Genomic DNA, 46,492 nt, shown 5'->3' on the forward strand with positions numbered 1-46,492 from the left:
CGGGGTCATACTCGTCCATTCCCCCTAAGCTAAAGATCCCCAATTCTCCTTTATATTTACCGCCATCAAAGAGATAGTCAATTTCTATCTCTCCGGTTTCTCCCACCACGAAGTAACCGGAGTCAAATTTGGGTTGAGCCACTATGTCTTCGGGTATTGCCAATGCCGATAACTGAGCGGGTGCTTCTCCATCGACTTCTGTCTCTGAGTCGGAACTTAAAGCACGAAGCTCTTCTGCTGTGCCTGATGCTACTGATTTTTGTGCGATCGCTCCATCGACTTGGCTATCTGAATCGGAAACTAAGGCCAGATCTTCAACTTCGTCTGTAATTTCTCCCTCTCCTTCTATCTCTGAATCAGAACTTATCGTAGGATACTCCTCTGTTCTGGTAGCTTCTAAGGATTCTTGCCCACTTTCTCCGTCTGGATCTTCCTCTGATGCGTAAATAAAGGGTATTTCTTCTATGTCTTCATCCGGAATTTCTGGTAAAGGATCGCCGTCATTAACTGTATTTTCCGAGGGATCTTCAATTGTATCATCGAGATCGTTGTCTAACTCTAGTTCCGTATGTTCTACGCTACTTTCTTGTCCATCACCATCAAAATCTATCCCATCATCCAGAGCATCAACGATACCGGAGGGGGTAAGGATGGGTTCTAATATGAAGGTTTTATGGGTTTCCGAGGCGGAATTACCTGAAAACACGGGTTTAAAAAGAAAATGAAACCAAGTCATAACACACCTGGACGGGTAGCAAAAGGAATAAGTTTAAAGGTATCACTATTTTTTTTGAGTAATATAAAGATTCGGTAAAGTTGTCCGTGATTTTGATGAAGTTTTTGTAAAGTTATTATCCTAAAAATTCCGACCTAGATCTCGGAAAAATTGGGTCATTTTTATGCAAAACGGCGAAAATTGTCATAAATCTTAACTTTGGCCCGGAATCCCGCCCGGTCATTAACCCCTTTTCCGGTAAAATGGGGTCTCTATTCGTATTTTCGAGAAGATGACCGTTAGCTGACTGGGTAAACGAATGTCTGAAGTCTCCAAACCGGCTGGATCGCTAGTGATTATTGGTGGTGCGCTCCGGTATAATAATCATGAAGTCTGGAAGCGAATTGTGGAATTATCAGGAGGAGAAGGGGCTAAAATTGCTGTTTTTCCGACGGCGAGTCGGAATCCTCAAAAAACAAATTATACGGTTGATGCGTTAAGGGGTCAGGGTGTGGAGGCGATCGCCATTCCGGTAGCGGTAAAAAATCGCGACATCGATTACCGAGAAGCGGTTTATGACCCCCAACTTTTAGACCAAGTTCGAGGGTGTAACGGGGTTTTTTTCACGGGCGGAGATCAATCCTATATTACCCAAGCCTTGTATACAGAATCCGGGGAAAATACCCCCATGCTCGATGCCATTTGGGATATTTATCGTCGCGGGGGAGTCGTTGCCGGAACCAGTGCGGGTGCAGCCATTATGAGTACCACCATGTTTCGCAATCCTCCTGAGATTTTAGATGTGATGAAATTCGGGGTTCACTGGGGAAGAGAAATTAACCGGGGTTTAGGCTTTATTGGCCCGGATTTTTTTGTCGATCAACATTTTCTAGTCCGGGGACGGTTGGGGCGATCGCTCGTAATCATGCAAGCGATTGGTTATAAACTGGGATTTGGCATTGATGAAAATACGGCTCTCGTGGTGCAAAACGATGAAGCCGAAGTCATTGGGCATCAAGGGGTATTAGTGATGGATTTATCCAATGCCCATCAAGACCTAAAAATCCCTGAATTTAATCTCGATGGGATTCGACTCAGTTATCTTGGTAAGGGCGATCGCTACCATTTGCACACCAAGGAAGTCAGTTTAAGCGAACTGAAATTAAACGGTGATAAAATTGACCCCAACGCTCCCGATTTTCATCCCTATATGAGCGGCGATCGCTTCTACCCCGATCTATTAGCCCATAGCGTCCTCGACGATCTCCTCGCTCATCTCATTGATAGCAAACAACAGGAAGTTATCGCTCTAGCTTTTAACCCCTTATCCTCAGATCGCAAAGCCCGTCTCGGTTTTAAGTTTACATTTTGGAAAGGACAAGATAGCCTAGGATATTACACGGGAGCCTTGGGAGTAACGAGCTACACAGTTTTAAACATCTATGCTGCGGTAAAACCTATACAGATGAAACCCGTTTTATATGACGAACTGAAGTAACCTTAGATGTCAGAAACCCTTCTCGAAGTCGGTCGAATTGCTCAACAAAAAAAGCGTCGCCGAAATCTGTGGATTGAAATCGGATTAGTGATTGCTATTGCCCTAATCCTAATGATTCTCATGCCGTTTATCCTGTCTCCATTCCGGTTAAACCTGTTGGGGCGGTTTTTAGCCTTAGCCATTATAGCCCTCGGTATTGATGTCATTTGGGGCTTCACTGGACTCTTGAGTTTGGGTCATGGTGTATTTTTTGCCCTAGGGGGTTATGCGATCGCCATGCATATCAAACTGCAAATTCCCCCCGAATCCAGTATTCAACTGCCCGAATTTATGACCCTCTATGGAGTCACCGAACTGCCCTGGTTTTGGCAACCCTTTGGCCCCTTTCCCATCGCTGTTTTAGCCGTTGTCCTAGTTCCGGCTTTATTAGGGGGATTTCTCGGTTATTTAGTCTTCCGAAATCGGATTCGCGGCGTTTACTTTTCCATCCTCACCCAAGCCTCAACCATTGTGTTCTTCAACTTCTTCAATGGTCAACAAAAACTGATTAATGGAACCAATGGTCTGACTGACTTTAAAACTCTCCTGGGTTTTACCGTCAATGAACCGAGAACTCAAATCGGCTTTTATATCATTACTATTCTCTTTTTAGTCCTCACCTATGCCCTCTGTCGCTGGCTGACTAGCGGTCGTTTTGGCCGCCTCCTCATTGCCATTCGAGATGATGAAAGTCGCGTCCGTTTTTCTGGTTACAATCCCACCGGCTACAAAGTTCTCGTATTTGCTATTTCTGCTGGATTAGCCGGATTAGCTGGGGCATTATTTACGCTGCAAACTGGGATTATTTCCCCAAAAGCCATGGATATTGCCTTCTCGATTGAAATGGTCATCTGGGTGGCTGTGGGAGGACGAGCAAGTTTAGTGGGTGCGATTTTAGGGGCGCTTTTAGTGAACTTTGCCCGCAGTGGATTAAGCGAACAATTTCCCGAAATTTGGTTGTTTTTCCAAGGTGCATTATTCTTAATTGTGGTGATGGTATTGCCCAATGGGGTCGTGGGATGGTTGAGAACTGATGGCTGGGATTGGATACAGGCACGTTTGGGAAAGAAAACTATCGTTACTTATCCCAGTTTAGAAAAAGACCCGGAAGTGCAACAAGAGCGGGAAGAATTTGAAGAGAAATTATGAGTGAAGCGATTTTAGAGATTGAGAATTTAACCGTTGATTTTGATGGCTTTAGGGCCCTCAATCAGCTTACTTTCAGTATGGAACCAGGGGAACTGCGAGTGATCATTGGCCCCAATGGAGCGGGAAAAACGACATTTTTGGATGTGATTACGGGTAAAACCCAACCGACAACCGGACAAGTGCATTTCAAAGGTCGTAATACTCGTCGTTTGGCGGAACATCAAATCGCTCGTTTGGGCATTGGTCGCAAGTTTCAAACGCCACGGGTTTATCTGAATCTGACTCCTAGGGAAAACTTGGAACTGAGCTGTAATACCAATAAGAACGTGCTTTCGACGCTCTTCAGTCGTCCTCCAGGGAGCGATCGCCAGCGCCTCAATCACCTCTTGGAGATCACTGGACTTTTTCTCAAAGGCGATATTCAAGCTGCTCTCCTATCCCATGGGGAAAAACAACGGTTAGAAATTGGCATGTTAGTTGCCCAATCTCCCGATCTTTTATTAGTCGATGAACCCGTTGCCGGATTAACTGATGAAGAAACGGAACAAACCGGAAATTTACTCCTCAGTTTAGCTGAAAGTCATTCGATTATTGTGATTGAGCATGATATGGAATTTGTGCGCCAAATTGCCCGTAAAGTCACCGTTTTACACCAAGGTTCCGTACTCTGTGAAGGTTCCATCGAAGCAGTGCAAAACGATCCACGGGTGATTGAAGTTTACCTGGGAGAATCAGAAGCAGACGACCATGAGTAAATGAATTAGCTATACTGAGAGTAATCGAGAATGAGGAAAGATCATGCAGTTAGAAGACTATTTTGATTTTTTATCCCCAGATGATATTCGGCTTAAAGGCACTAGAGTCGGGATTGAAACCATTTTGTATGAATACATTTATCAGCGCAAAACCGCCGAAGATATTCACAAACTTTACTCCCACTTACCCTTAGAAAACATTTATGCTACAATTCTGTACTTTTTGCATAATCCTGAAGATATAACTCAATATATGAGCGATTGGTTGAATTATTGTCGAGAATCTGAACGGCAGCAACTTGAGAATCCCCCCGATCATGTGATTCGGCTGCTTGAGCTTAAGGAAAAGCAGGCACTTAGGAGATCATGATTCAATATTTGATTGATGAAAACTTACCGAATCTTTATCAAGAACAGCTTAAACACTATTTACCAGAATTAAAAGCTTTAATGGTTGGAGATCCTAATGCTCCTGAGAAAGGAACCCTAGATCCTGAAATTCTACTCTGGTGTGAAGAGCATGATTTTATTTTAGTTACGAATAATCGTCGCTCTATGCCTGTTCATTTGAGAGATCATCTTGAGAATAGTCATCAAATACCAGGAATATTTACCTTCCGTAAAAATTTTAGTATAGGCAAAGTGATTGAGGATTTAGTGTTGATTGCAGAAGCAGGAGATCCTGACGAATATAAAAATCGAATTACCCATATTCCATTATCAATCTAGAAGGCACAAATTAATCATGAATCAAGAAGCATCTTCTCAACCCATTTTAAGGGTATCTGAATTAAATGTTTATTATGGAGAAAGTCATATTCTGCGGAATGTGGACTTGGGAGTAAGACCGGGACAAATGGTCTGTTTAATTGGCCGTAATGGGGTGGGGAAAACGACCCTGCTGAAAACGATTATGGGGGTGTTAAAACCACGAAGTGGTCATATTGTTTTACAAGGGCAAAGTATTGTCGGTCTTCCTCCCGATCGCCGGGCTAAACTCGGTATTGGCTATGTGCCCCAAGGTCGGGAAATCATCCCCAGAGTCACCGTGAAAGAGAACCTGCTCCTGGGTTTGGAGTCTGGACGCGCAGGCAAAAATAAGGATATCCCCCCCTATATTTACGAGCTATTCCCCGTCCTGGAGAGCATGTTATGGCGCATGGGAGGGGACTTGAGTGGAGGACAACAACAGCAACTGGCGATCGCCCGCGCTCTCATGGGCCGTCCCCAACTCCTCGTTCTCGATGAACCCACCGAAGGCATTCAACCCTCCATTATCCTGGAAATCGAAGCAGCCGTGCGTAAAATTATTGAAACGACTGGTATATCTGTACTCCTGGTTGAACAGCATCTGCACTTTGTCCGTCAAGCCGACTGGTATTACGCCATGCAAAAAGGTGGCATCGTAGCCTCCGGGCCGACGGAAGAACTGAGTAAAGATGTGATTCAGGAATTCTTAGCCGTCTAGAGAAACGACCACACCAAAATCGCCACCGTTACCGTAAAGGCAATATGATTAATCCAATCATCGGAAGTCCAGTTTTTAAACATAATCGGTTTTGACTTACTTTCTATAGTGTACGGCGTTGATTATAACGCCCCGTGCTAAACTGGGGGAAGGCAAAAGGCAATAGACAATAGGCAATAGGGAAAATCCGGTTTTTCCTTTTTTTTGAATCCCTTAATATTATGGCCATTGAAATTGAACGCAAATTTCTAATCAACGGAGAAAGCTGGCGAGGTTTAGGGAAAGCAACCCACTACCGGCAAGGCTATATTCGCACTGAAAATCATGCTACTGTGCGCGTGCGAATTGCTGGCGATCGGGGCTACTTAACCCTGAAAACCTTAGCTCCTGGGTCTTCTGGCATTCGTCGCCGAGAATATGAATATCCCATCCCCCTAGAGGATGCCCAGGAAATGCTAGAGTATTTGTGCGATCGCCCCCAAATCGATAAAATTCGCCATACCCTAACCTGGGGCGGTATGGTTTGGGAAATCGATGAATTTGCTGGAGACAATCAAGGCTTAATCTTAGCAGAAGTAGAACTCACCGATGCCAATCAAGAAATCGAATTACCCGAATGGGTAGGTGAAGAAGTGTCCGAAGATTACCGTTATTTTAATTCTTATTTAGCCAACCATCCCTATAGTCAATGGCAACATTGATAATAATATTTTGCCCTCTCCCTATATCCCTCTCCCGTGGGAGAGGGACTTTCTCCCCTTCTCCTGCGGGAGAAGGGGCTGGGGAATGAGGGGCAACTGTTGAAACGCTATATTTTTACATCAACCCTAATTTTATGTCGATTCAACTTCGGACTGAAATTCTCAAATCCTACGGAGCAACCCCTTCAGAAGTGGAAGAACTTCTGAGCTATAATCAAAATATTTTTGACCATAGTCAACTCAATAACGTTCTTACGTTTCCCTTAGAACCGGAATCTCATATTCTCACTTGGGAAACTTATCTGAGTGAATCTGAAAAAAATGGCGTATTTCCTATCCTAAAAGATAAACTCATTCAGTGGCAATTCCCCATTCAATCTGGCATTAGCAAAATGGAGAATTATCGTGCTGCAACTCGCAAAGGAAAAGCAACGGCTGACATGCCAGAAGCGACTGGATTAGTTTTGCAGGAACCAGAGAACTTAAAATTACAACTTTATGAAAATTTAGCCGGAAAAATTCCCGTTTTAAGGGTTGGATGTCGCCTAGATTTTGTCTCAATTATCCAAGCCTTAACCAAGCGCAATGAACCCCAACCCATTCCTGATTCCATGGGAGCAATCATGATTGCTGGATATAATAATTGGGATCGAATTCGTGCCTATCGTCAAGCCTGGGAAGCTGAACAAAATCAACCGGTTACAGAAATGCAATGGAAACTTGAGTTTAAACGTCTGACTCCTCAAAAACACCTGTATCAAGACCGGTTTATTGTCCTGAGTTCCGGGGGATATAGTGGGGTGAGTGGGGCAGACATGGGAATGACAGAAGCCGAATGGTTGCAGGTTTCACGTCAGATTCGGTTGGCTCATGAATGCACCCATTATTTTACCCGCAGGTTGTTGGGAGCAATGCGAAATAATTTGATGGATGAACTGATGGCAGACTATCAAGGGATTGTTGCCGGAACGGGTGGCAAGTATCGCGCAGATTGGTTTTTACGATTCTTGGGATTAGAAAATTTTCCCGACTATAGAGTGGGGGGACGTTTGGAAAATTATCGCGGCAATCCTGCCCTTTCTGAGGGTGCGTTTAAGGTGTTGCAGTCTTTGGTGAAAGATGCGGCAGAAAATCTAGAACGGTTTCATCTCAATCATGTTGAAGCGTTATCAACTCCAGCCGGACAAGGGCGTTTATTGATTGCGTTGAGTGAATTAACGCTGGAAGAAATAGTCATATCAGTCAATTGGTAGTAAGAACCAACCTACGGGCTAAAAGTAGCCAATTCCATAACCCATTTCTGCAAAACCAGAAGTTGTAAACATGCTAAAGTTTATGTCTTGATCTTCACATTGCTGGGAAGCAGCGACGACAAATTCTTGATGTTGGGTCAAGGGGTGGGGGAGGTTTTTACCGAGTTGACAAAACTGCTCAAATTCATCTAGGAGTTGGGCATTGTCAAATTTCTTTAGCTCTGTTTGGTAGTTGGATTGGGCAAATTTCCAAAATTCGCTCTCAAATCTCGATCCCATGGAATAGTGCCAACCGATAAATAGGGAGGTTCGCATGAGATGATTGAAGAGAATTTGATTAAAGCGTTGTAAATTGTCTGGCTTAAGTTTGGGTTTCTGGTGCTTGAGAACTAACTGACGTAGAGGCCAAACGGATAGCGATCGCATAAAAATTAAGATCCAGACGATCGCTGTGGCTTCGAGAGGTTCTAAAAATGACGCAGTATTGCCAATGCGGAACACTGCACCATCAAAAAATGAACGACAGGTAAAGTTGGGGAATTTGAGCTGGCGTTCTTTAGCAACGGACGTTACGCCTTCGCTCTCTAGAAAACGATCGAAGTCCTCTTTTATGTCCTCAATAGGGGTAATTAGATGGTTATAGATGTAACCGTAGGAGGTGCGGTGAGTGAGAGGAATCATGAAAATCCAACCATGGGGACGGGCGATCGCTCTGGTGGCTGAGTTGTATTCCAACTGATGACCATTGATTTGAAGGTCAACAATACCGCCAGGAATAGCTGGACATTGGCGCACAAGAGCCGCATTGGTGGGGATAATATTCACCTTGATATGCTCATCCCCTAGAGTTTTCGGGAGTCCTCGTGCATCAATAACGAAGTCTACGTCTAAGTGAGTGCGATCGCTCAACTCAATCTTAGCCACCATCCCATCGCTCTCCAGGGCAATGACTTTCTTATGAATGGAGGTTGCCGACACATACTTCCCCAGCAACTTCACAATTTCCTCAGAAGAAAGGTGATAAGCATACTCCTCTCGCAGGGGACAAAAGTGATGAAAAAACGTTTGATTTTGCCTCCCCCAATTCTCAAACTTAATGCCATACTTACGAGTCATAAAACATTGCTCGACTAACTCTAAGTCGCTTAAACCCGTAACCTCTTGTAACCAGTCCCGAAAAATAGCAGTCGTTCCTTCCCCAACCCCAATAATAGGAATATTCGGATCGTAAATGTGGTATAAATCAAACGTCGGAAAATATTTACTCAAGTGTGCAGCCGCAACAAAACCCGCCGTTCCACCACCAATAACTGCAATTTTCATAGCTGTTTACTCTGGTTTTACTCTCAAGTTTCTTGTTTTAAACACGCTATCGTTGATAATCGTGAGTCACAGATAAACATTCCTGTAAATTCACAACACCATGATACATTCCTCCGGGTGTAAAAACAATATCTCCAGGCTCTGCTATTCCCGCAAGGACGCGATCTTTATCTGGAAAAAACCACCAGTATTTTGAACCATAAATGCTCACATTCCACGCATGACAATCTTCAACATCGATATGAGCTTCCGTCATTGAAGAAGGTGGGCCGAGAAAAATCCATCGATATTTGTAAGGTTGATATGAGGCTTGTGCAAAGAAAGGGGGGATAGAATAATCTTCCTCTAAAAACCGATTTTCTTCAATGGGAATATCCCGAAGATAACTGGTTTTTCCATTGGCAAAAGACAATTGAGGGAAATTGGCTAAATATTTCTTATAGTTGGCTATGCCCAATTTCTCAGTAATGAAGTTCCGATCCCATTTTTCAAACGCCTTCCAACCCAACGGAAAGTTTTTGATCATCACCGGAATCTCTTTTTGTTCATAGTTTTCAATAAAGTTCTCTATTGAAATCGATTCAACAACTTGAACCGGCTCATAAAGCTTTTGGCGATTGTCTTGTTTGCTTTTAATCAGTTTTTTTAAAGCTGATACGCTATCTAAATTTGCTGACATGGTTATATCAATAAACAATTAAGAAGAATTATTTAAACTTACATCACGATTATACAGCGCCTAGCAATGGATTTAAACCTTGCTCTTGCAACACTTTATCAATACTCATAGGGTTAATCTCATAGACTTCAGTCAGTTTCTCCAGTAAGGTCTTTTCAATGAATTGACATTGATCGTCAGGAGTATACCCACTAATTCGCGATCGACAGATACAAATTATCTGGATCTCAACTTTGTGGGATAGCAAAAAGTCAATTAACTGTTCAATCCGATGGATAATTGTGTCTTCTGAAACTTTCAGTTGTCGATCAAAAGACTCATCGGTGAAGGGATAATCATGAAATTGAATATAATATCGATTCTCTTCCACTTTAATAGAAAAACGGCTGCCATAAAAAATTCTTAAGAAGTGATATCGATCTTGGATTAAGGATTCATACTGTTCTTGGGTGATTTCTAGGATTCCTTGGCCTTCAAACACTTGCTCATTGCAAGAAAAGTAATCTAAATCAATATCTAAGACTACCTTTTGATCTTCTGGAAACTCATCTGCCACTGTCAAATGTTGAATTTTGGCCAGTTTACAAGATGGATCTCCTAAGAATTTGATAATATTTTTCAGTCCCGTTTCTTCAGGTTTCAAGGGTTTGGCGACTAAAATATCCTGTTCTTCATTGGGGAAGTATATTTTATAAGTCCGCTTCTTTGTCGATAATTTAGGCGAGGGATGCCTGAGCCAATATTCTTCTTTAAATACTCCCTGATAGAGCGCTGGCACAATAAAGTTGGCGATATTGAGCTGATTGTAAGTAAACTGATAAACCTCTGACAGATTATGGGTGTTCAGATTACTTAGGGACTCCCTAAAACTCGGATAATTAAAGTCTGAATGTTCGTCTACGTGAAACAGAATATTATCCGATTTTGGCATTAAGTTTTGATCGATCGCATAATGCCAGACAAAGAAGGCTTCGTTGTGTTCTTCAAAGGTGAAAACTGGAATCATTATTAATTTTAATTAACGCTTATTTATTGAGATTAGGCGGTGGAAATTGGTAAGCGACTGTAACCCGTAGTTTATTACATAAACGACTGGGAGCGCAACCCCGATGGGGGATAGTATTATCAAAAATAATCACTCGTCCTGGTTTGGGGAGACAACTATAGATCAGATCGGCCTGACTCAAATCACGATGGCTATAAAACTTGGTTTCTCCATCCCAATCTGCTCTCCACATGGGATTTACATAACAAACTGCTGTCTGTCCTGGATTCTCTAAATTTTCTGAATCTCGATGAATACTATCTCCTAGTCCAAAAACATGGCCATTGACAATAACTCTGGGATCGTCTGGTTTATAGTCGAGTTGTTCGGTAACTAATTCTCTGAGTCGATCGATACTGTCTGGAAATTCTTCTGTAGCCCAAAAAGAAGTCAATAGGTCGTTGTCATCTCCGTAGTTTTTAAATTCCCAACGCAAGCCGGATTGATAGTAGTTATAGATTTCTGTTAACAAGGCGTGAGGAATTAAGTTATCATAGACTCTTATTCTGCCAGACTCTACCTTGATTTCTGTGAGAGAGACGGAAGAAGAGCCTGTGGAGGATTGAGCCTTAGATTCCAAGAGCTGCATGGAACTGACTATTTTTTGCTTCTGGTTCTGGTAAGCTGTTCTCAACTGGGTGTTTTCCCAAATTTCATCTAACGAGAGCCGTTGCAGGGGATAAATTTTGCTCAGACTTTCTACGAGATTTTCTTCAATCCATGGCCATCGATCGTCTCCCCCAAAGCTACTGATTTGGGAGCGACGAATACAAATCAGTTTGGGATCAATCTGATTATGAGTTAAGAAATCAACCAATTCATCTATTTTCTTTAGCTTGTCTTCTGGATTAGCACCATTTGGATGGGGACTGAAGTAATCTGAGACAATATCCAACACTACACCGGGTTGCTCTGTGAATGTATCTTTTGTGGTTAGAGTCTGAAATTCTTGAAGTTTATATTTCGGTTTGATCAGCCATTGCAAAAATGTCTGGGAATCTATTTCTTCCTTGTGGAAGGTTTTGTAGGTGAGGATTTCTCTATTTTGAGAGGTATAAGTACAAACCCACAGGGATTGAGAGAGCATTTCTTCATGGGGATATAGCCAATAAACCTCCTTAAACAAGCCTCGATGGATCGTGGGCACAAGGAAATGAGCGATAGATATTTCATGGGAATGAATATCATACAATGCTGCTAAATTGGGGTGATTATTTATATACCGATTGATGTGAAGGAGAGTGTTGCCTTCTTCAGAGATAAATTGTTTATGTATAGCATAGTTCCATAGGATACAAGATTCTTTGCGGTCTTCAAAGATAATTGTGGGAATCATCACTTTAAAACTCTTTAGTTATTTTCGTGAAAGTCTTCTTTAAGGTATATTCTGTGCTGATTTGGTATTAAGTTTAAGAAAAAGTAAACGATAGTAAATACTCACCTAGAGTAACTGACACAAGCACCCTAATTCTACAAATATTAACATTTTCTTAAGAAACATAAATAAAATATTAAAAAAAATAAATACTCTTGTCAATTCATAAGGAATCTAGTTATGATTGCGAGCAAAACCACAGCAATTTTATAAATGGAGGTTTTGTACAATGTCAATTGAGTCACTGTCTAAGAAGATCGCGGAATCATCCGAGTGGTCTAAGAAAATGGAAGGTTGTGAGACTAATGAACAAGTGGTTGTCACTATCCTTAAAGGATCGGTAGAATTAGGTGAAGGGGACTTAACTGTTAGCGAGCTGGTAACCTTCATTGATAGTTTGAGTTCCGCAGACGATCAAGAGCTGGATGATGCGGAATTAGAAGCAGCAGCCGGTGGTGGCTGGGCCCGTCGTGCTTGGAGATCTGTTTCTAGAGTTTGGTAGTTGTATGGCCCTCAGCTTCTCTCTCCCATGGTAGAGGGCAGCTAAGGATGTACTTTATCTATTCGAGAAGGGCTAGATCGCTGAATCAATTGTAAATCTAATACAAGGTTTGTATCTTAATACTTAAAGATATAAACCTTGTTAATTTTAGGTTTGACGGAGAAACAGGGACTCAATACAATACAGTCAATCAATTTCCTTAATATTCTCCCAAAAGCGAATTAGGGAAATTGAGAAAATGACTCATGGTTTTTAATTAACAATGAATCAAAACTCAACTACTCAAACCCTGATTCGAGGCAATGAACCGCTTCTTTTAAATGACCCTAATAAGGTTTGGCGGATCGAGTCAGGTGCAATGGTAGTTTTTGCTGTCGGTGTGGTAGATGGCGTGGCACAAGGAGCGCGTCGTTACCTGTTTAGCGTGACAGCTAATGAGGTTCTATGGGGTCTAGCGGATGTAGGTCAAGTGCCTTATCAATTGGTGGCGATCGCCATTGAAGAAACCGCCCTAAGTTCATGGAGTCTGAAGGATTTTCTCCAGCAAGGACAAGGAAATGGCGATCGCGCCCCCTCTCTTCAAGGGCACTTAGAACAGTGGAGATCTCGCCTCAACTCCCCCTTCACAAACACCCACAGTGCCTTTACCCCACCCACTCTAGAAAAGCTCGAATCAACCGCCGCACTTGCGTCCTATCTCGACCAACTGCACCAAGATTTTCTCCATAGCTTAGACCAACTCGAACAGGAAGAACTAGCGGATAAGCTCACCCAATTTCAAGAGCGCCAACGCCTCAATCAAAACACTCAACGCAGTAGTATCGGCGATCTCGTTTCCATCCTCAAACCCAAACAAGCCGAATTTCTGCAAGAAGGAACCCCTCTGTTGGTGGCTGCGGGGGCAGTGGGAAGAGCCATAGGACTGGAAATTCGCCCCCCGGCACACTCAGAAAATACGGAGCGGACAAAAAACCCCCTAGATGCCATCGCCCGCGCCTCCGGTATTCGCATTCGTCGCGTCTTATTGAGCGATCGCTGGTGGGAAAAAGACTGTGGCGCTATCCTCGCCTATACCCAAGAAAACCAACATCCCGTGGCACTCCTCCCTGGAAAACGGGGGGGTTACGACCTCTTCGATCCCGTTGCCGAAACCCGCACTCCCATCACTCGCGCTCTTGCCTTCCAACTCGATCCCGTCGCCTACACCTTTTATCGACCGTTCCCCGATAAACATCTCAACTTCCTGGAACTGTTGAGATTTTCCCTACGCGGTTTAAGTCTAGATGTAATCACCATCGTGCTGATGGGCATTCTCGCCTCCTTAGTGGGAATGGTGGTTCCCCAAGCCACTGGTATCCTGATGGATCAAGCCATTCCCGATGCCAACCGCAGCCTAGTTTGGCAAATTGGACTTGCTCTCTTAGCGGCTAGTTTTGGTAAAGCCATTTTCGAGTTAGCCCAGGGGTTTGCCATTCTGCGAACCCAAGCCCTATTCAACTTCGCCAACCAAGCGGCGCTCTGGGATCGGTTGCTGAAGCTGCGGATGTCTTTCTTTCGCCAGTATGCGACTGGGGACTTAATGGATCGAGCCACCGCCTTCGATCAGATGCGACAACTGCTGACGGCGAATGTGATGCGATCGCTCTTTACGGGCGTATTTTCCCTGCTGAATTTGGGCTTGATGCTGTTGTATAGCGTACCCCTCACCCTAGCGGCTGCGGCGATCGCGATCGCCAACATTATCGTCACCCTCATCGTCAGCAACATCACCCGCAAAAAAATGCAACCTTTGCAACAAATTCAAGGAGAAATCTTTGGATTAACCGTCCAACTCATTGGTGGTGTTTCCAAACTCAAAATTGCCGGAGCAGAAAAGCGGGGCTTTGCCTACTGGACAAAAAAATATAGAGAACAACTGATGTTAACCCTTAGTACCGAGGGCGTTGAAGATGCCATAAACCTCTTTAATACCCTCTTACCCACAGTTAGTTCAATTATCATCTTTACCGTAGCCTTTCAACTAATTAACACCGCCCAAGCCCAAGGTCAACCTGGACTCTCAACCGGAAAATTTCTAGCCTTTAATGCCGCCTTTACCATTTTGATTACCGGTCTCACAAGCCTCAGCGATACTCTGATTCAAGTTCTAGAAGTTTCCGTTCTCTGGGAACGAACCCAACCCATTTTACAAGCCATTCCAGAAGTCGATCTTTCCAAAGCAGATCCGGGAAAACTCAACGGCGATGTAAAACTCGACCGCGTCACCTTCCGTTACCGAGAAGATGGCCCTCTGATTCTCAACGAAGTCACCATCGAAGCCAAAGCCGGAGAATTTATTGCCCTGGTGGGGCCTTCCGGAAGTGGCAAATCTACCACGATTCGTTTACTTCTAGGATTTGAAACCCCAGAAGACGGAACCGTATATTATGACGGTCAAGATTTAAGCGGTTTAGACATTTCTGCTATTCGCCGACAATTGGGAGTCGTTTTGCAAGGAGGACGCATTAATACCGGTTCAATTTTCGAGAATATTTCTAGTGGTGCATTAGTCACCATGGATGAAGTTTGGGAAGCCGCACAAATGGCCGGATTTGCCGAAGATGTGGAAAAAATGCCCATGGGAATGCATACCGTAATTTCTGAGGGTGGCGGTAATCTTTCCGGAGGACAACGCCAACGATTACTGATTGCTCGTTCCCTAGTTTTAAATCCCAAAATTCTCATTTTTGATGAAGCTACCAGTGCCTTAGATAACCGCACCCAAGCCATTGTCAGTCAAAGTTTAGATAGTCTCGATGTCACTCGGATTGTGATTGCTCACCGTCTGAGTACCATTGTCAATGCCGATCGCATCTATGTGATTGAATCGGGTTTTGTGGTGCAACAAGGAACCTTTAACGAACTCGCCGCACAACCCGGTTTGTTCGCGCAATTGATGGCTAGACAAATGGCATGATTTAGGAAGGCAAAAGTCAAAAGGCAAGAGGCAATAGCTTGGATAGCTTAGGATCTAAGGCTTCAAGCTGTACCTCATAGAAGAGAAAATCGCTATAAATCCCTAACCCTCCCTCTTGCCTTTTCCCCCTTTTGCCTCTTGCCTTTTCCCCCCTTTTGCCTTAAAACTATGAAACAAACCATCGCCCAATTTCCTTATTTTGAAGTCCTCAAATCCCAGGATATTGATTGGATCGTGTCCCAATCAGCCTCAGAGGACTGTCAACCCGGAACGGTTCTGATTCAACAAGGTTCTTCTGTTGAATCGATCTATTTGTCCTTATCTGGAACGTTAGCGGTTACCGTATCTGGAGAACAGCAAGCGGAACAAGAACTGAAACAACTCCATGAGGGAGAAATGATGGGAGAAATGTCTTTTTTAGACAATCATCCCCCTTCAGCAACGATTAAAGTGGTTGAACCCTCGAAAGTGCTGTCGATTTCTAAACAAAAGTTAGCGCGAAAGTTGGACAGTGATGGAGATTTTGCGGCTCGATTTTATCATTTGTTAGCTTTAAAGCTCTCCGGTCAGTTGCGGGGACTCTCCAATTTATTAACTCACACAGAAGCCACAGCCGCAAGTCAGCCTTTACGCAAAGTTTTGTTGGTGTTTTCGATTTTAACCGATCGCGACATTTCCTGGGCGATCGCCAATGGCACATCGCAAAAAGTCACCCCCGGAACGACTCTGATTGAACAGGGAAAGCCCGTACCTGCGGTGTATATTCTTCTCGAAGGCAACCTCGGTATCTATATTTCCTTATCCGATAATGGACGCAACCGCGAGAAACAAGTCGCCAATTCCTTTAAGGGGGAAATCCTAGGAGAGATGTCCTTTGTAGAAACGGGAATGGCTTCAGCAACGGTAAAAGCGGCGGAAAAATCTTGGGTACTGGCGATCGATCAACCGAAACTAGCGGCTAAACTAGAACAGGATCGCGGGTTTGCAGCTCGGTTTTATCGGGCGATCGCCATTGTACTCTCGAATAGATGGCGCGATCGCCTCTTCCGTCGAGGGTTTGCTACCCTAGAGAGCGAGCAAACTGACCTCTTATCCGAAGATATTGAAGCTGAAGATGAACTCGATCTCGATGTCATTGACGGAACAGCGATCGCCGGAACCCGCTTTGATTGGATGATTCGGCAACTGCGTTAGGTAATCATAAATGATGGGTGCATCTATTATAAAAATTATTAATTGTTAATTGTTAATTATGAATTGTTATGCCTAGTCAAGAAAAAGATTCAAAATCGAGTATTTTTCGCCAAGAATCTTTAGATCAACTTTCCTCTCCAGAACGACTCGATCAGCTCATGCAAGTAGTGAGTCCCAAAGACTGGCTACCTTTAACAGTTTTGGGAAGTTTAGTCTTTATTGGGTTAGTTTGGAGTGTGTTCGGACGCATCCCCATTACCGTTCAAGGTAAAGGAATTCTCATCGATCCTCGCCGCATTGTTGATTTCCAATCTCCCATTTCTGGACAACTTGAATCCTTGCATGTCGAACCAGGCGAATGTGTCGAGAAAAATACTCTTTTAGCCACCATTAACCCCTCAGAACTACGAAATAAACTGGCATTAGCACAAACGAAAAAAGCAGAATTAGAAGAGCAATATAACCAAACGGCTCTGATCCTCAATCAAAAAAATAGCCGAGAGCGAGAGGAGATCGCCGCTTCTAGAGCCAGTATTCAACAGCGCCTGAGCGATACCCAAGCCGTTACTCCCCTGCTCAAAGAGCGCGGTTTAGACTCCATTGCCCAGCAGCGAGAGAGCTTGCAGGAACAGTTAGCCAATACGCAAAACCTCAGCCCCATCCTCAAAGATACAGTGTTAGAGGCGATCGAGGAACAACGTCAGAGCGTGCAACAGCGCCTCGATAATGCCAGAGAACTCGCTCCCGTTTTAGAAGACAGACTGCAAAAGCGTCAAGAATTAGTCATCGAAGGGGCGATCGAAGAAGATTCCGTATTAGACGCTAAACAAGCCTATATCGGAGCTTTAGAAAGTATTTCCGAACTCGAAGCCCAACTGAAAAATCTCGATGTTCAAGAAGCCGATGCTAGACGACAATCTGTAGATAATCTCAGTCAAGTGAGCAATCTACAAGCCCAAATCAAAGGACTAGAAGTTCAAGAAACGGAAGCAGAAAAGCGGTATCTAGATAATATCAATGAAGTGGGAAAACTTGCCACCGAACTGCAAGAATTAGAAACTAGAGAAAAGCGTTTAGAGCAAGAAAACCTTGAACAACTCAATACCAAACGCAATCAAATTCAGGAAGTAGCGCGGGAGATTATTCAACTCGAACAACAGATTGCTGAAAAGAGTGAAATTCTCAGCCCTAACTCAGGTTGTATTCTAGAAACGACCGTGACAACTGGGCAAGTGGTATCAACAGGAACTCGCTTGGGCGCAATGAATATGAGGGGAGCAGAGGGCAATATGATTGGCATTACTTACTTTGCGCTTAAAGATGGTAAAAAAATCAAACCCGGAATGCCGATTCAAATCACGCCAGATATTGTTAAACAACAGCGTTATGGTGGAATTGTCGGCACAATTACATCCGTTTCCGATTTTGCCGTCACCGAAGCGGGAGCAACCACCATTGTGGGTAATTCAGATGTAGTTAAGGGATTAATGTCTAGTGGTGGCGTGATAGAAATCAGGGCAGAATTACAAGAAAATGAGGATAACTTTAGTGGCTATCAATGGTCTTCTTCCCAAGGGCCAAACCTGGACATTACTCCAGGAACGACGGCAACGGCTAGAGTGAGGGTAGAGGAGCGATCGCCGATTACTTTCGTCTTACCCATTTTACGGGAATGGACAGGAGTGTATTAAATGATCTCAAATCCGGAAAATCAGTTACACTATGTCATTAAATACCATGATTTCCAATTTTTCCTAGTCAGTTTCTAAATATTCATATTACCGATTATGACCCAAGCAACTCAGGAAAAAGAAAAGAAAGAGAAAACCTATAAGCGGGTGAAAACGCCGACCGTGCTGCAAATGGAAGGGGTTGAATGTGGAGCGGCTTCTTTAAGTATTATTTTAAGTTACTACGGCCGGATTGTTCCTTTACCCGAACTGCGAATTACTTGTGGGGTTTCTCGTGATGGCAGTAATGCTGCGAATGTAGTTAAAGCAGCTAGAACCTATGGAATGCAAGCGAAGGGATTTAAGAAAGATCCCATGAAGCTTAAAGATGTGAAGCCTCCTTTCATTGTGTTTTGGAATTTTAATCACTTCCTGGTTGTTGAAGGATTTGTTAAAGATGAAGTGTATTTAAACGATCCCATGGATGGGCCAAGGAAAATCTCGTTTGAGGAATTCGATCGCGCCTATACGGGGATTGTCTTGATCATGGAACCGGGGCCGGACTTCAAAAAAGGGGGGCGAAAACCCAGCATGGTTGCTGCTTTATATAACCGCCTCAATGGTTCTTTGGGAGCGATTTTATACTGCATTTTAGCAGGTCTTCTGCTCGTGATTCCTGGGTTAGCCGTCGCCGTTTTTAGTCAAGTCTTTGTGGATAATATTCTGGTGGAAAACCGCATGGAATGGCTGCGGCCGCTGATTTTGGGGATGATTTTAACGGCGATCGTCCAAGGAATGCTCTCCCTACTACAATTTCGGTATCTCAGACATTTGCAGATTAAGCTTTCGGTCACCATGTCCGGTAATTTCCTGTGGCATGTTTTACGATTACCCCAGAGATTTTATGCACAAAGGTTTGCCGGTGAAATCGGCGATCGCGTCAACTTGAATACCAAAGTCGCCAATATTCTCTCTGGTGAGTTAGCGAAAACCGTCATTGATGCCATGGTTGTCGTCTTTTACGCGGTAGTTATGCTCGCCTATGACTGGGTACTCACCCTCATTGGCATCTTCTTTTCCGCCGTAAATGTCATAGTTTTGCAGTGGGTAGCACGGCGACGCAAAGATACCCACAGCCGCTTAACGCAAGATGAAGGTAAACTAGCCGGTGTCAGTATTGCTGCCTTGCAAAGTATCGAAACCCTCAAATCTGCGGCCCTAGAATCCGACTTTTTTGCCCGTTGGAGTGGATATTACGCCAAAACCACCAATGCCCAACAAACATTAGGCGTTCCCGATCAAATATTAGGAATTCTCCCTTCTCTTGTCACCTCTTTAACCACCTTATTTTTGCTGGTTGTCGGTGGCTTTCGAGTTATGAGAGGCGAATTAAGTATCGGGATGTTAGTCGCATTTCAAAGCTTAATGACCAGCTTTCAACAACCCGTTAGCACCCTGGTTCAATTTGGTTCTACCCTGCAAGAATTAGAAGGCGATATTAACCGTTTAGATGATGTCCTCGATAACGAAGTCGATGCCCAAGTTGCCCAAGAGAACAAAAATCAGAAGGCTCTTCAAGTTTATGCCCATACTTCCTACAAACTACAAGGATATCTAGAACTGCAAAATTTAACCTTTGGCTATGCAAAAGTTAATCCCCCATTAGTCGAAGATTTGAGTTTAAAACTCCAACCCGGACAGCGCGTTGCCCTAGTCGGAGGCAGTGGTTCAGGAAAATCAACTGTTGCTAAATTAGTGGCTGGACTCTATGAACCTTGGTCAGGTGAAATTCTGTTAGACAGTATTCCCAGAGGCGATATTCCCAGAGAAGTATTAACCAATTCTCTATCCATGGTGGAACAAGATATTTTCTTATTTGGTGGTACAGTCCGAGATAATCTCACCCTTTGGGATAGTACCATTCCCAATTCCCAATTAATTCGAGCTTGTGAAGATGCCAAAATTTTGGATGCCGTTTTAGCCATTCCTGGAGGACTCGACGGGAGTTTATTGGAAGGCGCAGGAAATTTAAGTGGAGGCCAGCGCCAGCGTTTAGAAATTGCCCGTGCTTTAGTCAACGATCCCTCCCTTTTAGTGATGGATGAAGCGACCAGTGCGTTAGATGCAGAAACGGAGAAAATTATCGACCAAAATTTGCGTCGCCGAGGTTGCACCTGTTTGATTGTAGCTCACCGCTTGAGTACGATTCGCGATTGTGATGAGATTATTGTTTTAGAACAAGGAAAAGTAGTACAACGTGGAACTCATGAGGAAATGAAACAGGATGAAGATAGTGTTTATGCTCGATTAATTCAATCGGAGTGAGTTGAAAATATCGCGATCGTATTCTGTATGTGTACCAATCCAAAACCAGTAAACAAGTATTTATCTTAGAGTATTTAAAATTGACAGCCATTTTACTGTAGTGCCGTGACACAGCTAAAATGAGGCTATAGATGTAGTGCGAGCATCTTGCTCGCTTCCTTTCTCTAGCGAGCAAGATGTTCGCATTCTTTTCTCTAGCGAGCAAGAGGCTCGCTTCCTTTCTCTAGCGAGCAAGATGCTCGCATTCCTTTCTCTAGCGAGCAAGAGGCTCGCATTCCTAATGTTAACCAGTCTGCAAAATCCTTGGGTGAAACACCTGCGAAAGTTGCATCAACCTAAAGGGCGCAAACAAGCCCAATTATGTTTATTAGAAGGAACCCATTTGGTGGAAGCTGCTTGTCAAGTGAATGCAGCTTTAGACAGTGCCGCGTATACCCCGGAATGGTTGGCGAAAAATCCCCGGTTAGGGGAGCAACTGCAAGGGTGCTGTCAACGGGTGGAGCAGGTGAGCGCGGAGGTTTTAAGGTCCATAGCTACTACGGTGAATCCTGATGGCGTAATTGCTACCCTAAAACGGGACTCCCCCAAACCCCTCTCGCCACGACTCAACCGACTAGGGCTAATTCTAGAAACTCTGCAAGATCCGGGGAATTTGGGCACGATCGCTCGCACGGGTGCGGCGGTAGGATTAGAGGCGATCGCCCTCAGCCAAGATAGTGTTGATTTAGACCATCCCAAAGTCCTGCGGGCTTCTGCGGGCGCTTGGTTTCAGGTTCCGATGGCGATGCAACCGAGTTTACCGGAGTTTATCGCCCAATGCCGTCAAGAACAGATGCAGATTATTGCCACGACTGCGGACGCACCCCAAACCTACTGGGAAGTCAACTGGACACAACCGACTTGGGTGTTATTGGGCAATGAGGGGGCGGGGCTATCCTCAGAACTCTTGGAGTTAGCCGATCGCCAGGTGAGCATTCCCATCGCTAAGGGTGTAGAATCATTGAATGTGGCGATCGCTGCTGCCCTCATTGTTTACGAGAGCCAACGACAATGGACACACTCCCATCCCTGATTTCCTTAAGATCCCATATTTTGATAAAGTCAAAAAGAAATACGACTCGCTAAGGCGCTCAGGGAGGCTCAGGTATTTTGGCAAAGCACTGGTGGGAAATTCAAATACTCTGCGATCCAGCCTTAGAAGACCTGATCTTCTGGCGTTTAGACCTATTTGGCTGTCAAGGAACCAGCAGCGAAGCTAAAGGGAACTCTCGGTTGGTGCAAGCTTACTTACCCCAAGAACAAGCCCAACTCCTAGATTTAGCGGCTTTATCCATCAGTTTTCGCCAAGATGCCATTACCGTCTCCTTACCGGTTCCTGGAGTTCACTGGCATTTAATTGATGAAGAAGATTGGTCAGTAACCTGGAAAAAACATTGGCAACCCCAACCCATTGGCGATCGCTTCCTCATCTGTCCCGCTTGGTTATCCGCTCCTGAAGCCCCTGAACGCCATCTTTTACATCTCGATCCAGGGATCGCCTTTGGCACAGGAGATCATGCCACAACCCAACTGTGCCTAGAGTCCCTAGAAATGCGCCTCAGCATCAACCCCCAAGAGAACCAAGAGATTGTATTAGCTGACATCGGCTGCGGTTCAGGGATCTTATCAATTGGCGCTCTTTTATTGGGCGCTCGTCAAGTTTACGCCGTCGATACCGATCCCCTCGCCGTTCGCGCCACGGTCTGTAATAGTAAACTCAACCATTTGGGAGGCGATCGCCTAATTACAGCCCAAGGAAGCATCAACGAACTGCTCGAAACCCTTCCCGGCCCTGTCGATGGTATCTTGTGCAACATCCTCGCTGAAGTCGTGATTGACCTCATTCCCAAATTTGAAGCCATCTCTAAACCCAACACCTGGGCCGTAATCAGTGGCGTACTCTTAGATCAAGCCAAACCCGTGGCCGATACCTTAGAGCAACATGGCTGGACAGTTGCCACCCTGTGGCGACGGAAAGAATGGTGTTGTTTCAATATCCGTCGGGAAGAATAGGGAATGGGTAATGGGTAATTGGTAATGGGTAATTGGTAATGGGGAATAGGGAATAGGCAAAAGGCAAAAGGCAAAAGGCAGGAAGTAATTTCTCCGCGTCCCCGCGTCCCCGCGTCCCCGCGTCCCCGCGTCTCCGCGTCCCCGCGTCCCCGCGTCCCCGCGTCCCCGCGTCCCCGCGTCCCCGCGTCTCCCCATCTCCCCATCTCCCCATCTCCCCATCCTTTAAAAAATCAAATTTCCGCCACTGCCCGTTCAATCAAACGATGGGCTAGGGTCTGGATTCCCGTATGTTCATAATAATTCGTACTCATGTCCAGGAATGCCCCTAGATAATCTAATTTATCATCGCTAAATTCCACAAAACTTTGCAGACTATTGGCCACATTCGTCGGCGTAATGCCGCGATCGCTGACAAAATCGCCCATCCAACCCGAAACCGAACTAAAAGATTCGCCAATAAAGCCTAACTTACTGCCCGGATCGTCCCCTGGAATCACCCCTTGCAACTGCTGAAATTCCTCATTTTCCTCTAAATCTCCCGCCGACAAATTCCCAATCCAATCCGAAACCACCCCTAGAAAATCTGGCCCCAAAGGAATTAACCCATCAAAACAAACCAACGCCGCCATCCGCATTAACGACTCCCCACTATAATCGCCTAAAGCGCCGACAAAATCACCAATACTATCGCCAGGAATGCCATTAATTGAGCAAAAGCCCACCAACTCTCCCACCACTTTCAAAGATAAATCAATACTTTGAGTCTTAGCTGGCTTAGGAGTCATCCGAGTCAACAAACCTCCAACCAAAGGAATTTTATCCCCAACCATATTCGCTAAGGTAGCAGCACCCAGGGCACGACCCGTTCCGCTAATGGTCTGATAAATCCAGAGGGCCCGTTGATAGCCTTCTCCATCGTCATTGAACAGTTCAATAGCACGATTACCAATCGCTTGAATCATCTCTTGATCTTCTTCGCCGGTAATCGTGCAGATGGTATTTTCAAACCCCACCAAGTTATCCCACTCTCCCGGAACCACAAAATCTAGGGCACGCAAAGCCTTAATCGTAATATTATCCGTGGGCAGTTCATCGACTAATTCATAAATCGGTTTACTCATTTTTTTTCCTCAATTACTTCTGAAACTTAAAACAATTTACTCATTACTCCTGTCAAACCGTGCCCCAACCCGGAGGAGGGAGCGCCACTTGATCGTCGAGCTTAGAATGGGAAACCGCAGACATAGAAGCCGATAACCATAGGAACATTTCCACAAAATTAAGTCCTTTTAATTTTACCGGAGTCCGCACCACCATCTCGCTTAACTGGGCTAAATCAGCATTTTCCACACCCACGGCAAAAAACGCCACCTGTTTATTATTTTCCGCTTGTTGAATGCGTTGGGCTGCTTTTTGCACCACCTCTTCCGGTTCCCCTTGGGGCGCTCCATCGGTGATTAAGAATACCCAAGGGCGATAATAGGCAATCCCATTAGCGCGATATTCCGCTTTTCGTGCTTCAATTAAATCTAAGCCCGTATTAATAGCACTGCCCATATACGTCATCCCTGATGCTCTAAGTTTCGGGGTTTCAAATTGATCGGCGGTTACAAAGTCGAGTTCGACCTTAATTTCATTGTTAAAACTGACAATGGCCACTTCTACCCGACGAGCGGCTAAAGTATCTTTATTGAGATCGGTGCGAAAGGTTTCTAAGCCCTGGTGTAAAGCATCAAGAGCTTCTCCTTGCATGGAACCAGAGGTATCAAGCAAGAGGACACAGGGACAACGGGGTTCTGGGTTCTCCGCAAATTCAACGGCTTCATCAAGTCTTAAGGGTTCTGGCATGGCGTTCGGCTAATCTCTACTCCGGTTCTATGCTACTCAAAAGTATATAGTGCAATGTGCGGGTAATGGGCCATCCGATTGCCTTAAATGGGCGCATACTCTGTATATTGCCGCATGTTAGGGTCTTGGAAGCCTAACACAATTTTGTCTTTGGCTACTCCTCGATTCACCAGTTCTTGAGCAATTCTCATTTCGGTCATGTTATGCTGCACCCAGATCTTGCCGTTGATAATATCGAGGTGCAAGACACAACCATAGACGCGGCGATCGCCATCCCATCCAATATTGACCACTTGATAATGATCTTGTTGAGTATCAAAAACAGTGTAGCAATCAATCTCCCCGTTGGCGATGGGAATGGCAGCATATTCGGTTAATATGGACTGAATGATCTGGCGATATTGTTCTAGGATATCCATCGTACAATCACCTCTTTTTCTGGATCGTAAATGATTTGTTTAATTTGATATCGTTCTAGGGAAATTTGTGTGAATTCTCGCTGAAAAAATCCTTTATAGGTTCTGGTGGGTATGGCTAAATATAACCTTCTTGTCGGATCGTTAATTTCCAAGGCGAGCTGATAATTCAAAAACTGTCCTAATGCTGCATGGTAATCGGTTAGGGGGGAATCGCTCAAAAATGTCTTGATTTCAACGGCTATTTTTTCTTCCCCTCGCTCTGCGGCTAATAATTGCTCTGCGCCTAAATCAAGTTCAAACTTTGTTCCAGCAACTTCGAGTCGCAAGGGATCATCTGTAATGTTCCACTGCTCCTTTTCTAGGGCAATTCTAACCGCAGAATGATATTTATCTCTAGCTGCCATCAGGTTTTTAGTTCTAGAAGGAACAATTTCTTGAGTAAGAATACTTTAGCTATCTTTATCTAAGAATTCATTATATATTACTTCTAATGGGTTGGTAAATTTGAAGTGCCCTCTCCCTAAATCCCTCTCCCACGGGAGAGGGACTTTCCCCCTTCTCCCTTCGACTTCGCTCAGGACAGCGCCTGCGGGAGAAGGGGGTAGGGGGATGAGGGGCAACTGTTGATAACTCAAACTCAATTGAAAATGCTGGATATGGGATTAGCGTTAGGAATGGATTTTGGCACATCGGGAGCTAGGGCGATAATGCTGGACATCGCTGACGCGATCGCCATTAACCCAGATCGGGCGATCGTTGCACAAGCAACCTGCACTTATAATCGCCAGCATCCCCAAGTCTGGAAAACGAGCCTGTTTTCCCTATTGGAGCAACTGCCGTTAGACTGTCGGCAACAGATTAAGCGAATTTTGATTAATGGCACGTCTGCAACGGTTTTGTTTTGCGATGAGCAGGGAGAGGCGATCGCCCCCCCACTGATGTACAATGACGACCGGGGAAAAGCCATGATTCCCCAAATACAAGGGTTTGCCCCTGCGGATCATCTCGTTTTGAGCGCCACATCGAGCTTGGCAAAACTCCTTTGGGGACTCGAAAACCTATCCTTAGATGGCTCCATTTATTTTCTCCATCAAGCGGACTGGTTAGCCTCTTTACTCCACGGACAACTCGGAATCAGTGATTATCACAATGCGCTCAAACTGGGCTATGATGTCCAGAATCTCTGCTATCCGGACTGGTTTCCCCAACTTCCCAATCACCTAACGTTACCGAAAGTTTATACACCCGGAGAGGCGATCGCCCCCATTCTCCCCCAAATTGCCCAACAATTTTCCCTCCCCCCCGATTGTCTCATTTGTGCCGGAACCACCGACAGTATCGCCGCCTTTATCGCCAGTGGTGCATCCATTCCCGGCGATGGGGTGACCTCCCTCGGCTCCACCTTAGCGTTAAAATTGCTCAGTGAAACCCCCGTCAATAATAGCCAGTATGGGATTTATAGCCATCGATTCGGCGATCGCTGGTTAGTTGGGGGAGCCTCCAATACCGGGGGTGCAGTGCTGCGACATTTTTTCTCTGACGTAGAATTAGAGACCCTATCGAGTCAAATCAACCCCAACCCAGAAAGTCCCCTAGACTACTATCCCTTACTCAAAAAAGGCGATCGCTTCCCCATCAACGACCCCAACCTCCTCCCCCGTCTCGATCCCCGTCCAGAAGATCCCATCCAATTTCTCCATGGACTCCTACAAGGAATTGCTCGTATTGAAGCTCTCGGATATCAGCGACTCTCCGAACTCGGAGCGACTCCCCTCCAACGCCTGTATACGGCAGGAGGAGGTGCAAAAAGTAATACTTGGTCGCAGATCCGGCAAACCTATTTATCCGTTCCCTTTCTCACTCCCATCAGTCCTTTAGCTGCCTATGGGAGCGCCCGTCTAGCCCTGAAGTTCATATCAGAATAAATGCTGAAAAACTTAAATTGACGTATTAAAATAAACCGAACCATAAATATGACAAGTTTTTAAGCCAATTTGAGATGAGACAGAAGTTGATATAATGAGTAGATTATAAAAGGATAGCGGATAAGAGCCGGTTATCTATGGGGTTGACCAGATCTAAAAAACTCGCCCCTCAAATCAACTATCAACTATTAATTGTACATCGATTGACTTACGGTTTTGGTGTGAACTATGAAAAAAAAAGAGAGAGGATCATCGGAAAAACCCGCTGAACTCTTGCCATCAAAAAACCATAACCGGGGTGCATCAAATCAGCCATCAAGATCTTTTTGGTCTATTGTAATTATCGATCGAGATCCCGAAATTTACCACATTTTTACGACTCAGTTTCATGACTTTGTATTTGCAGGAAAACCCTTGCAGGTCGAATGGATAGATGAAGCAGAAGCCGCTCGAAATTACCTAGAAGCCCACTCAGAACTGAGTATTATATTTGTTAATCTAGATTTAGAAAAACCTAGGGGAGGTTTAGATCTGGTTCAGTTTATCAGGGAAGATCTCGAAAACCCATCTCATCGGATTATTGTATGCGCCCCAGAGCCAGATCAAGCCCTAGAATTCTCCATCTTGCTCAATTATGACATTAATGATTATCAGCAGAAAACCAACTTAAACCCACAAACCTTGGGTATGAGTTTAGTCAAAGCCTTACGCTCCTATCAGGAAATTCAAACCTTAGAAGAAAACCGCAAGCAACTTACTGCCCTATCTACCCAACTCAAACACTTAAATCAAACCCTAGAAGCCCAGGTACAATCGAGAACCCAAGAGTTAGAAACCAAAACCAAACAACTAGAGCAAGAAATTAGCGATCGCACCCTAGCCGAAACCGATAAGCGAGCATCCGAAGATAAATTTTCCATCGTCTTCCAGTGTACCCCCCACCCAATCACCATTACCTCCATGAAAGATGGGCGACATCTAGAAGTCAATGATGCTTTCCTAAGAACCACCGGATACACCAACGAGGAAGTGATTGGGCGCACCGCCGTCGAATTGCAATTATGGACAAAAATGGAACAGAGGGTCAACCTTTTTGAAACCCTCGTTAGTCAGGGCTTTATCCGCGATTATGAATTTGAATTTTGTACCAAATCTGGAGAGCGTCGGATTACCTTACTCTCCGCCGAGATTATCAAACTGAGGGGAGAAGATTGTTTACTCTCGGTTACCAATGATATTACCCAACGCAAACAAGCAGAAGAAGCCCTAGCCCAAGCTAAAGAAGCCGCAGAACATGCCAATAAAGCCAAAAGTGAATTTTTGGCCAACATGAGCCATGAGCTACGCACCCCCTTAAATGCGATCCTTGGCTTCACCCAAATCATGAGTCGAGATCCCTCGCTCAAACGGGAACACCAAGAAAATCTAGAGATTATTGGGCGATCGGGCGAACATCTTCTAGAGTTGATCAATGATATTTTGGAGATGTCCAAAATAGAAGCCGGTCGAGTTACCCTTAATCCCAGTAACTTCGATCTCTATCGCCTGCTGAAAAGTATTGAAGAAATGCTTCAGCTTAGAGCCACCTCCAGAGGATTGCACCTGCTCTGTGAATACGATCCCAATGTTCCCCAATTTATTAGCGGAGATGAAGGAAAACTGCGCCAAGTATTAATTAATTTACTTGGTAACGCCCTGAAATTTACTCACGATGGGGGGGTGGCATTGCGAGTCAGTGCCAAATCAGAACCCAATAAGCTCAATCAGGTCATTGAGTTTCAGGTCGAGGATACCGGGCCGGGAATTTCTCCCGAAGAACTAGAGCATCTGTTTGAACCCTTTACCCAAACCGAAACCGGGCGCAAATCCCAACAAGGGACAGGATTAGGATTACCCATTAGTCGCCAGTTTGTGCAGTTAATGGGGGGAGATATAACCGTCACTTCCCAAGTCGATCGCGGATCGACCTTTACCTTTTCCATCGAGGCAAAACAAGTAGACCCCAGTGAAATTGAGTCCTCGGTTCCCACTCGCAAGATCAAAGGATTAGCCCCCGGACAAGAGCGCAAGCGGATTTTAGCCGTAGACGATCGCCAAGAAAGTCGGATGTTGCTGCTGCAACTGCTAGGTAATTTAGGCTTTGATGTTGAAGTCGCCTCCAATGGCCAAGAGGCGATCGCCATCTGGAAACGGTGGTATCCCCATTTGATTGTCATGGATATGCAAATGCCCATCATGGACGGTTACGAAGCCACCCGGCAGATTAAAAGTAGCACCAAAGGTCGCAGCACCATCATTTTTGCCCTCACTGCCAGTGCCTTTGAAGAAGAACGCAATTTAGTCCTCAGTGCTGGATGTGATGAATTTTTACGCAAACCCTTCCGAGAAAATGTCCTCTTAGAAAAAATTGCCCATCATCTAGGAATTGAGTATCTTTATCAAGAGAACGAGAGTTCATCCTCTCAAGCAGAGGAACTCCCAACCCGTCCTCTAGAAGACTATCTGGCAGAAATGACATCAGAGTGGATCGAGGAACTCTATCAAACAGCCATTAAAGGATTTGACGATGAAATGGTCTTGCTCATTGACGAAATTCCCGAATCCTTAAGTCCCCTTTCCCAGCAATTGTCAGAATGGGCCCATAATTTTCGCTTTGACTGTGTGGTGTCGTTAATTCAAAAGGTAAGACCATGACCACAGAATCGGAACCCATGGGAGGCGATATCTTAATTGTGGACGATCTGCCCGATAACCTGCGTCTGCTTTCCCAAATGCTGACCCAGCAGGGGTATAAAGTGCGAAAAGCGATCAACGGGGAAATGGCGATCGCCTCCTGCACCGCCCAGCTCCCGGATTTAATCCTCCTCGATATTAATATGCCCGGCATGAACGGCTATCAAGTCTGCGATCGCCTCAAAGCTTCCCCCATGACCGCCGAAATTCCCATTATTTTCTTGAGTGCCCTAGACGAAGCCAACCATAAACTACAAGCCTTCAAATCTGGCGGACTCGACTACATCACCAAACCCTTCCAAGTCGAAGAAGTCTTAGCCAGAGTAGAACATCAAATCACCCTCTGTTGCCAACAGAAAAAACTCAAGGAAGAACTGCAAAAACTCAAACAAGAGGTCAACCAACAGCAACAAACCCAACAAAACTTAGAACGGTTAGTCACCCTAGACGAACTTACCCAACTCAGTAACCGCCGCCATTTTAATGATTATCTCAAACAAGAATGGAAACGGTTATTTTCCCTCCCTTCCTATACCAGAGGATATTCCCAAGCCCTATCTTTGATTTTAGCTGATGTCGATTATTTCAAACTTTATAACGATACCTACGGCCACGTAAAGGGCGATCGATGTCTACAAAGAGTCGCTCAAACAATGAAACGAGTCGTTACCCACTCTGGCGCTTTAGTTGCCCGGTATGGGGGGGAAGAATTTGCCGTTATTTTGCCCAACGCATCCTCCGACTACGCCCTACAAGTAGCCGAATTAATTCGCGTGGAAGTCGAAGCCCTCAACATTCCCCATCGTCAATCCCAGGTGAGTTCCTATGTTACCGTTAGTTTAGGCGTAGCTTGTCGGTTTCCCAATTCAGATTTATCCCCTGAAGACTTAATTGCCAGTGCCGATCGCTCCCTCTACCATGCCAAGCAACAAGGCAGAAATTCTGTCTATCGATAAACAAATTAACGGTTAGTTAATGTCAACTTTGCTTCTACACTATCGATTCCTATGGTAAATAACAATACGGATTCAAAAAGCATTTTAATTGTCGATGATACCCCGGATAATATTCGCTTACTCTCCATGATGTTAGCCGAACAAGGGTATAAAGTGCGTAAAGCGCTTAATGGAGAAATGGCCTTAAATTCTTGTCAGGCCGATCCTCCAGATTTAGTCATTCTGGATATTAAAATGCCAGATTTAGATGGCTATACGGTTTGCGAACGCTTAAAGGTGAATCCAGAAACGGCTGAAATTCCAGTCGTGTTTATTAGTGCTTTAGATGATGTAATTGATAAAGTAAAAGCCTTTCAAGTTGGAGGCGTAGACTATATTAGTAAGCCGTTTCAGTGCGAGGAAGTATTAGCACGAGTGAGGAATCAATTAACGATTCGAGAATTAACCTTTAAATTAGAGCAAAAAGTAGACGCTCGAACGGCTGCTTTATTGGGGGCTTTTGAAAGTTTACAAAACACTCAAATTCAGTTAGTACAAAGTGAAAAAATGGCAACCTTGGGACAACTGGTTGCTGGGATTGCCCATGAGATTAATAATCCCTTGGGGTTTATTACCAATAACCTCCAATTTGCCCAAGAAGGAGTGGAGGGTTTAATGGAGCATTTGCAGATCTATCAGCAGGAATATCCTCAACCCACAGAAGCAATTGTTGAACACTCAGAGACGATTGATTTAGAGTATTTGTTAGAAGATTTGCCGAATCTTCTCGATTCCATTAAAATTGGCAGCGATCGCATCCAAGAACTGAGTGTTTCTTTGCGTAAGTTTTCCCGTGGAAATAATGATAAACCGGTAGAATCTGATATCCATGATGGACTCGAAAGTACCCTATTAATCCTCAAACATCGCCTCAAAGGAAATACCAATCGAGGCGCAATTGAAATCAAAAAAGAGTATCAAGAATTACCTAGTATCCTCTGTTATCCCGAACAGCTCAACCAAGTGTTTATGAATCTGTTAGCCAACAGTATTGATGCCTTAGATGAGCGATGTGAAAAGCAGGGGAAATCCTCAGAAGAAGCTTGTCAGATTACCATTGCAACCGAATTTATCAGCGATCGCTCCGAGATCCAAATTCGCATTACCGATAACGGGTTAGGAATACCCGAAGACATTCAAGATAAAATTTTTGAGTATCAATTCACCACCAAACCCGCAGGAAAAGGCACAGGCATAGGATTGGCGATCGTGCATCAAATCATCCAACGCCATGATGGCCTCCTCGAATGCCACTCCACTCCCCAACAAGGAACCACCTTTATCATCAACCTACCGATTAAAAATCAGATTGACTAAGCCTAAACCACGAAGAATACCGCCCTGTTTCTGGCTTCCAGGTCAGAAAATCTTGAAACGTTGTTAATTGGGGACGTGCTTGTACCATAACCAGGTTCTGCTGTATTCGAGTCGCATACGTTCACTGGGCGAGTTTATATCAATCACTGTAATATTGATATTGAAAATGGATACGAGGGTGCAAAAATTTCTGTACCGGTTCCCCTCCTTCAAGATGGGATTCAACAATCTCAGACACATTTTCCGGTTTGACCCGACAATACCAAGTCTCATCCGGTAAAACCCGTACAGTCGGCCCCAGATTACACTGACCTTGACAGCCTACCCCCTCAACTTTAACCGTTTCATTGGCATAGGCTTCAAACGCAGCTAAAACCTCAGCCGATCCTTGCCGACAACAGGATTCATGTTGACACACCCAAACACAGCGATTATTCACCTCTTCTGGAGAATTTTCCGACCCATTACCCATTACCCATTACCCATTACCAACACTTTTAATGATGAATATCCAACGATAAAATATATTGACCTAAATGCAGACGCTCACACCATAACTCATACTCAATTCTCAAGTGTTCCGGTTGCGAATACCCCGTTAAAATCAGGCTGCGGGTAAAATTCCGCAGGCGCATCTGTCCCACCTCATTAGCCGACTCTCCAGAAAGCCAATATCGAGATAATCCATACATCCCCTGCTCCCAGAAATGGCGATAACTCAATTTGCCATTCCCCTGCATCGTCATGACCACGCGATAAGGAGAAATCTCTAACCATAATAATCGCGGCGGGCCAGCTAAGGGAATGGTCGGATTAATTTCCGGGTTACGGTCGTAGAGTCCCGGTTCATTGAGTAGCAGGTGAAAGCGTTCTTGATCCTTACGGTATAACGTAGCGGCAGTTTCCACAAACGAATAAATGGGAAGATCCGTCGAGGAAAAAGACAGACTAACAGGTTTGCGGTGGTTTTTTAGCATAGGTATGAAGAGAGAACGACAATTGGCAGATTAAGACAAATTAAGAAGTGAACCCCTACCCGCCTGTAACACCATAGGGTATGATTGCGCTACAGAGTCTTAATTTTCACTTATTTTTAGTTTATCTCCATGACCGCCCCGATCGTTAGTCTAAATTTAATTGGCCCTGATGAAGATTTGATCGTGCAACCCCCAACGACTGGGGTCGCATTACAAGGCAAAATTCAAGTGCCTGGAGATAAATCGATTTCCCATCGGGCCCTGATGTTAGGCAGTTTAGCCCAAGGAGAAACCGCGATCGCCGGATTACTCATTGGAGAAGACCCCCAAAGCACAGCCGCTTGTTTCCGAGCCATGGGGGTCAAGATTACCCCACTCAACTCAGAACAGGTTCACGTCCACGGTTTAGGACTCGGATCGCTACAAGAACCCACAGATATTTTAGATTGTGGCAACTCTGGAACCACCATGCGCCTGATGTTGGGAATTTTAGCATCCCATAAAGACCGCTTTTTTAGTGTAACCGGCGATCGGTCTTTGCGATCGCGGCCCATGTCCAGAGTCATCCAACCCCTACAACAAATGGGCGCTCAAATTTGGGGACGCAAAAACCATACCCTCGCCCCTTTAGCCATCCAAGGAACCCAACTTAAGCCCATTGACTACCATTCCCCCATTGCCTCAGCCCAAGTCAAATCCTGTATTCTCCTGGCCGGACTGATGGCCGAGGGAGAAACAACTGTGACAGAACCCGCCCTATCCAGAGACCACAGCGAACGCATGTTAGCGGCCTTTGGCGCAACCGTGAAACGAGACCCCCAAACCCATTCAGTCACCGTTGTAGGGCCAGCCCAATTATCGGGACAATCGATTATTGTTCCTGGAGATATTAGTTCGGCTGCCTTTTGGTTAGTCGCCGGAGCTATTATTCCCGATAGCGACCTGATCGTTGAAAATGTCGGCATTAACCCCACCCGCACTGGTGTGTTAGAAGTATTAGAAAAAATGGGAGCGAATATCGAATTTCTCAATCAAAGAATCGTCACCGGCGAACCGGTGGCCGATTTACGGGTCAAATCCAGCCGTCTACACGGCTGCGAATTTGGCGGCGATGTGATTCCCCGCTTAATTGACGAAATTCCCATCCTAGCTGTCGCCGCCGCCTTTGCCGAAGGAAAAACCGTGATTAAAGACGCGGCTGAACTGCGGGTTAAAGAAAGCGATCGCCTAGCCGTCATCGCCTCCGAACTCGGCCGCATGGGAGCCAACATCACCGAACACCCCGACGGCCTAGAAATCATCGGCGGCACACCCCTCAAAGGAACCGAAGTAGACAGCTATACCGACCACCGGATCGCCATGAGTTTGGCGATCGCCGCCCTCAACGCCCAAGGACAAACCACCATCCACCGCGCCCAAGCCGCCGCCATCTCCTACCCCACCTTTACCCCCACCCTAGAAGAACTGCTCGGCCATTGAGGGATGAGCAGAAGAGGAGGAGGTTGCCAACGACCAACTGTCCTAAGATAGAATGAAGCATAGGAAACCTAATTCATTGTTCCTATTAAACCCTTGGTTTAAAATCTATCCCAGAGAGATCCCGAAAATCGGCCATTTCCAAGCCAGAGATTTTTCAGTTAAGCTCTGGGTAACCTGATGTGTCCCTACTCGCGAATGGACAGTCCAAATCCTACTCTAGAGTTATTGCAACTATTTGTTGAACAAACCCCCGCCTCTGTGGCCCTGTTCGACCGACAAATGCGTTATTTACTCACCAGCGATCGCTGGTTGAGTGACTATGGTCTGCGGAATACCCCCCTAAACAACCTCACCTTCTACGACACCTTTCCCCAGTGTCCAGAGCAATGGAAACCTATTCACCAAGAATGTTTACTGGGAAACTATGAAGGGTGTGAAGAACATTATTTTTTCGGAGCAGATGGAAAACTCCAATGGGTGGAATGGGATATCCGCCCCTGGCGTACCCCTTCCGGAGAAATTAATGGTCTGATGATGTTCACCAAAAATATTACTAAACGTAAACGTGCAGAGGCGGCCTGGATGAAAATTGAGAATCGCTTTAACAAACTTACAGCAAATGTACCCGGAATTATCTGTCAACTCCTCCTTAAACCCGAACACCCCATCCAATTCACTTACGTTAGCCTAGGCTGTACCAAAATCTGCGAACTCAATCCAGATGACCTCCAGCAACAGCCCCATCTATTTGAAGAATTAATTCATCCAGACGATCGCTTAGAATACAAAGCCTCAATCACCAGAGCCATTCAAAACCGCTCCTCTTGGTTTTGGGAAGGGCGCATTATTACCCAATCCGGTGAAATTAAGTGGTTAGCTTGTTCCACCTCTCCTCCAGATGAACAACACTCCATCGAACAGCAATTCTTAGACGATCTCCCCTATGACATTACCCCCAACGAATTAGTCCTAGATGGCCTCTTCATTGAAGTCACAGAACGCAAACAGGCAGAATTGAGTCTTCTGCAACAGGAAGCCCAATTAACCGCCCTGTTTCAGGCCATGACCGATCTGATCCTGGTTCTTGACCGAGAAGGACATATCCTAGAAGTTGCCCCAACCAACTCCAACCTTTTGGCTCAAGATCGGGTCGAACTCTACGGCATGAAGCTCAACGATCTCATGCCGGCTGAAAATTCTAACCTCCTACTAGCGAACCTCCGTCGCTCCTTAGAAACTCAAAAAACCATTGATGTAGAATATTCGATTATCCTGGGTGACCAAACCTTTTGGTTAGCAGCTAAAGTTTCTCCCTTAGATATGAATACTGTGGTTTGGGTAGCCCGTGATATTACCCGTCGCAAAGAATCAGAAGGAAAATTAGAACAATATCGAGATAGCCTAGAAGAACGAGTCGAACAAAGAACATCTGAACTCGAAGCAGAAGTTAAAGAACGCCAACAAATGGAACAGGCCCTACGCCAGCATGTGCAAATGTTGGATTTAGCCAATGATTCCATTATGATTCTCAACTTAGATGGAACGATTAAATATTGGAATCATGGGGCCCATAAACTCTATGGTTGGACAAAACATCAAGCACTCAATCAAAATATTCATACCCTCTTACAAACAGAATTTAGTACCCCTTTACCCACAATCCATCAAATTCTAGAAGAACATGGGTATTGGGAAGGAGAATTACAACAAACTAAGCGAGATGGAACTCCAGTAACGGTCGCCAGTCGATGGACGCTTCAGCGAGATAAGCAGGGCAATTCAGTGGCTCTTTTAGAAATTAATAATGATATTACTTATCGCTTTGAAACCGAGATGGCCTTGCGAAAAAGCGAAGAACTCTATCGCACTTTGGCCCAGAACTTTCCCGATGGTGCAGTCGTCTTGTTTGACCTCAATCTGCGGTTTACCCTCGCCGAAGGACGAGAGTTAGGGAAATTACGATTAGGGAAAGAAAAATTGGAAGGATCAACCCCAGCAGAAGTGTTTCCCTCATCGGTGAGTCAATTGATGGAATATCATTACCAAAATGCTTTGGCTGGACAAACAGAACAGTTTGAAGTGGCTTTGGGAGATCATTTTTATTTATTTCAGACCCTACCCGTCAGAAATGATGAAGGTCAAATTATGGCAGGTATGGCTTTAATGCAGAATATTACCCAGCGTAAGCGTTCTGAGGAAGCCATCCGTAAAAGTGAGACTCGCTATCGGGAAATGGCTCAACGGGAAGAGTTGATTAACCGTTTGGCTTCTCAAGTTCGCAATTCTTTGAATCTTAACCAGATTTTGGAAATTGCGGTGGTTGAAATTCAGAATTTGTTACAGGTGGATCAGTGTTGGTTTGGTTGGTATCAGTCCCAGGGAATAGAGGAACAGCAAACGCCTGAAGCTTCTCCCCATGGCTATTTAAATGTGGTGCAAGAGGCAAAAACAGAAACGTTACCATCGGTATTGGGCTGTTTTCCCGTAGAGGCCGACGATCCTCTGTTGAATAATTTACTCAATTTAGAAATGCTGCAAGTGGATGATGTGTTCAGTCATCAGGATCTGGGGATTCATCAGCTTTATGACAGTCGAGGCTATCGGGCGATCCTGTTTTTACCGATTAAAACGGCTTATGGGGAGTTGGGTTGTGTCAGTTGTGCCCATTTTGATGGCCCTCGTCGCTGGACAGAAGATGAGGTGGAATTGTTACAAACGGTAACGGATCAGTTGGCGATCGCCATTAGCCAAGCCGAACTCTATCGTCAGGCCACCTTAGCAGCCGAACAAGCCGATCGCAAAGCCACAGAACTCGAAGAAACCCTCAGACAACTCCAGCGCACCCAATCCCAACTGATTCAAAGCGAAAAACTCTCTAGTCTCGGTCAAATGGTCGCCGGTGTAGCCCATGAAATTAATAATCCGGTCAACTTTATTTATGGTAATTTAGTTCCCGCAAGAGATTATACGGCGGATATCCTCGGACTCTTACAACTGTATCAAGAAACCTATACTGAGCCAGCAGAGCTGATTGAAGAAGAAATTGAAGCCATCGATCTAGAGTTTATAAGTGAAGATTTACCCCGCCTCCTAGATTCCATGCAAGTGGGAGCCGAGCGGATTCGGGAAATTGTCCTATCCCTGCGGAACTTCTCCCGTCTTGATGAAGCCGAGATGAAAAAGGTCAATCTCCATGAAGGTATTGATAGTACCTTAATGATTCTGCAAAATCGCTTAAAAGCGAAAGGCGATCGCCCAGGAGTAGAAGTGAGCAAAAACTATGGTCAATTACCCAAAATTAATTGCTATCCCGGACAACTGAACCAAGTGTTCATGAACTTGCTCAGTAACGCCATTGATGCCTTAGAAGAACATAGCATCCCTGAGCCGAAAATTACAATTACCACCGAACTCATCGATAACAATCAAGCCATTATCAGCCTGGCCGATAATGGCCCAGGCATCCCCGAAAAAGTTCGCCAACGGCTGTTCGATCCCTTCTTTACCACCAAACCTGTCGGCAAAGGAACCGGATTAGGACTGGCTATTAGTTATCAAATTATTGTGGAAAAACACCAAGGGCAACTCAGTTGTGTTTCCGAAGTCGGTCACGGGGCAACTTTTATGATTCAAATTCCAGTCGTTTCCTGTTAAATATAATAGTAAGGCGCGATCCTATTCTGCAACCTGATTACCAATTACCCTTCTGCCGCGCGTTTCATGTCTGCGAAGCAGAAAGCGCTGTAATTGCGATCGAATTTGTATCAGGAGACGCTACAGACCTATACCTCCATTCCCAGTGCATGGAACTCTAAACCCAATCTTCATCTTCCAACGGGTTAGAGTCTGAACGCTCCCAGTCGGTTGTGTCTTGCTCTTGCTTAGGAGCGGGAGGTGGAGAAGGGGATGGGGGTGAGCTTCCATAGGGAGGAATAATCACCCGATAGTCGGCATCATAAACCGTGTCCTTGGGTTTTTCTGTCGGGCGCTCTGGGGGGTTTGGACTACTGCGATAAGTATTCTGGCTTTCTTGTTCCCCATGGCCCCAAGTTACAGGATTAGAGGGTTCTTCTTCCCATTCTTGAGGGGGTTTAGGTGGCTCTGCTTCCCAATCGTCTTCTGAATCAACTGATGAATCAACAGAGTCTTGTGATTTAGAAAAGATATTCTTACGTGGAGTTCGCTCACTTCGACTCGGCTCACTTCGACTCCGCTCAGTGACCGGGTTCGAGGTGACGTTAGCCTTCCGGGTTGAGGGGGGTTCTAGCTCGTCTATATATTCTCTATACTCCCTGACTGAAGTCGAGCTTTGTAAAATGATGGTAATTAGGCGAGAGCTAATCAATCCCAGGGTGAAGGCAATAAAAAGCCAAATACCGAGGGGCAGAGAGGGCAATTGCCCGCCTAAGAACACCACGGACATTAACGGGGTCAAATTTTGCGCTACAACGAGAAGGCTAACCCCTAGAACTCCCAATAGCACAGTTTTTTGATTCATTTGCCTATTCTAACCTTTACTTCGGTCACTGAGCGAAGTCGAAGTGCCCTGCCAACGGTTGAGAGGAACGCAATCAATGGCAAATTGATCTAAGGCCCTGGCAACGACAAAATCTACTAAGTCTTCAATGGTTTGAGGATGATGATACCAAGCGGGAATGGCGGGCACAATCCTCACACCGGCTTCCGCTAAGGTGGTTAAGTTCCGCAGGTGGATGACGCTTAAGGGGGTTTCTCTGGGGACGATGACCAGTTTACGCCCTTCTTTGAGCTGTACATCGGCGGCTCTCTCTAGTAGATCTGAACTTAAGCCTACGGCTAGTTTAGCAGCAGTGGACATACTACAGGGCATTACTAGCATACCTTGAGTTCGGAAGGAGCCACTGGCGATCGCCGCCCCCACATTTTGCCAAGCATGACAAGTTAACTCTCCCTTCTCGGTTTCTCCCGCTTGTTCTCGCCAAAATTGACTTTGTTTTTGGGGGTCTCCAGGCATGGTAATCTGTTGTTCCGCTTGCCACACTTGATAGGTTGCTTTAGAGGCGACTAACTCAATGGTGTAGTCTGCCGCTAAGAGGTACTTCAGTGCGCGAACGGCATAGATGAGGCCAGAGGCTCCAGAGACACCCAGGATTAAGGGAGTGGGATGGGGGAGTGGGGGAATGGGGGAATGGGGGGACACGGGGAAAGGGAGATGGGGAAATGGGGAGATGGGGGGATGGGGAGATGGGGGGATGGGGAGGTTAAGACCCCATCACCCATTACCCATTTCTTAGCTATAGTAATCGTCGTCGTCTTCCTCTTCATCGTCGAAGGTATCGGGACTATAGCTGCCGCCGCTAATGGCTACTAAGTCAATTTGTTGACGATAGTAGTCTACACTTTTGACTTGGACTTCGACGCGATCGCCTAATCGATAGTGATTGCGATTTTTTCGTCCAATCAGCATCTGTTGACGGCCGCGATATTCATACCAGTCATCTTTGAGGGAGCTGACATGCACGAGTCCTTCAACTAAGACATCTTCGAGTTCGACAAAAAAGCCGTAGGATTGAACTCCGGTAATCACACCGTGGAAGATTTCCCCGGTGTGGGATTTCATAAACTCAGCTTTTTGCAAGCCATCGAGGTCGTCTATGGCTTCTTGGGCGATGCGCTCAGTTTCGCTCAAATGGGCGACAATATTGCTAAATTGCTCTTCTAGTTCCCCTTGGGTATCGGGGGGCAGCACATTCCAGTTAATTTTGCCATGACAGCTACTGCTAGTTAACTCTACTCCTTCTTTCGCACGAGCATTACGGCGATCGCGACCTTGAGTCAATACCTCATGCAGAACTCGATGAATCAACAGGTCAGAATAGCGATGTAAGGGCGCTGTAAAGTGGGTATAGCCTTCATCAAGGGCCAAACCGAAGTGAGGTTTAGGCGTAATACTATAAAACGCTGGTTTGAGTACCCCCAAGAGCAAATAGGTCAGCACCTTTTGCGCAGAAGTGCCATCAAACTGCCCCGTAAAGTTCTGATAATCTCTGGGGGTAACATCTTCCTCTTCTTCGAGTTCTAAAGTAATCCCTAGATTGGCTGCTAGTTTAATCAGTTCATGGATTTCTTCCACATGGGGGGCTTGATGAACCCGGTATAGGGCTGGCACTTGTAGCTCTGTGAGATGTTTAGCCACCAGTTGATTGGCTAAGATCATCAGTTCCGTCACCATTCCTCTGGCAGGTAAGGAGAAGGGAACCACCAAAGCGCCTAAAGAGCCTTCATCATCGTAGTAGTATTTCTGATCCGGTAAATTCAGCTCAAACGATCCCCGCCCTAGACGATGCTGACGCAGGTTTTGGGTTACACTATAGAGATTTTTTATCGTTTCTCCCAAAACCTCCGGTAGGTCTTCTAGGGGTTCTTCTGCCACCAGCAAGGCTTGGGTTTGTTGGTAGTTGAGATGATGATCTACCGCGATTAACGTCGGTTCAATTGTATATTCCTGAACTTCTCCTTTATCATTCAGACGGATCAAAACTGAGAAGCTACGCCGATCTTGCCCTTTAAGCAGGGCACAGTGTTGGGTTACTTCTGGGGGTAACATCGGTAGCACTTTTTGCCCCAAATAAACGGATACTCCCCGTTTCGCTGCGGCTTTATCAATGGCAGAGTTGGGGGGGATCAGGTCGGCGACATCGGCAATATGAATGCCTAAGCGCCAGCCTTCTTCTAAGCGCTCCAGGCTGATGGCATCATCAAAGGTGTCCATGTGATGAGCATATTCCCCTGGTTTGATGGTGAAGGTTAGTAGAGAGCGGAGATCTCGGCGCTTCCCTTCCCCTATTCCTTTCGGTTGTAAGTGGGCCGCTTCTTCGAGAACCGCAGGGGAAAAGATTTTGGGGAGGTCATGTTTACAGCGAACTATTTCCGTATCTGCGGCTTCTTCCGCATTGAGTCCCAGAACTTGGGTAACTTCTCCAATGGGGGGATAGGGGCCGAGGGGATAGCGCTGAATGGAGACATGCACCAGGTGATCGATCGCCGATCCTAAGGTCGCTTTTTCCGGTAAGCTTAATTCAAACAATAGTCGGTCATCTAGGGGAACCGCTTTGTATTCTCCCTCTTGTAATTTAATACGAGCGAGAACCGATGTTATGCTCCGGTCAACAATCAGGTAAACTTCCCCTTCGGGCGATCGTCGTCTGGAGCCTTCTTTGAGGACACGCACTAAGACGCGATCGCCATTCCAAGCTGTTGATAGATTGCTTTCTCGGATATAAATATCCTCAGCTTCTTCATCATCTTGAATGGCGAAGCAAAATCCTTTGCTCGAACAGCGCAGTTTTCCTTCTACCAGTCCATTATCTGGGGCCCGGCGATACCGTCCTCGGTCTTTGATCAGTATCCCCATTTTCTCTAGAGCATCCAGAGCGATTTGCAGTTGACGTAAACTGCTCTCACCCTGTAGACCTAGTTTTTTTTCTAGGACTTTGGGCGCGATTAGTTTATCGTCAGTGAAATTGGAGAGCAAATTGGCGATCGTGAATTCCATGTAGCGATACGTCCTTGATTGTCTGTGTCTTTACAGCCAGTTGGCTATCTGGATAGGGCGAGGCGGTTCATGGAGGTTGAACCCGCCTAAATTAAATCTGGATTAGATCGGGTCAATAGTATGGGGATGATCTAAATCCAATTATTGCCTTTAGGGTGGGGCTGTTGCTTAACAAGAGTCTGAATGAGTACAGACCCTTACCCGTATTGAAACGCTTCAGCCTTAATCTAAGGGCGACCCAATCAGGAATCAGGTGGATATTTCTCTCTTCTTTGACTAGCCGCCGACCCAAACCCATGGAGATGATTCAGTTGCGGCCGCCAGTGGTCTCAGCGAAGACTCAGGAGGAGGAAATCATGGTCAAGCCTTTTTTGGGGATACCCTGATACTGGGGTCAACCGAGAAGAGTAGACCGTTGAATATCCCCTTACTTGCTACCACCTGCTAACGTTTGGTGAATTGCTGGTCAATATGATCCGAGGATAAAATTGACTATTTTTAAGTTTATCATTAATTGGGATCAACTCGATCGCCGATCGCCCATTAATGGCGCTCACCGGTAACAATATAAGCCACGCGCTGGCCAATATTGGTGGCGTGATCGGCCATGCGCTCTAAATGACGAATGACTAAAACCAGCAATAAAATGGGTTCGATTTCCCCTTGAATATTCCGTTGATTGGCTAATTTTTGGTACAGGTGTTCATAGTCTGCATCGACAACATCATCTTTGATTTTGATCTCTAATCCTCCTTGAGCATCCAGATTGGATAAGGCCACTAAGCTCATGGCTAACATCGATTGAGTGCGATCGTACATCAATTGCACTTCCCCAATCATAGGATGGGGAGGATAGGCAAAGAGTTTAATGGAAATCTCTGCTAAGTCTTTGGCATAGTCCCCAATGCGCTCTAGATCTCTAACCAACTGCATCATTGAACTGAGCAACCTTAAATCTTGGGTGACTGGGGACTGAAGGGCGATGGTTGTCACACAGTCGAGTTCAATTTGGCGATAGAGTTGATCGATGCGCTTGTCTTGGGGTTTAATCTGATTGGCTGCTTCTAAATCTTTTTCAAATAGAGCTTGACGAGCGAGACAGCAAGAATTTTCCACTAAAGCGCCCATACGCAGAACATCCCGTTGCAAGCTCCGCAACTGACGTTGAAAATAGGTTCTCGTTATACTTGAGGTCGATGTTGGGATATCCACCCGTATCCTCTCCCAACTAAATGCTGATTGATTGCGCTTGAATTCCATCAGTATAGCGACTCGATCTGATAACGGCCGGATTTAATTGAAGCTTAACCCAATACCCCATCACTTGTTAGAGAAAATGTTACGGTATGTAACAAAACTATTCCCCTAGGGGGCAATTTAAGCAACAGTGTTGTACAAACCTAATTTTTCATAGGAGTGTTTGATTATGGCTTTATCCGATACTCAAGTATTTGTGGCTCTAGTTCTGGCTTTAATCCCAGGGATCTTGGCTTTCCGCCTATCGACCGAACTGTATAAGTAAGGTAGAACTGAGCTTCAATGGAGGGTCTTTGAGTATTGTGGGGGAATACTGAAAAAACTTTTGAGAATAGGCGGTTGGAGTTAGCTCTAAGGTGTATTATCAGGGCAGAAATTTCTTTGCACTGTAACCACCTAAAACGCCCATGCTTGCTAGTGAGCCAACCCCCCAAAGACCCTCTCGCTCAGTGACTTCTCTCGATCGTCGTAGGATTCGTAACCAACGTCAGCGAATCCGCCGTCGCTCTTCTCCCTTGGCTGCGGCGATCGCCTGGGAAACGACGATCAAGTTAAGTGTTAATCTGGTTTTGGTGATGGTAGGCACGGGGGCTGTGATGCGCCTGATTCCCCATCATCAGTCAGTAGAAGAAAAGTTAGAGATTGTTGAGATCCAGGTTGAGCAAACTCAAGATCGGGTCACTCAACTGCAACAAGATTTTGACCGCTCTTTCGATCCGCAGCAAGCGAAACGGGTGATGGCAGAACAAAGTCACCGGATCGATCCCCAAAGGCGCTCTGTGGTGTGGAAAAAGGAAACGGTAGATCGCTAAGGGATTTGAGAAAAGCTTTATCCTTCAAGGGGTTTGAGGAGTTGGTCTTGCCAATGGAGAACCCGTTGATGTTGGCGTTGTTCGGCTCCGGAGAGGTGGGGAGCATTTTGGAAGTGGTCGATCGCTCTTTGGTAGTCGGCGATCGCCCAATTCCAATCTCCCATCAGATGGTAGGTGCGTCCCCGTTCGGCGTAAATATAGCCCTCTAAACGACCCATGCGCAGGGCAAAATCGAGGTTATCTAAAGCGAGTTCATAAATCTGAAGTTGGCGGAACGTGATGCCTCGGTTAATCCAGGCTTGGATTTTGAGGGGATTTAAGTCTAAGGTTTGATCGTAATCGAGCAGAGCAGCGTAGAGATCCCCTAGACGGGCGTAGGCATTAGCACGATTATTGTAAGCTCGATCGAGTTGGGGATTAAGTTGAATGGCTTGGTTATAGTCGGCGATCGCCCGTTCGACTTCTCCATCCTGAAAATAGGCATATCCGCGATTATTATAGTAATGGGCAGAAATGGGATCAGCCTCAATCAGACGAGTGAGCAGATTGATGGCTCTTCTGTAGTCCCCTTGTTCTAAGCAAGCTTGAGCTTGGCGGCTTAATTGGCGATCGATGGGGATGATTTTCTCAATAGGTGTATGCTGTCCTGGGCATAAACCGATGCCAGAATCAAAACTAGAAGGTGAAAGATGGATAGCCATGGACTGTACCTCAATGACTGATTAGACTGATGTTTGATACCTTCACTGTAAGGGGAAAATTCTCAGGGAAAAAGTCGAAATGTACCAGTTACTCAGGTGGCTGATGGTAAGATGCAACATATGGAAAAGCGCGGTGCGCTGATCGAGGTATCCCTTACGCTCGGTGGTTTGGGCGATCGCGGCAGCGATGGGTCCCATTATTGCCTAAACGCTCCCCATCTCTCAGTTCAGTTGATATCTGACCCATTTACTTATATCCCTCACCCTTATGACTGTTGAACAAACCTATCCCAATGCCCCCGATGTATCCCCAGAAGACTATTTAGTCGTTGGCTTGGCCAATTGCTTTATTAAGGAAGATGGAGAAGTCTATCCGGTAAAAGTGATAGAACCGATCCCTTCAGCCGCTCTAGAAGCTCTGCTCAAGGGAATTCCTACCTCCTATGAAATGGCCTTGGGAGCCACATTAGGGACGGTACTCATCCAGGAGACCACCCAAAAACCCAGCGAGTTCCCAGAGAATGCCCAGTTCTGTGACGAGTTTGCTGAACGGGCGATCGCCGCAGTACGAAGTTATAAGGTTCCCAGCCATGAACCGGCAAAAACTGAAATTCCCATTGGCACTTGTCGTCAGGATTTCAACTTTTCCACGGAGCGCAAGCGAGTCCTGAATACGACCAATGTTGTCCGCACTGAAGACAACGTTAAGCAACACGAATATACCCATAAGGTGCTTTAAGGTAATGATTAAACTCTATGGTGGCCCCCGCACTCGCGGCACTTTGGTTCAGTGGTATTTGGAGGAACTCGATGTTCCCTATGAATTGATTGCTGTGGACATCCAAGGACAAGCCCATAAGCAGCCGGAATATTTAGCGATTCATCCCATGGGCAAAGTTCCCGCCCTCGTCGATGGGGAGTTTACGATCTGGGAATCTGGCGCGATTTTGATGTATCTGGCGCTCCAGTATGGGGATGCCCAGCGATCGGTGCAAGATATGGCTCAGATGAATCAGTGGGTGATATTTGCTAATGCTAGTTTAGGCCCTGGGGTGTTTATTGAAGCGTCTCGCGATCGCGCCTTAGCAGATTTTATGCCTCCCCTGAATCAACGTTTAGAAGCTCAACCCTTCTTGCTTGGCGATCGATTTACCGTCGCTGATGTGGCTGTAGGCTCCTTGTTATTCTACATGCCGGTAATGCTCCAACTCGATTTAAGCGAGTATCCCGCCATTACCGAGTATATTCAGCGCTTATCAGAACGTCCCGCTTTCCAAAACACCCTCGGCAAACGCTAGATTCATAAAAATGAGACAGGTTTAAAGCCTGTCTCTGGTCAAATAAATGTTTCTGATGTTACATCTATCTTAAGATCTATTTAAACCCAACTGCTGCTTGCCAAACAAAGGCCAGCAGTAGGAAAAAGATAGGAATTACAGGCAAAACATCGATTAGTGGGCCAAACGCTGAATAGGCTTCAGGTAATTTTGCCAACAGCAGTGCTGCTTCCATAAGTGTGTTTTCCTCTCCAACAGTACGGGGCATGATTTTCAGAATTGAGAAAAATATTAACATATAGTGCCCCACCAGGGAATAGGGCACAACCGAAATGCTGGCTTGATCTGGAGTGCGAGCGTCTCGCTCCCTGGATTTTTATATCAAGTCCGGATAAAGGGTGAAGAAGCGGGCAAGATGCCCGCACTCCTCTAATCCCTTGATATTACTGGAGTGGGAGCGTCTCGCTCCCTAAATTTTTAATCATGGTATTTCCGCTTCGCGGACATGAACAATCGGAC

The 46,492-nt window shown here is 45.5% G+C and carries 42 protein-coding genes and 1 pseudogene; 25 read left to right on the top strand and 18 right to left on the bottom strand.

The genetic code is table 11. The features are described from left to right. A pseudogene (locus tag PJF56_RS10175) lies at window positions 1-736 on the bottom strand (hypothetical protein); the annotation flags it as partial. 298 nt (window positions 737-1,034) lie between these two features. Between PJF56_RS10175 and PJF56_RS10180 the strand changes: the two are divergent. The 8 genes from PJF56_RS10180 (at window position 1,035) to PJF56_RS10215 (ending at window position 7,578) form a co-directional block, all read left to right on the top strand. Then, window positions 1,035-2,213, top strand: a complete 1,179-nt coding sequence (locus PJF56_RS10180; protein WP_283762561.1) for a cyanophycinase — start codon at window positions 1,035-1,037, stop codon at window positions 2,211-2,213. A 6-nt stretch (window positions 2,214-2,219) separates the two neighbouring features. Then, the gene (urtC, locus tag PJF56_RS10185; RefSeq protein WP_283762562.1) at window positions 2,220-3,401 is read left to right on the top strand and encodes an urea ABC transporter permease subunit UrtC; all 1,182 of its coding nucleotides are present in this window, start codon (window positions 2,220-2,222) and stop codon (window positions 3,399-3,401) included. After that, window positions 3,398-4,156, top strand: coding sequence for an urea ABC transporter ATP-binding protein UrtD (urtD, locus tag PJF56_RS10190; RefSeq protein WP_283762563.1), 759 nt, complete (start codon window positions 3,398-3,400; stop codon window positions 4,154-4,156). Before urtC ends, urtD begins: the two co-directional genes overlap by 4 nt. Window positions 4,157-4,199: 43 nt before the next feature. Then, window positions 4,200-4,526: a DUF433 domain-containing protein gene (locus tag PJF56_RS10195; protein ID WP_283762564.1), complete on the top strand. Its 327-nt coding sequence runs from the start codon at window positions 4,200-4,202 to the stop codon at window positions 4,524-4,526. Continuing rightward, window positions 4,520-4,885: a DUF5615 family PIN-like protein gene (locus PJF56_RS10200; RefSeq protein ID WP_347179513.1), complete on the top strand. Its 366-nt coding sequence runs from the start codon at window positions 4,520-4,522 to the stop codon at window positions 4,883-4,885. Before PJF56_RS10195 ends, PJF56_RS10200 begins: the two co-directional genes overlap by 7 nt. A 16-nt stretch (window positions 4,886-4,901) precedes the next feature. Beyond that, window positions 4,902-5,624, top strand: a complete 723-nt coding sequence (gene urtE, locus PJF56_RS10205; RefSeq protein ID WP_283762566.1) for an urea ABC transporter ATP-binding subunit UrtE — start codon at window positions 4,902-4,904, stop codon at window positions 5,622-5,624. Window positions 5,625-5,845: 221 nt separating this feature from the next. Then, window positions 5,846-6,325, top strand: a complete 480-nt coding sequence (locus PJF56_RS10210) for a CYTH domain-containing protein (protein WP_283762567.1) — start codon at window positions 5,846-5,848, stop codon at window positions 6,323-6,325. A 134-nt stretch (window positions 6,326-6,459) separates the two neighbouring features. Next, window positions 6,460-7,578, top strand: coding sequence for a DUF7005 family protein (locus PJF56_RS10215; RefSeq protein ID WP_283762568.1), 1,119 nt, complete (start codon window positions 6,460-6,462; stop codon window positions 7,576-7,578). An 18-nt stretch (window positions 7,579-7,596) separates the two neighbouring features. On the opposite strand, the gene PJF56_RS10220 is transcribed toward PJF56_RS10215, so the two are convergent. From PJF56_RS10220 to PJF56_RS10235, 4 genes are read right to left on the bottom strand one after another with little or no spacing between them, the layout of a single operon-like run. Beyond that, window positions 7,597-8,901, bottom strand: a complete 1,305-nt coding sequence (locus PJF56_RS10220) for a tryptophan 7-halogenase (RefSeq protein ID WP_283762569.1) — start codon at window positions 8,899-8,901, stop codon at window positions 7,597-7,599. A 46-nt stretch (window positions 8,902-8,947) separates the two neighbouring features. Beyond that, a complete protein-coding gene (locus PJF56_RS10225; protein ID WP_283762570.1) occupies window positions 8,948-9,580 on the bottom strand; it encodes a cupin domain-containing protein in 633 nt (210 codons plus the stop codon). Between the two features lie 49 nt (window positions 9,581-9,629). After that, entirely contained in the window at window positions 9,630-10,586 is a 957-nt protein-coding gene (locus tag PJF56_RS10230; protein WP_283762571.1) for a peptide arginase family protein, read from the bottom strand. A gap of 19 nt (window positions 10,587-10,605) precedes the next feature. After that, window positions 10,606-11,961, bottom strand: coding sequence for a 2OG-Fe(II) oxygenase (locus PJF56_RS10235; RefSeq protein WP_283762600.1), 1,356 nt, complete (start codon window positions 11,959-11,961; stop codon window positions 10,606-10,608). A 268-nt stretch (window positions 11,962-12,229) separates the two neighbouring features. Between PJF56_RS10235 and PJF56_RS10240 the strand changes: the two genes are divergently transcribed. The 7 genes from PJF56_RS10240 to prmA all read left to right on the top strand — a co-directional run bounded on the left by PJF56_RS10240 (window position 12,230) and on the right by prmA (window position 22,699). Further along, the gene (locus PJF56_RS10240; protein WP_283762572.1) at window positions 12,230-12,502 is read left to right on the top strand and encodes a hypothetical protein; all 273 of its coding nucleotides are present in this window, start codon (window positions 12,230-12,232) and stop codon (window positions 12,500-12,502) included. A 262-nt stretch (window positions 12,503-12,764) separates the two neighbouring features. Further along, complete coding sequence (locus tag PJF56_RS10245; protein ID WP_283762573.1) at window positions 12,765-15,458, top strand: NHLP bacteriocin export ABC transporter permease/ATPase subunit; 2,694 nt, start codon at window positions 12,765-12,767, stop codon at window positions 15,456-15,458. A 168-nt stretch (window positions 15,459-15,626) separates the two neighbouring features. Continuing rightward, window positions 15,627-16,652 carry a cyclic nucleotide-binding domain-containing protein gene (locus tag PJF56_RS10250; protein WP_283762574.1) on the top strand — a complete coding sequence of 342 codons (1,026 nt, stop codon included), beginning with the start codon at window positions 15,627-15,629 and terminating at the stop codon, window positions 16,650-16,652. A gap of 68 nt (window positions 16,653-16,720) precedes the next feature. Further along, window positions 16,721-18,343 carry an NHLP bacteriocin system secretion protein gene (locus PJF56_RS10255; protein ID WP_283762575.1) on the top strand — a complete coding sequence of 541 codons (1,623 nt, stop codon included), beginning with the start codon at window positions 16,721-16,723 and terminating at the stop codon, window positions 18,341-18,343. A gap of 96 nt (window positions 18,344-18,439) precedes the next feature. Next, window positions 18,440-20,647, top strand: a complete 2,208-nt coding sequence (locus PJF56_RS10260; RefSeq protein ID WP_283762576.1) for an NHLP family bacteriocin export ABC transporter peptidase/permease/ATPase subunit — start codon at window positions 18,440-18,442, stop codon at window positions 20,645-20,647. Window positions 20,648-20,927: 280 nt separating this feature from the next. After that, entirely contained in the window at window positions 20,928-21,719 is a 792-nt protein-coding gene (locus PJF56_RS10265) for a TrmH family RNA methyltransferase (RefSeq protein ID WP_283762577.1), read from the top strand. Window positions 21,720-21,796: 77 nt separating this feature from the next. Further along, window positions 21,797-22,699 (top strand): 50S ribosomal protein L11 methyltransferase, encoded by a 903-nt coding sequence (gene prmA / locus PJF56_RS10270; protein ID WP_283762578.1) that lies wholly within the window; start codon window positions 21,797-21,799, stop codon window positions 22,697-22,699. A 230-nt stretch (window positions 22,700-22,929) separates the two neighbouring features. On the opposite strand, the gene PJF56_RS10275 is transcribed toward prmA, so the two are convergent. The 4 genes from PJF56_RS10275 to PJF56_RS10290 form a co-directional block, all read right to left on the bottom strand. Then, window positions 22,930-23,820 (bottom strand): hypothetical protein, encoded by an 891-nt coding sequence (locus PJF56_RS10275; RefSeq protein ID WP_283762579.1) that lies wholly within the window; start codon window positions 23,818-23,820, stop codon window positions 22,930-22,932. A 52-nt stretch (window positions 23,821-23,872) separates the two neighbouring features. After that, a complete protein-coding gene (locus PJF56_RS10280) occupies window positions 23,873-24,547 on the bottom strand; it encodes a vWA domain-containing protein (protein ID WP_283762580.1) in 675 nt (224 codons plus the stop codon). Between the two features lie 83 nt (window positions 24,548-24,630). Next, window positions 24,631-24,966 carry a XisI protein gene (locus PJF56_RS10285; RefSeq protein ID WP_283762581.1) on the bottom strand — a complete coding sequence of 112 codons (336 nt, stop codon included), beginning with the start codon at window positions 24,964-24,966 and terminating at the stop codon, window positions 24,631-24,633. After that, window positions 24,954-25,370, bottom strand: a complete 417-nt coding sequence (locus PJF56_RS10290; protein ID WP_283762582.1) for a XisH family protein — start codon at window positions 25,368-25,370, stop codon at window positions 24,954-24,956. Before PJF56_RS10290 ends, PJF56_RS10285 begins: the two co-directional genes overlap by 13 nt. A gap of 252 nt (window positions 25,371-25,622) precedes the next feature. Here PJF56_RS10290 and PJF56_RS10295 point away from each other — a divergent pair, with 252 nt between their 5' ends. From PJF56_RS10295 to PJF56_RS10310, 4 genes are all read left to right on the top strand, one after another. Beyond that, window positions 25,623-26,891 carry an FGGY-family carbohydrate kinase gene (locus PJF56_RS10295; protein ID WP_347179514.1) on the top strand — a complete coding sequence of 423 codons (1,269 nt, stop codon included), beginning with the start codon at window positions 25,623-25,625 and terminating at the stop codon, window positions 26,889-26,891. Between the two features lie 228 nt (window positions 26,892-27,119). Further along, window positions 27,120-29,585 (top strand): hybrid sensor histidine kinase/response regulator, encoded by a 2,466-nt coding sequence (locus tag PJF56_RS10300; RefSeq protein WP_283762584.1) that lies wholly within the window; start codon window positions 27,120-27,122, stop codon window positions 29,583-29,585. Beyond that, the gene (locus tag PJF56_RS10305; RefSeq protein WP_283762585.1) at window positions 29,582-30,580 is read left to right on the top strand and encodes a diguanylate cyclase domain-containing protein; all 999 of its coding nucleotides are present in this window, start codon (window positions 29,582-29,584) and stop codon (window positions 30,578-30,580) included. Before PJF56_RS10300 ends, PJF56_RS10305 begins: the two co-directional genes overlap by 4 nt. Window positions 30,581-30,631: 51 nt before the next feature. After that, window positions 30,632-31,936, top strand: coding sequence for a hybrid sensor histidine kinase/response regulator (locus PJF56_RS10310; RefSeq protein ID WP_283762586.1), 1,305 nt, complete (start codon window positions 30,632-30,634; stop codon window positions 31,934-31,936). Between the two features lie 139 nt (window positions 31,937-32,075). Here PJF56_RS10310 and PJF56_RS10315 read toward each other — a convergent pair whose 3' ends face one another. Then, window positions 32,076-32,408: a (2Fe-2S) ferredoxin domain-containing protein gene (locus tag PJF56_RS10315; RefSeq protein WP_283762587.1), complete on the bottom strand. Its 333-nt coding sequence runs from the start codon at window positions 32,406-32,408 to the stop codon at window positions 32,076-32,078. A gap of 25 nt (window positions 32,409-32,433) precedes the next feature. After that, window positions 32,434-32,913: a hypothetical protein gene (locus PJF56_RS10320; RefSeq protein WP_283762588.1), complete on the bottom strand. Its 480-nt coding sequence runs from the start codon at window positions 32,911-32,913 to the stop codon at window positions 32,434-32,436. Between the two features lie 129 nt (window positions 32,914-33,042). Between PJF56_RS10320 and aroA the strand changes: the two genes are divergently transcribed. Both aroA and PJF56_RS10330 read left to right on the top strand, forming a co-directional pair. After that, a complete protein-coding gene (gene aroA, locus PJF56_RS10325) occupies window positions 33,043-34,392 on the top strand; it encodes a 3-phosphoshikimate 1-carboxyvinyltransferase (RefSeq protein ID WP_283762589.1) in 1,350 nt (449 codons plus the stop codon). Window positions 34,393-34,587: 195 nt separating this feature from the next. Further along, entirely contained in the window at window positions 34,588-38,046 is a 3,459-nt protein-coding gene (locus PJF56_RS10330) for a PAS domain S-box protein (RefSeq protein ID WP_283762590.1), read from the top strand. Window positions 38,047-38,203: 157 nt separating this feature from the next. On the opposite strand, the gene PJF56_RS10335 is transcribed toward PJF56_RS10330, so the two are convergent. The 4 genes from PJF56_RS10335 to phoU form a co-directional block, all read right to left on the bottom strand. After that, window positions 38,204-38,890, bottom strand: a complete 687-nt coding sequence (locus tag PJF56_RS10335; RefSeq protein WP_283762591.1) for a hypothetical protein — start codon at window positions 38,888-38,890, stop codon at window positions 38,204-38,206. A gap of 9 nt (window positions 38,891-38,899) precedes the next feature. Beyond that, complete coding sequence (locus PJF56_RS10340; RefSeq protein WP_283762592.1) at window positions 38,900-39,571, bottom strand: flavin prenyltransferase UbiX; 672 nt, start codon at window positions 39,569-39,571, stop codon at window positions 38,900-38,902. A gap of 90 nt (window positions 39,572-39,661) precedes the next feature. Further along, window positions 39,662-41,926, bottom strand: a complete 2,265-nt coding sequence (locus PJF56_RS10345; RefSeq protein ID WP_283762593.1) for a ribonuclease R family protein — start codon at window positions 41,924-41,926, stop codon at window positions 39,662-39,664. A gap of 543 nt (window positions 41,927-42,469) precedes the next feature. Next, a complete protein-coding gene (gene phoU, locus PJF56_RS10350; RefSeq protein ID WP_283762594.1) occupies window positions 42,470-43,138 on the bottom strand; it encodes a phosphate signaling complex protein PhoU in 669 nt (222 codons plus the stop codon). 214 nt (window positions 43,139-43,352) lie between these two features. On the opposite strand from phoU, the gene psaM reads away from it, so the two are divergent. Beyond that, a complete protein-coding gene (psaM, locus tag PJF56_RS10355; protein WP_271940292.1) occupies window positions 43,353-43,448 on the top strand; it encodes a photosystem I reaction center subunit XII in 96 nt (31 codons plus the stop codon). A 184-nt stretch (window positions 43,449-43,632) separates the two neighbouring features. Next, on the top strand, window positions 43,633-43,995 hold the full coding sequence (locus PJF56_RS10360) for a slr1601 family putative cell division protein (RefSeq protein ID WP_283762595.1): 363 nt from the start codon (window positions 43,633-43,635) through the stop codon (window positions 43,993-43,995). Window positions 43,996-44,012: 17 nt separating this feature from the next. Here PJF56_RS10360 and PJF56_RS10365 read toward each other — a convergent pair whose 3' ends face one another. Next, the gene (locus tag PJF56_RS10365) at window positions 44,013-44,696 is read right to left on the bottom strand and encodes a tetratricopeptide repeat protein (RefSeq protein WP_283762596.1); all 684 of its coding nucleotides are present in this window, start codon (window positions 44,694-44,696) and stop codon (window positions 44,013-44,015) included. A gap of 42 nt (window positions 44,697-44,738) precedes the next feature. Continuing rightward, window positions 44,739-44,894 carry a hypothetical protein gene (locus PJF56_RS10370; RefSeq protein ID WP_283762597.1) on the bottom strand — a complete coding sequence of 52 codons (156 nt, stop codon included), beginning with the start codon at window positions 44,892-44,894 and terminating at the stop codon, window positions 44,739-44,741. Between the two features lie 70 nt (window positions 44,895-44,964). Between PJF56_RS10370 and PJF56_RS10375 the strand changes: the two genes are divergently transcribed. Both PJF56_RS10375 and PJF56_RS10380 read left to right on the top strand, forming a co-directional pair. After that, window positions 44,965-45,435 carry a hypothetical protein gene (locus PJF56_RS10375; protein ID WP_283762598.1) on the top strand — a complete coding sequence of 157 codons (471 nt, stop codon included), beginning with the start codon at window positions 44,965-44,967 and terminating at the stop codon, window positions 45,433-45,435. A gap of 4 nt (window positions 45,436-45,439) precedes the next feature. Next, complete coding sequence (locus PJF56_RS10380) at window positions 45,440-45,994, top strand: glutathione S-transferase family protein (protein WP_283762599.1); 555 nt, start codon at window positions 45,440-45,442, stop codon at window positions 45,992-45,994. Between the two features lie 76 nt (window positions 45,995-46,070). On the opposite strand, the gene PJF56_RS10385 is transcribed toward PJF56_RS10380, so the two are convergent. Next, window positions 46,071-46,208: a photosystem II reaction center protein K gene (locus PJF56_RS10385; RefSeq protein ID WP_283753150.1), complete on the bottom strand. Its 138-nt coding sequence runs from the start codon at window positions 46,206-46,208 to the stop codon at window positions 46,071-46,073. Window positions 46,209-46,492 lie beyond the last annotated feature (284 nt).

The sequence above is a fragment of the Roseofilum halophilum BLCC-M91 genome, assembly GCF_030068445.1.
Classification (GTDB): domain Bacteria; phylum Cyanobacteriota; class Cyanobacteriia; order Cyanobacteriales; family Desertifilaceae; genus Roseofilum; species Roseofilum halophilum.

What these genes read in the sequence shown, in the direction of transcription:
- PJF56_RS10180 (WP_283762561.1), top strand. Translation starts at nt 1,035, where the DNA reads ATGTCTGAAGTCTCCAAACCGGCTGGATCGCTAGTGATTATTGGTGGT.
- urtC (WP_283762562.1), top strand. Translation starts at nt 2,220, where the DNA reads ATGTCAGAAACCCTTCTCGAAGTCGGTCGAATTGCTCAACAAAAAAAG.
- urtD (WP_283762563.1), top strand. Translation starts at nt 3,398, where the DNA reads ATGAGTGAAGCGATTTTAGAGATTGAGAATTTAACCGTTGATTTTGAT.
- PJF56_RS10195 (WP_283762564.1), top strand. Translation starts at nt 4,200, where the DNA reads ATGCAGTTAGAAGACTATTTTGATTTTTTATCCCCAGATGATATTCGG.
- urtE (WP_283762566.1), top strand. Translation starts at nt 4,902, where the DNA reads ATGAATCAAGAAGCATCTTCTCAACCCATTTTAAGGGTATCTGAATTA.
- PJF56_RS10210 (WP_283762567.1), top strand. Translation starts at nt 5,846, where the DNA reads ATGGCCATTGAAATTGAACGCAAATTTCTAATCAACGGAGAAAGCTGG.
- PJF56_RS10215 (WP_283762568.1), top strand. Translation starts at nt 6,460, where the DNA reads ATGTCGATTCAACTTCGGACTGAAATTCTCAAATCCTACGGAGCAACC.
- PJF56_RS10220 (WP_283762569.1), bottom strand. Translation starts at nt 8,901, where the DNA reads ATGAAAATTGCAGTTATTGGTGGTGGAACGGCGGGTTTTGTTGCGGCT.
- PJF56_RS10225 (WP_283762570.1), bottom strand. Translation starts at nt 9,580, where the DNA reads ATGTCAGCAAATTTAGATAGCGTATCAGCTTTAAAAAAACTGATTAAA.
- PJF56_RS10230 (WP_283762571.1), bottom strand. Translation starts at nt 10,586, where the DNA reads ATGATTCCAGTTTTCACCTTTGAAGAACACAACGAAGCCTTCTTTGTC.
- PJF56_RS10235 (WP_283762600.1), bottom strand. Translation starts at nt 11,961, where the DNA reads ATGATTCCCACAATTATCTTTGAAGACCGCAAAGAATCTTGTATCCTA.
- PJF56_RS10240 (WP_283762572.1), top strand. Translation starts at nt 12,230, where the DNA reads ATGTCAATTGAGTCACTGTCTAAGAAGATCGCGGAATCATCCGAGTGG.
- PJF56_RS10245 (WP_283762573.1), top strand. Translation starts at nt 12,765, where the DNA reads ATGAATCAAAACTCAACTACTCAAACCCTGATTCGAGGCAATGAACCG.
- PJF56_RS10250 (WP_283762574.1), top strand. Translation starts at nt 15,627, where the DNA reads ATGAAACAAACCATCGCCCAATTTCCTTATTTTGAAGTCCTCAAATCC.
- PJF56_RS10255 (WP_283762575.1), top strand. Translation starts at nt 16,721, where the DNA reads ATGCCTAGTCAAGAAAAAGATTCAAAATCGAGTATTTTTCGCCAAGAA.
- PJF56_RS10260 (WP_283762576.1), top strand. Translation starts at nt 18,440, where the DNA reads ATGACCCAAGCAACTCAGGAAAAAGAAAAGAAAGAGAAAACCTATAAG.
- PJF56_RS10265 (WP_283762577.1), top strand. Translation starts at nt 20,928, where the DNA reads ATGTTAACCAGTCTGCAAAATCCTTGGGTGAAACACCTGCGAAAGTTG.
- PJF56_RS10275 (WP_283762579.1), bottom strand. Translation starts at nt 23,820, where the DNA reads ATGAGTAAACCGATTTATGAATTAGTCGATGAACTGCCCACGGATAAT.
- PJF56_RS10280 (WP_283762580.1), bottom strand. Translation starts at nt 24,547, where the DNA reads ATGCCAGAACCCTTAAGACTTGATGAAGCCGTTGAATTTGCGGAGAAC.
- PJF56_RS10285 (WP_283762581.1), bottom strand. Translation starts at nt 24,966, where the DNA reads ATGGATATCCTAGAACAATATCGCCAGATCATTCAGTCCATATTAACC.
- PJF56_RS10290 (WP_283762582.1), bottom strand. Translation starts at nt 25,370, where the DNA reads ATGGCAGCTAGAGATAAATATCATTCTGCGGTTAGAATTGCCCTAGAA.
- PJF56_RS10295 (WP_347179514.1), top strand. Translation starts at nt 25,623, where the DNA reads ATGGGATTAGCGTTAGGAATGGATTTTGGCACATCGGGAGCTAGGGCG.
- PJF56_RS10300 (WP_283762584.1), top strand. Translation starts at nt 27,120, where the DNA reads ATGAAAAAAAAAGAGAGAGGATCATCGGAAAAACCCGCTGAACTCTTG.
- PJF56_RS10305 (WP_283762585.1), top strand. Translation starts at nt 29,582, where the DNA reads ATGACCACAGAATCGGAACCCATGGGAGGCGATATCTTAATTGTGGAC.
- PJF56_RS10310 (WP_283762586.1), top strand. Translation starts at nt 30,632, where the DNA reads ATGGTAAATAACAATACGGATTCAAAAAGCATTTTAATTGTCGATGAT.
- PJF56_RS10315 (WP_283762587.1), bottom strand. Translation starts at nt 32,408, where the DNA reads ATGGGTAATGGGTCGGAAAATTCTCCAGAAGAGGTGAATAATCGCTGT.
- PJF56_RS10320 (WP_283762588.1), bottom strand. Translation starts at nt 32,913, where the DNA reads ATGCTAAAAAACCACCGCAAACCTGTTAGTCTGTCTTTTTCCTCGACG.
- aroA (WP_283762589.1), top strand. Translation starts at nt 33,043, where the DNA reads ATGACCGCCCCGATCGTTAGTCTAAATTTAATTGGCCCTGATGAAGAT.
- PJF56_RS10330 (WP_283762590.1), top strand. Translation starts at nt 34,588, where the DNA reads ATGGACAGTCCAAATCCTACTCTAGAGTTATTGCAACTATTTGTTGAA.
- PJF56_RS10335 (WP_283762591.1), bottom strand. Translation starts at nt 38,890, where the DNA reads ATGAATCAAAAAACTGTGCTATTGGGAGTTCTAGGGGTTAGCCTTCTC.
- PJF56_RS10345 (WP_283762593.1), bottom strand. Translation starts at nt 41,926, where the DNA reads ATGGAATTCACGATCGCCAATTTGCTCTCCAATTTCACTGACGATAAA.
- psaM (WP_271940292.1), top strand. Translation starts at nt 43,353, where the DNA reads ATGGCTTTATCCGATACTCAAGTATTTGTGGCTCTAGTTCTGGCTTTA.
- PJF56_RS10365 (WP_283762596.1), bottom strand. Translation starts at nt 44,696, where the DNA reads ATGGCTATCCATCTTTCACCTTCTAGTTTTGATTCTGGCATCGGTTTA.
- PJF56_RS10370 (WP_283762597.1), bottom strand. Translation starts at nt 44,894, where the DNA reads ATGGGACCCATCGCTGCCGCGATCGCCCAAACCACCGAGCGTAAGGGA.
- PJF56_RS10375 (WP_283762598.1), top strand. Translation starts at nt 44,965, where the DNA reads ATGACTGTTGAACAAACCTATCCCAATGCCCCCGATGTATCCCCAGAA.
- PJF56_RS10380 (WP_283762599.1), top strand. Translation starts at nt 45,440, where the DNA reads ATGATTAAACTCTATGGTGGCCCCCGCACTCGCGGCACTTTGGTTCAG.
- PJF56_RS10385 (WP_283753150.1), bottom strand. Translation starts at nt 46,208, where the DNA reads ATGGAAGCAGCACTGCTGTTGGCAAAATTACCTGAAGCCTATTCAGCG.